Origin of the sequence: Stenotrophomonas sp. PS02298, assembly GCF_029959445.1 — a bacterium.
In the GTDB taxonomy this organism is placed as follows: Bacteria; Pseudomonadota; Gammaproteobacteria; order Xanthomonadales; family Xanthomonadaceae; genus Stenotrophomonas.
The window spans coordinates 1-55,010 of record NZ_JASCOR010000001.1; the positions used below are offsets into that span (position 1 = coordinate 1).

Sequence of the window (55,010 nt, forward strand, 5' to 3'; positions counted from 1 at the left end):
GCCGGGGCCTTACCGGTAGAGCCCCAGCCGAGCATGGCTCGGCTCTACAGGCGCTGCGGCGCGCTGCTACTCTTGGGGCGACATCCCGGTAACAGGTAGCAACATGGATCGACGTCGTTTCATTGGCGGTACGGCATTGGCGGCGGCCTTGCCGCTGATCGGCATGCAGGGCGCATTGGCGGCCGCGCGCGGGCAGCTGCTGGCAGCCGGGCTCAACAAAGGCGACACGGTGGGGCTGGTCAGCCCGTCCTCGGCCAGCAGCGAGCGGCTGAGCCTGCAGTTGGCGCGCGAGGCGATGGAAGCACTGGGCTTTGTGGTCAAGACCGGCGCGCATTACGCCGCGCGTCATGGCCATCTGGCTGGCACCGATGCCGAACGCGCCGGCGATCTCAATGCCATGTTCGGCGACAAGCAGGTCAAGGCCATCATCTGTGTGCGCGGTGGTTCTGGCGCCGCACGGCTGTTACCGCTGCTCGACTACGACCGGATCCGCGCCAATCCCAAGGTGTTGCTCGGCTATTCGGACATTACCGCGCTGCATTGCGCGATCCAGGCCAAGACCGGGCTCGTGACCTTCCACGGCCAGATCGGCGCAGGCAGCTGGAATCGCTTCAACGTCGATCAGTTCGATCGGCTGTTCTTCAAGCGCGAGCTGATGCAGTACCAGAACCGCAGCGAGAGCGATGACGAACTGGTGCCGCGCGACAACCGTACGCTGACCATCCGCGGTGGCAAGGCGGAAGGAGAGTTGATCGGCGGCAACCTGACCGTGCTCACTGCACTGGCCGGCTCGCCTTATCTGCCGGATTTCACGGGCAAGATCCTGTTCCTGGAGGACGTGGCCGAAGCGCCGTATCGCATCGACCGCATGTTCAGCACCTTGAAGCTGATGGGCGCGCTGGACAAGATCAACGGCTTCATCTTCGGTGAGTGCACCGATTGTTCGCCGGGTGACGGCTATGGGTCCTTGACCCTGGACCAGATCTTCGATGACTACATCCTGCCTTTGAAGATTTCGGCCTACCGCGGCGCGATGATCGGCCACATCAAGGAGCAGTTCATCGTGCCGGTCGGCGGCAAGGTCGAGATGGACGCCGACGCCGGGACCTTCCGTCTGCTGGCGCCCGTGCTGAGCGGGGCGTGATGCGCACGACGACGTGGCGCGGTGCGCGCACGTCGTCCTTGCACCGGCCTTACTCTTCTTCGTCGCCCTGCGCGTCCTCGTCGTCATCCTCATCCTCGGGCGACAACCACCAGGCATGGCCGTCCTCGCGCACCGGCTGCGGACACTCGCGGGTTTCGATTGCGTCCAGATGACGGCCGCTGCCGCCGGCAACCCAATCCTTCAACAGCTTCTCGACGGATAGCCGGCTCTGTGCCGCAACGCCGAGGTTGCGCTCACGCTGCCATGCCGTGTCTTCATCCGGCTTCGCGGCATGGCTGTGCGGCGCGCTGTAACTGCAACGCAGGCAGTAATGGCGGATGCTGCGGGTCCAATCCTCGGCATAGCCAATGCCGGGGGCGCTGGCGCGCAGCAACGCGTCGATGTCGTCGACGCTGTCCGCGCGCACGAACACCACGAAGGTCTGGAACCCTGACGGTTCCAGTCGCTCCAGTTCGTTGAATACATGCACCTCGCGCTCGCCATCGAAGCGTGCGCCGGTGGGGGCGCCGTCGTGCAGCACGATGTCACCGAAGCGGTGGCCGCTTTCCGGCAGTGGCACGTTGAGGATGCGTGCGCGCACCGGGTCGATGCGGCGCATGAACACCGTTTCGCCGGTGCTCCAGGGATTCAAACGCACCACGGCGACGCCGAAGTTGCCGTCGATGGGGCCATCCCCTTCGGGCAGGGTGATATCGCAGGCGGCCCATAGTTCGCGCACTGTCGTCCATTGGCCAAGGCCGGTCGCCGCGATGGCCGCGTTCCAGTGCTGGGCCTGGCTGAACTCTTCCGCCAACGCGATTGCCTGCAGGTTGTCACGCAAGGAACCGGCCCATTCCATCTGGTACTTCAATACCAGCCCGCGCATGTAGTGATAGAACGGGTTGTCCGGATGGTGCTGCAACAACAGGTCGAAATCCCGGGTGGCGCTCTGCAGTTCGCCATCATCGACGGCGAGGTAGGCCCGGTTGTGGATGCTTTCTAGATCAGGCTGTTCGGAAGTCATTGCGGGCAGTGGTATTGGGAGGATGGATGATCGCATGCGTGCCATATGCTGCGCAGGCGGGTACGGGATGCGACCGGCAGTTGCGCGCTTTAACGTGCGGATAACAGCGGTATTGCCAGCATCGTCCGCAATGCGCGTTCGTGCTTTGAGTGTTGGCGGTATCGTGCGTGGCGGTTTTCATCCATGGCTTGCTGGAGCAGCGCAATGAACGACAAAGGTTTGAAGTACATGACATTGGTGGTGGCGATCGCGCTGGCAACGACTGGCTGCGGGAAGCCAGCAACGCCAGGTGGCGCGACCACCGCAGCCCCCCCGGCGACGACGCCGGCCACGGACCCGTCATCGCAAGGCACCCAGCAACCCTTGAAGGTGGAAGTGTTCAATCCCGGCGCGGACGCCATCTTTGCGGTGTCCTCGGAGCTGCTGACCGGTGCCAGCGATGCGGTGCTGGTCGATGCGCAGTTCTCCACCGGCGATGCGGCCAAGCTGGTGGAGAAGATCAAGGCGTCAGGCAAGAAGCTGACCACGATCTACATCAGCCACGGTGATCCGGACTACTACTTCGGCCTGGAGACCTTGCATGCTGCATTCCCCGATGCGCAGATCCTGGCTACTCCGCAAACCATCGCGCATATCCAGGCCAGCAAGGATGAGAAGCTGAAGATCTGGGGGCCACAGCTGGGCGCCAATGCGCCCAAACAGTTGCTGGTGCCTTCCCCCCTGCAGGGCAACAGCCTGCAGTTGGAGGGGCAGGAGTTGAAGGTGATCGGCCTGGACGGCGCCAGCCCGCAGCGCACGGCCTTGTGGGTGCCATCGATCAGTACGGTGATGGGCGGTGTGCTGGTGGATGCCGGTTCGCACGTGTTCATGGCCGACACGCAGACGCCGCAGTCGCGTCAGGATTGGCTGGCCGCGCTGCAGCAGATCAAGGACCTGGCGCCGGCGCGGGTGATTCCCGGTCACTATGCCGAAGGTGCGCCACAGGACCTGGCAGCGGTTGAGTTCACCGCCAACTACATCCGCGCCTTCGATGAGGAAGCGGCAAAAGCCAAGGATTCGGGCGCGCTGATTGCGGCGATGAAGCAGCGCTATCCGGGCCTGCCAGGTGAAGCATCGTTGGAACTCAGTGCCAAGGTGGCCAAGGGCGAAATGCCCTGGAAGTAACGGCGTGATGCAGAATCGGAGCGATATCAACTTCATGGAAGATCATTTTGAAAAGTCGATTTTTTGCTGTTCTCATCACCGGCGTCCTGGTTGCAGGTAGCGGCGTGGCCAAGGAAGCCATTCGATTGGACGCGTCTTCCGATGCGGCGGCGGAGTCCAGTTGGGAACGGATGGTCGAGTCAGTCAGTGCTGCGAAAAAGCAGAAGCTCCTGGTCGCCATGCTTCAGATCAATCTGGAGGGTGTGAATTCTGCCCACGAGGTGGTGGGCGATCCGGAATTGCAACGCTTTGGTATTGCCAGGGTGAAGGACAGGGTCGCCGGGCTGGATGCTGATGAGATCATTGCGTTGGGAGGTCGGGCCTCCAGCGGCGGGGTCCGGATCCAGTCAGTCGAGTAGCGTCCAGTCACGTATGCAGCTGGAACCCATTCCATGCACAGTTTGGGTTCCGGGAACGTTGCGTTCATGCTGCAAGCCGGTTCGTCATCCCCCGCCGGATGGCCGTTGGGATGCCGATGTCATCGCTGCTCCACGCACACTGCGTCGGTCCTGGAAGAACGGCCTGGATCAGGAAATCGGGTTGGAGGCGCGATCCGCGGCAGAGTTGGCAAGGCGTTTCTTCGCCTTGGCGGCATACATGGCGGCATCGGCATGGCGCAGCAGGGCATCGGCGTCATTGCCGTCGGCGGGGAAGCAGGCCACGCCCACGCTGGCGTCTATCTGTGGCGTGTCGCTGCCCAGGCTCTGCAGCAAGGCCAGCCGCGCACGCAGGGCTGTGGCGATATTCAGGGCGTCGCTGGGGCTGGCGCAGGCCGGCAGCACGGCAACGAATTCGTCGCCGCCGACGCGGGCGATCAGGTCGTTCTGCCGCAGGCCGTCGCGCAGCTGGCGGGCGGCATCACGCAGCAGACGATCACCGGCCTCATGCCCGTAGCGGTCGTTGGCGGCCTTGAAGCCATCCAGGTCGATGTAGAGCAGTGCCAGCCCGCTGCCATCACGCCCCGCACGCTCCAGTGCCGCTTCCAGCTCGCGCCGCAGGTGGTAGCGGTTGGGCAGGCCGGTCAATGTGTCATGGCTGGCCAGGTGCTCCAGCTGTCGTTCGATCCCACGCAGGGCGGTTACCTCATGGCCGACGCCGATGCGGATGCCGTATTCCGGCAGCCATTTGGCCGACCATTGGATGTCGACCACGCTGCCGTCCTTGCGGATGTAGCGGTTGCGGAAGTTGGAGCGTGGCCGGCCTTCCATCACGTCCAGTGCCGACTGCTCGGTGGCGGCGCGGTCTTCCGGATGTACCAGATCCATGATCTGTCGGCCTTTGGCCTCTGCAGGGGTGTAACCGAAGATAGTCTCGAAAGCAGCATTGACCATCAGCAGCTCGCCATCGGGGGCAACCATGCACACTGCGTCGGGTAGCAGATCCAGGACTTCGCCGAGCGGCGGCAACTTGAAGGGCATGGGCAATACGACAAATACGAAGGCTGGGATTATGCCGCGTCCAGATTACTGCGTATGTCGGGGCGCGACCCACTCTGATCGGCACGCAGCTACTCCAAGGACAGGGGAGGCGACTGACCGTTGATGACGGATAAATCCTGAATGCGCGGAGCAAATGGCACGGCTGCCTGCCCCGTCCGATTCGCTGGCGTGCTGACCGATGCGCCGGGCGGCCAAGCCTGGCAGCTGCCAAGCCCTCCTGTCAGGCACTCGCCACGGCGTTGACGGCGCTTGGGACGGGACCGCCATCGATCCGCACTTCCGCAAGCGCATGCGGCTTCGGCAGGGGGCAGCCGATCCGCCGCCGGCCGTTGCAGGCATCTGGGTCTGGGGCATTTCCAACCGTGGCAGTCCACCGGATGCCGTTGCTGGAGGCGGACTCCAAGGCATCGAGCGGTGCGGGACCGGCAACTTCCAGCGGCCGGAAATGGCGGTGATTGCCGGGCATTGCGCGATGTTGCCGGGTCCTGCCAGCCGTTCGAGATGAAACCTGACGCGACGGTTTTGCTACCCTGTGCTTCTTTGGGTTCTGGGGTTGCTCCCCGCGGTTACTCCATGGTGTGGTTGCGTGTAGCTCTGATTTTTCCGTTGATCGTGGTCAATACGCTGGCCCATTGCCTGCCGTTGTTCGTGGTGGCGTTGTTCAAGGCGGTACTGCCGCTGAAGTCGGTGCGCCGCGCCTGCAATCCGCTGCTGACCGGGCTGGCTGAAAGCTGGATCGCGGTGAACAGTGCAATGATCCATGCGTTCACCGCGACCCGGTTTACGGTCAGTGGTACCGAGGGCCTGGAGCGCGATGGGCATTACCTGGTGCTGGCCAACCACCAGAGCTGGGTCGACATCCTGGTGCTACAGAAAGTATTCAACCGTCGCATCCCGCTGCTGCGCTTCTTCCTGAAGCGCTCACTGTTCTGGGTGCCGGTGCTGGGCCTGGCTTGGTGGGCGCTGGATTTCCCCTTCATGGGCCGCTACAGCCGCAAGCAGATCGCCAAGAACCCGGAGCTGGGGCGGCGCGACATGGAAGTGACGCGCAAGGCCTGCGAGAAGTTCGCCAGCATTCCGGTGTCGGTGATGAACTTCGTCGAAGGCACCCGCTTCACGGCTGCCAAGCACGCCGCGCAGACCTCGCCGTTCAAGCACCTGCTCAAGCCAAAGTCCGGCGGTGTGGCCTTCGTGCTGGACGCGATGGGCAAGGGCCTGCATGCCTTGCTGGACGTGACCATTGTCTATCCGAAGGGCATTCCTTCGATGATGGACCTGATGGCCAACCGCCTGCCGGAGGTGAAGGTGCTGGTGCGCAAGCTGCCGATCCCCGCCGAGTTCATCGGCCGCAACTACCAGGAAGACCGCAACTTCCGAGCCCAGTTCCAGCAATGGATGAACGGCTTGTGGTTGCAGAAGGATGAGGACATCGCCCGTCTGCTCGAGAACAAGGCCTGATTGATACCGATCGGTTTTGCAGCAAACTCTCGGTTTCTGTTGTGGGAGCGGCGTATGCCGCGAAGCTGACATTGCTGGGATGCAGGACATTCATGCAACCTGAGCTTGTTCCAGCTTCGCGGCTTACGCCGCTCCTACGGTGTAAAGTGCGCGCCAACATCCGTATTGAAGAGACCTGCGCATGAGCATTGATGCCGCTTTCTATCCCATTGGTACCCCTGGCCAGGCCTGGGGCGCACCGGAGCGCGCACAGTGGCTGGCCCAGCAGAAAGTGCAGCGCTGCTATGCCGAAGAAGTGCTGGTCAAGATCGACGCGCTGCGTGATCGGTTTGAGGTGACGCAATACGGCGAGCTGGATTACCCGTCGGGCCGCTACCCGCTGTTCGCGATCCGCAGCCAGAACTGGGACGAGGCCTTGCCGGTGATGTTGGTCACCGGTGGCGTACACGGCTATGAGACCAGTGGTGTGCAGGGCGCGCTGCAGTTCGTCGACCAGCATGCGGACAGCTATGCAGGCCGCTGCAACCTGCTGGTCGCCCCCTGCGTCAGTCCGTGGGGGTATGAGCGTATCCAGCGCTGGAATGCCTTGGCGCTGGACCCGAATCGCTCTTTCGTGGATAACAGCCCGGCACAGGAATCGGCGGCGCTGATTGCCTTGGTCGCCCCCGTGCAGGGGCGTGTGCTGATGCATATCGACCTGCACGAAACCACCGACACCGACGAAACCGAGTTCCGTCCGGCGCTGGCCGCGCGCGACGGCAAGCCGTTCGAGCCGGGCGAGATTCCTGACGGCTTCTATCTGGTGGATGACACCGAGAACCGCCAGCCGCAGTTCCAGCAGGCGGTGAATGCCGAAGTGGCCAAGGTGACCCATCTTGCCCCGGCCGACGAGCGCGGTGAGATCATCGGTTCCAAGGTGGTGGCCGAAGGCGTGATCGAGTACCCGCTCAAGGCCCTCGGCCTGTGCGCCAGCGTCAGCGGTGCGCGCTACACGACCACCACCGAAGTCTATCCGGACAGTGCCAAGGCGACCCCGCAGCAGTGCAATGACGCCCAGGTGGCGGCGGTGATTGGCGCCGTGGATTACGCGCTCGCGCATCGCTGAGGTCTTGGCTCGGCAGATTTGCTGAAAGCCCACCCGACGCAAGCGGGTGGGCTTTTCATTTGTGGCCTCACCACCAGCCAAAGTGGCGTCCCCGGAACATCCGTAGCCCGGGCAAGCGAAGTGCACCCGGGAGGCACGCGCTGCAAGAGCTTCCCGGGCCATCGCGCACCGTTGCACCTTCTGCGCATGCCGGTAGCGCCCATGATCTTTCACATCGCCACCCAGCCACGTATGGAACATGGCGGGCATGAGAACCTCGCCCCTGCTGCTTGCAGTGCTCGCCCTGGCCAGCGCCCAGGCCCTGGCCGAAGACGCGCCGGAATTCGACCGTCCTGGCATCGGCTTTTCCACCAGTACGGTCGGCAAGCGCGTCGTTGTCTGGGAGCAGGGCTTGCCCGATGCCAGCCGCGATCGCAGTGATGACCTGACCACCACCACATGGACCGCAGACACGCTGTTGCGCGTCGGGCTTGCCGATACGCTGGAGTTGCAGCTCGGCGCAGATAGCTGGAGCGGGCTGCGGCAGCGCGGCCCCGGTATTCGTGTGCAGGACAGCGGTGGCGGCGACGGCAGCGCGGCACTCAAGTGGGCACCAGCGCTGGCCAACGAACAGCTATCAATGGCTTTCAAAGCAGGGGCCAGCCTGCCTTGGGGCAGGGCGCCGCTGGGTGATGCGGGGCACGCCTACGACCTGGGCGTGACGGTGGCATGGGCGCTGCCGCGCGACAGCAGCCTGGCGTTCTACATCGACCGGCAATGGGGCGATGGTGGCAATGGCTGGTTGTTCTCGCCCAGCTATGGTTTCGCCTTGCGGCCGCAGTTGTCGGCCTATGTCGAAGCCGGCTATGGCACCGGCGCGCAGTACATGCGTGCGGCCGGTGCCGGTGTGACGTGGATGGTGGGCCCGCACGTGCAACTGGATGCATCGTTCCTGCGCGGGCTGGATGCCGACACCACCGATTGGCAAGGCGGCGTCGGCGTATCGATGTCCTTCGATTGAGAGCGTGGTTCAGCGATTGACTGCAGGGCCGTACACGCCGCTGTAGCCGGCTGCGCAAGTGCTAGTGCAGTCGCTGGTGAGCATGTTGCGCACGATCAGGCCGGCATTGTTCTTCGAGCGGAAATGGCCGACGCCGCTGCTGGTGTCGCCGCCACCGAAGTTGTACGGGCTGCCGTCGCTCCAATCCCAGTCGAAGCTGTAGGCGCTGCTGCCTGCGCCGATGTCGACCTGCGCGTAGACATTGGTGGCGCTGTTGAACAGTGCGCCATCGGCGCAGCCGCCGCTGTAGCTGGTGGTGAAGCAATGCACCTGGTCACGCGAGCCGGCGGTGATGGTGTAGAAACGGATGCCGGTGTACGTGGCCGGGAACGTGCGCAGGCTGCCGCTGCCGCTGGCGGTCCAGCGGTTGTAACCGTAATAGGCAACGCCGGTGCTCGGGTACAGGCCGAAGGTGTAGTAGTTGTACGGGAAGACATAGGCCTCGGCGTTGCAGGTGGGCGCCAGGGTCGACTGATAACCGGTGCTGCGGCAGGTCTGCAGGCCGCGCAACCCGCCAGCGATGTTGATGAAGCGGCGCACGCTGCCTTGGTTGGCGTTGTACTTGATCGAGGCCAGGGCCATGGTCGCGCCCAACGAGTGGGTCACGATGTCGACCTGGCTCTTGCCGGTATAGGCCTTGACCTTGTCGATGAAGGTCTTGATCGTCTGATAGGTGGCCGGTGCGTGGTAGTTGTACTGTGGCGCCGCGCGCTCGCTGGCGCTGAGGTAGGTGATGCCGAACAGTTCGCAGTCGTTGTAGCCGGCAGCCTTCAGTTCGGCGTAGATCGAGCGCGGCGGGGTGCTGTAGCCGGCGACTGCGCCGGCTGGCATGTCGAAACTGATGGCGCTGTCGCCATTGCCGTGAATGAACACCACCGGAGTCTTGCTGGCGGTACAGCTGCCGCCGCCAAAGCCGCCCTGGCCGACACCGGGATTGAACCCGCCAGCGTATTGGTTCGCCGTGCCGGTGCAGGTGTAACCGTTGTTGCTGCCGCACTCCAGGGCCTTGGCGCTGGTGGGTGCCAGCATCAGCATGGCGCCCGCCAACGGCGCGGCCAAGGCGCTGAGCAGCCACGAGGAAATGACGGGGACAGATCGCTTGCTCGACATCTGGCGGCTCCGGTAGGTGTGCGGGTTGATCCATGCAGGATCCGCCCGGGCCGCCGGGGCAGGCAGTGTCCTTTAGGGAAACTTGCAGTGCAGCACAGGCCCCGCGTTATCTGCGCTTGCGTATCAGCATGGCCGAGGCCTGCAGGATGGCGCGGGTCAGCAAGGCCATGGTTTTGACCTCGCCCTTCCAGTGCTGCCAGTACAACGGCACGTCTTCCCAGGCGCGCGCCTTGACGTAGACCAAGCGCCCGCTCTCCAGGTGCCGGCGCACCAGTGGCAGCGGGTTCATGGTCCAGCCCAGTCCGCCGAGGTTGGCGTGGACGAAGGCGCGGGTGGAGGGGATCCACCAGGTCGGCGCATTGTGCGGCTGTTCGACCCCGGCCAGACGGCGTGCATAGCGGGCCTGCATGTCGTCCTTGCGGTTGAATACCAACACCGGTGCCTGCGCCAGCGCCTGTGCGGTCACGCCCTTGGCGAAATGCCTGGCATGGAATTCGGGGGTGCAGGTGGCGGCGTAGCGCATGCTGCCCAGCGCATGGATCTGGCAGCCCTGCACCGGCTCGGACAAGGTGGTGACCGCCCCCATCACCGCACCCTGGCGCAGCAGGGCAACGGTGTGGTCCTGGTCTTCGGTATGCAGGTCCAGGGTGGTGGAGGTGCTATGGGAGAAGTTCTGCACCGCCTCCGGGAACCAGGTTTCCATGCTGTCGTGGTTGACCGCCACCGGGATGCTGGCGCGTGGCAGCTCGGCGTCGCTGAGGCCGATGCGCTCGAAGGCGTCGCGCTCGAGCAGCGCGGTCTGTTCGGCCAGCTGTACCAGCACCTGGCCCTCCGCTGTTGCCTCGGTGGGAATGGTGCGCTTGATCAGCAGTTTGCCGACCCTGTCCTCCAGCGCCTTGATCCGCTGCGATACCGCCGAGGCGGTGACGTTCAGCGACAGCGCCGCGCGTTCGAAGCTGCCTTCGCGGATGACGGCGGCCAGTGCCCGCAACTGGGCATGATCGATGCGCATATTAAGTTCTGCTAATGATGGTTAACGAAGTTTAGTTCTACTTTTCCTTGCTGCATTGCGACAATTACCGCGTCCGGACGTACCGGTGGGTTCTCCCGCTGCGTCCTTCCCCCAAGTAGCAAGGTTTTTCCTCATGTTTTCGGTTATTTCCGCCCAAGCTGCCGGCAGTGCCTGGCTCAGTGGTGCCGGTATCGGTATCGGTCTGTTCGCCATCGTCGGCGCGCAGAGTGCGTTCATCCTGCGCCAGGGGATCATGCGCCAGCACGTGATTCCGATCATTGCCACCTGTTTCGCCATCGATGCGGTGTTCATCATGGCCAGCGTGGCCGGCCTGCGGCAGCTGACCGCTCAGCTGCCGTGGCTGACCACCGTCCTGCTGTGGGGCGGTGTTGCCTTCCTGACCTGGTATGCGGCGCAGTCGGCGCGGCGTGCGGTGGCCGGTGGCGGTGGCATGAAGCTGGATGACAACGGCGAGCAGTCGTTGCGTGCAGCCTTGATGGCGGCGGCTGGTTTCTCGATCATCAACCCGCATTTCTGGCTGGACATGATGGTCATTGGTTCGATTGCCGACAACTTCGGCGAGTCGCGCATGGCGTTCGCCATCGGCGTGGTGACCGCCAGCGGTGTGTGGCTGACGGTGCAGGGCCTGGGTGCGCGGATGCTGGCGCCGTTGTTCACCAAGCCCTCCACCTGGCGCATTCTGGACGGCACCATCGCCGTGATCCTCAGCGTGCTGGCCTTGACCCTGGCAATCCGCGGGGTCAACTGAGGTCAGGCGTCGTCCGGCCGGTTTGGGTGCGGCCGGGTCATACCCGGACCCGGCCGGATCGACGCTTTGGTAGTCGCGTCAATATTGCCCGGGCAAGTGAAACACACCCGGCAGCAGAAACCTGCCGTTTTTCCAGACTGACCGGCAACAGGTCCGGGTACGTTGTGCATACCCGGGCTGCGGCCTTGCAAGCGTTGGCGGCTAGGTGGCCGGGTTCCAGCGTGCCGGCCACTGGAGAATGAAGTCCTCCACCTTTGCCAACGGCATTGGTCGTCCAAACACATAGCCCTGGCCCTCGGCACAGTGCTCTTCCTTCAGCTGGTCCAGTTGCGCCTGGGTTTCGACACCTTCGATGGTGGTGCTGATGCCCAGCTTTTCGCACAGGTGCGATACAGCGCCGATGATGGCGCTGCCCTGGCTTTGTTCACCCAGGTCGCGGACGAAGGACTTGTCGATCTTGACCTTGTCGAACGGGAACGCGCGCAGGTAGCCGAGCGAGGAGTAGCCGGTGCCGAAGTCGTCCATCACGATCGATACGCCGGCCTTCTTCAGTTGCAGTAGCTGTGCAGACGCGGCCTCGATGTTGGTGATCAGTGCGTTCTCGGTGATCTCCAGTTCCAGCCGTGCCGGCGCCAGCCCGGTTTCTGCCAATACCTGCTCGACGCCTTCCGCCAGATCGGGCTGGGCCAGCTGCGATACCGACAGGTTCACCGCGATCTTCATCTGCTCCGGCCACTGGCTGGCATCCCGGGCGGCCTGGCGCAGCACCCACGCGCCCAGCGGCAGCATCATGCCGATGTCTTCAGCCAAGGCGAGGAACTCACTGGGTTCAAGCAGGCCACGTTGCGGGTGATTCCAGCGCAGCAGCGCTTCAAAACCGGCGACCTGGCGCAGGCGCAGGTCCACCAGCGGCTGGTAGTGCAGCTCAAACTGCTGTTGCTGCAGGGCCGCGCGCAGTTCGGTCTCCAGCTGCCGGCGACGCTGCATGCGCGTATCCATTTCCGCCTCGAAGAAACGGTAGCAGCTGCGGCCCTCGTCCTTGGCCCGGTACAGGGCCAGATCGGCGTTGCGCATCAAGGTGTCGGCAGCGTTGGCCTGGTTGTCGATCAGGACGATGCCGATGCTGGTGCTGATGGCGAACTGGTGGTTCTCCAGTTCGACACTGCGGCCCAGTTCTTCCACCAACCGCGCAGCCAGCGTGGCGGCGGCTTCAGGCATGCGGCTTTCCGATGCCATCAGGATGGCAAACTCGTCGCCCCCCAGTCGCGCGACCAGGTCATTGCCGCGTACGCAGCCGAGGATGCGCTGGGCGACTTCCTGCAGCAGGCGGTCGCCGGTGGGGTGGCCGAGGCTGTCGTTGACGTCCTTGAAGCGGTCCAGGTCGAGCAGCAACAAGGCGCTGTTGTGTCCACGACGGGCGGCGATCAAGGCCTGGTCGAGCTTCTCGAACAGCATGGTGCGATTTGGCAATGCGGTCAGCGGATCGTGCTGGGCAAGGTAGGCAATGCGAGCCTGCGCCTGCCGTCGCGCGTCCACGTCCTCCAGCACGCCGGCCCAACTGCTCAGGCTGTGGCCGATGCGGGCACCGCGCGCGCGTAACCAGCGCCACTTCCCGTACAGATCCAGTACCCGGAACTCCACGTCCAGCGAGGCCGCTTTGGTGGCGGTGAAACTCTGCTCCAATGCGATTTCTATCTGTGGCAGGTCGTCTTCGTTGACACGGCGCAGCCAGCCCTTGCCGAGCGCATGGTCATCAGGTTGGCCGGTCAGCTCGCGCCAACCGGTGGCCGAAAGCACCGTTCCATTGCGATCGGATTGCCACAGCACCAGAGCGCCGGCCTCGGCAACGGCGCGGTAACGCTGCTCGCTGGCCTTGAGGTCACGGGCCAGGGCGCGCGCTTCATCGGCGCTCTTCTTCAATGCATCGACAGTGCCGTTGAGGCTGCTCTGCAGGCTGCGCACTTCGCGGATGTTGGACGGGTGTGGATCGGGCAGGGGGGCGAGATTGTCGACGACGCCATGACTGCGCTGGACCAGGGCGCGGATCGGCAGCAGGATGCTGCGGGCGATGGCGTTGGCCCAAAGCAGGGCGATCACGGCTGCGACGATGCCACCGAGAATGATCCCGAGCAGCGGTTGTAGCCAGCGGGCCTGGAAGCTCTGTTGTGGTTCTCCCACCACCAGCGTCCATCCCGGTGCAGCCTGCAATCTGTGGAAGGCGAAGATCACCGGCGTGCCTTCCTTGCTGCTGGCATCGATCAGCCCGTGTTGACCGCTGCTGCGCTGCAGCGTCTGCCAGTCAGGCACTTGCTTGCCGATGTAACGTTCCGGCGAAAGCGACCGAGCGGCAATGACGCCATTGTTATCGACGACCGCAGCCAGCAGCTGCTGGTCGTTGCCGCTGCCCATGATGCTGGCGATCAGGCGATTGGAGGGCTGCACCATGGTCAGGACACGGGTGCCACCGGTATCACCGAAGGGCAGGGCAATGGTGACTTCCGGGGTGTTGGTGATGGCGTTGGTGAACAGATCCGAGACCTGCGCCCTGCCTTCGCGGCGTGCGTCGTACAGCAGGCCTGATGGCAACGTGCGGGCCTGCTCGCTGTCATCCTGGATCAAGCGGATATCCGGGTTGGCGCGTGCCCATGCCTGCAGCTCAGGGGCTGTTTCCTGCAGCTGTGGTGCGAGCGAGGACAGCAGACGCAGCTGGTTGATGTTGTCCTCGATACCCTGGTCAACACCACGGGCAAGGGCGATGGCGGTTTCCTGCAGGCGTTGTTCGGAGCTGTGGCGGTAATCGCGGGCGGCGTTCCAGACGGCGAAGGCGCCGATCACCAGCAATGGCAGCAGGGTCGCAAGGATCAGCAGGTGCAGGCGGGAATGCAGGCCACGGGTACGCGCCAAGGTGTGCTGCGCCGCCGATGCAGTAGTTGCCAAGCCTCAGTCTCCGGTTTCCGTTGTGGCGTTGTGCAGAGGGCAGCCAAGCCCGAATGGCGGCCGTGGGCGGCGTGGCGCTGTTATGGCACGAACCCGGTAAGGTTGGAAAGTACGCGTGGAACCCAAGGCGGGGGCTGTGCAGTGGCCCCCCACTGTCCAATTCCCGCCGTGCAGGGCAGGTGTAGGCATCAGGGATGGATGCGTGATTGTGATCACGCTATCGCATCGCTCTTGCAGCCGAAGGCTGTCGCATCGTCCGCCGAGGCTGCAAACGATGCGGGCGGGGTCGTTCCCGGTTCCAGTTGCATGCGGTATTGGCGCCGCTGTCAGGGGCGCTTCTGGCTCCACATCCATTCCCACATCGCGGGGTTGCGATAGGTGGCATCCCAGGCGTTGTGCTGGACGTCCGGGTACTCGGTGTAACGGAAGCCTGCATCCATCTGCCGGCTGGCGGCAACGATCGCGCGATCATCGGTGGTCGGCACCAGTCCATCGAGGGCGCCATGGAATATCCAGGTGGGTACATGGCGCAGGCGGCTGACGACGCTTTGATAGGGGGCGGCGACATTGGCTACCTGGTCCACCACCAGTCCGGGTCGGTCGGCACGCGGTGCTCGCAGCGCGCCGCAGATCGGCACCAGTGCGGCGAATTGGTCCGGCCGGGTCAGGGCCAGTTCCCAGCTGCCATAGCCGCCCATCGAGATACCCGTCAGATAGATACGCTGTGGATCGGCAGTGAACTCCTTGCTGGCCGCCTCCAGGACCGCCAGCGCCATGCGCGCGTTGCGTCCGCGCCATTCTTCGTCCTCCGGCACCTGGGGGAACACCACCAGGGCCGGGAAGGTGTCCATGTTCTGGGTGAGCCAGGGGCCAATCCCGGCCAAGGTAGGCTTGAGTCCGTCGTCGCCACGCTCACCGGAGCCATGCAGGAACAGCACCAGTGGTCGCGGGCCGGGTGGTGTGGCGCTAGTGGCAGGCACAAACACCTGGTAGTGGAACTGACGACCCTCGAAATCGAGCTGCCGCGCGACGAACTGCCCCTTGGCCGGCGCCGTGCTGGTGGTTGAAGGCAGGCTGTTGCAGCCCATGAGCATACCCAGCAGACATAGCGACATCAGGATGCGGCCCATTGCAATCGGCTCCATGGCGGAAGCCCACAGACTAGCCTGATTTCGCGTGTGTCAGAATGCTTGTGGATACACCGCCGTGGCGGTCTGTGCTTTTATTGGGGGTTGTGGATGAAGAAGTTGCTGATCGTTGCGTTGGCAACCTTGCTGGCTGCCTGCAGCCAGGGCCTGAGTGGCACCTGGGACGATGGCATGGGGATGGTCAGTTACACATTCGACTCCGACGGCAAGGTCACGGTTGAAACGCTGGGCAAGGCACAGCAAAGCCGCTATACCCGTGACGGCAATGCCTTGAAGGTTGCAGTGCCCGGCAGCGAAGCGCAGTCGGTGGAGTTCACCATCAACGAGGATGGCTCGCTGCAAGGCCCGATGGGCGTGCGTCTGCACAAGCAGAAGAAGTGAGGCATCCCCGGCGGATTGGTCTGTGCTGATGTTCCCAGCTCAGCAGCGCGCCTGTGGCTGAGCTGGAAACATCGGGCCCTCAGGGTCGCGGCGGCCGACGTTCCCGGCATCAGCGGATGCCCCGGGAATGTACTGAAACGTGCTCATGAGGCCTGCAGGAAGCCTTCGATCTCGCGCGCGGCTTTTCCTACCTGTGCGCTCAGCGACGCTTTCATATCTGCTGGCAATACCGAGCGCGGGACCATGATGCTGATCGAGGCCAGCACCTTGCCGCCACCGTCACGCAACGGGTAGGCCACCGTCGAGACGCCGGGTTGGTAGAACGATTCGCTGATGGCGTGACCGCGTGCATTGTCGTTGCCCAGCAGCTCGACCAGCTCCTTTGGTGTTTTTGGCCCCTGTTCGGAGGTGAGCGCAAATGCCGATTCCGGATACAGCGCACCCAGTTCCTGCTCGGGCATCGTCATCAACAGCACGCGGCCTGTCGCAGTGCAATGTGCGGGTCGACGTGTGCCGACGCTGACGCCTGAAGGGAGTTCGCCGATGGCGCTGGCGTGGGCCACATAGATGACCTCGCGTCCATCCAGCACGCTCAGCTGGGCTGAGTGGCTGGTGATGTCACGTAACCGCTGAATGATGGGTTGCCCGATCTGCACGATGTCCATCGATGACAGGTAGTCAAAGCCCAGTCGCAGAATGCTGATGCCGAGGTTGTAGCCACCGCTTGCGCTGTTGCGATCCAGGAAGCGCATCTGTTCCAGCGTCTGTACGGCGCGGTAGACCGATGCCTTGGGCATGCCGGTGCGCTGGCAGACCTGGGTGAAGCTCAGTTCGCCACGTTGCCGTCCAAACAGCAGCAACATGTTCAGGCCCCTCTCCAATGCCGGCACCATGTAGCGATTGGGTTCTTTTGCTGTTGTTGCTTGGGGTGTCGACATATGTGTCCTCCCTTGGGTTGTAGGCAAGGCCGTCGATGGCGGACAGGTGCGCCCGCTGCGGGATACGAAAGGGCTGACCGCTGGTATATCGGATGCCGTCGATGTCGGCAGGGGATTGCACCCGCCGCACAGGGCATGCGTTGTCATATGGAGCATGGCGGCCGTCAGGGACGGATTCGGGGTTTGCTGCCGGGCCAGCCTCGGTGTGATTGGTGTTGCGCGGAGGTCGTTGGCGCTCAGTGCACGTGGCACCGATCGCAGAGTTTCTGATCTCCTTTTCGGGCGCCTTGGCCGTGTAGATGCATTCGTTACGTATCTTCGGTTATGCAGATGGCTTTCTGATGGACGCCTTTGCGTTCAAGGTTGGTGAGGTTGGGGTTTTATGTTTGAAACTAAAAGTATTTTTTGAAGTTGCAACCAAACATAGCAGCGTCAAAGGGGCTGGCAATCAGGAAAGCTGCCATTCGCGTGTGCTGTTATTCACAGATCCGGCATTCGGAGCGACTTGTTGATTGAGTGAAATGGCGTGCTCGCATGCTGATTGCTTGCCGAGATTCGAAATCGTTTAGTTGGTGAAACTTTTGGGGGTTTATTCGCCTGCCTGTGCCCGTGGAAGGCGGTGATGAATTGCCTGTAGCAGGTGCGTAGTATTTCGATGTCGAATGCCATGTGGGCTTGTGTGCTGCATGAGAGCTTTCTGGTTTGAATGAATGCTCGGTTTGTATGCCATCTGGAAATCATTGGGTTTCGTCATGTTTCCCCAGGGGCATTCCCGGGGCGGGGGGATTTGGTCCAGGTGTGTGCTGATCTTGCGGAACAAAATTAAAGGAATCCCTGTGTCTGCCGATATGATTGGCAGCTCTCCGCTTGGACCTTTCTGTATTTGTCATGGTGATCATCTCGGCGGTTTTTGCGGCAGTGCTTGCCGGGGGTCTGGTCTGGCTCTGGCAGCGGAGCAGTGGCGATGCGACACGCCCACAACGCCAGTTTCGTGTGTCGCCGACGCTGAGCGCGACAACCGACGAGGACGCTGCGGTCGCCGTCAGCGTGGATGATCTGCAGCGGCGCTTCCTGCTCAGCGCGCTGGGCGCCGCTGATACGCCGGCCGATGCGCTGCGCGTACAGCGTGCGGTGCTGGATGATGTGGTTACAGCGCTGAGCCGCGCGGACCTGTCCTCGCGCTACACGCCGCGCCGACCAAACCTGCTGCCGCAGCTGATCCAGAGCGTGAATGACAGTGCTGCTTCGTCTCGCTCCATCGCCCGCATCATCGGCAGTGATGCGGTACTGGCGGCAACGCTGCTGCGTATCGCCAACAGTTCCCTGTATCGCCTGCAGCGGCAGGACATCCAAAGCATCGAGCGGGCGGTGACGCTGATAGGCAATGATGGCATCCGTCAGATCATTTCCGCCGCGTTGGTGCAGCCGGTCATGGAGTCGGCCAGCGGCGTTGATGCCGAGTTTTCGCGCTTGCTCTGGGATTACACATTGCGGGTATCGCTGGCCGCTGCCGACCATGCGCGCAGCGTGGAACGCGAGGATGGCTTTGCTGCGCAGTTGGCTGGCCTGCTGCTGGGCCTGAGCGCTGCGATGGCGATGCAGGCCGCCGCCGATGTCCTGGCCCGGCCGCCGCTGCGGGTGCGTGAGCCGGGTACCTTGTTGGAGGTGCTGGAGCGCTGCAGCGCGCCGACCGCGGTGCGGATTGCCGGACATTGGAAGTTGTCGGCGCCGATCGTGCAGGCACTGGAACAGGTGGATGTGCCGGCTGCTGGTGGTTTGGCGCGTTCGTTGCAGGTTGGGCAACTGGCCGCCAGCGCGGCGATGCTGCATGCGCAGGGTCTGATGAGCGAGGCGGAGGCCAATGCGGCGCTCGCCAGCCAGATGCCCGAACATGTGGCGGCGTGGTTGTGGAAGCGGATGACGCAGGCAGACGGCGCATTGGAGTGAGGTTGTCCGCGCCTGGATGCGGCGCGGTCAGAGTCTGTATCCGGAGGGGCAATGAAATACCGCCCCGAAATGCCGGCTGCGCAGGCTAGAGCTGTGACTCCAATGGCAGCCAGCTGATCATCTGGGTGCTGGCGCGTAGCATCAGTCCGGTGTCCGGTTCGGTGCGCAGGCTGATCGGCGGTGTGCTGGCCCGATCCAGCCAACGCAATTCGTGGTCCCTGTTCAAGTACACCCAGTAACTCAACTCGGCACTGGACAGGCGCAGGTATTCCTCGCGCAGCCGCGCGGCCAGCACCGGGTCATCGAACAGCGCGCCCATTTCGGTATTGAGGTAGGCCGAGCGCGGGTCGAGGTTGAACGAGCCGACGAAGCCGCGGCGGTCATCCACCACGAAGGCTTTGGTGTGCAGGCTGGCGCCACTGCTGCCGAAGGTGGATGCCTTCTCGATGTGCCCACGGGCCTTGAGTTCGTACAGCTGCACGCCGCCGGCCAGCAACGGGCGGCGGTAATGCATGTAGCCGCTGTGCACGGCGGCTACGTCGTTGGCCGCCAGCGAGTTGGTGATGATGCCGACCTGCACGCCGTTCTCGGCCTGCTGTATCAAGCCCTTGGTGCCGACCGCACCGGGCACGAAGTAAGGCGAGATCAGCAGTGATTTGTGTTCAGCGCTGCCCAGTACCTCGACCAGCCGGGTGAACAGCCATTGGCTGCTGTCGCCGCCAACGGGCTTGCGAGGGGGATCGGAGTGGATGCTCACGCCATCGGTCCAATGCAGGTCCAGCTGCTTGCTTAGATAGGCATCGGTGAAATGCGCTCGCACGCGCTGCAGATAAGGTTCGGCTTCCTGTTGGCGGGCGTCCAGCTCGGCCTGGCTGATGAAGTTGGCCATCTGCTGGTCGGTGCTGTAATGCAGGGCTGCAATCGGCACCACGGCGTCGCTGTTCCAGAAGTCATCGAATACCGTGCTGGCTTCGCTGGCGACCGGACCGGCGAGCAGCAGGTCGAGGTCGCGGAAATTCACGTCCGGGCGTGCATCGAAGTATTCCGCGCCGATATTGCGGCCGCCGACGATGGCGACGCGGCCATCGGCGATCCACGCCTTGTTGTGCATGCGGTGGTTGATGCTGAAAACCCGCTGCACCATTTCGACCAGGCGCCACAGGCCATCGCGGTTGCGGAAGGGGTTGTACAGGCGGATCTCGATGTTGGGGTGGTTGTCCAGCGCCAGCATCTGTGGGTCCAGGCCGGCGGCGTTCATGTCATCCAGCAACAGACGCACGCGCACGCCGCGGTCGGCGGCCTGGTAGACGTCATGTGCAAGCAGGTGGCCGAGCATGTCGTCGTGCCACATGTAGTACTGCAGGTCCAGGCTGCGTCCGGCCTGGCGGGTGATGATGGAGCGTGCGGCGTAGGCTTCGAGCCCGTCGGAGAGGTAAACCGCGCCGCTTTTGCCCGGATGTTCGGCCAGCAGCGGTTGCAGTTGGCGGTCGATCAAGGTTTGTTGTGGCTGCAGCGGCAGGGTCTGCGAAGGCGCGCCGACCGCCTTCGGGGTGAGGTGGTCACCCAGCAGCAGGCCGCTGCCTATCAACAGCAGCACAAAGGCCAGCAGATAGGCCAGGAACCGCAGCAGGCGTCTGGGGCGATGCTTGTTTTCCATGGGCGCATCCTAGCGGTGTTCGTGATCAGGCGGCAGTTTGTCCTGATTCCATGACGTTCCGGGGGTGCGGGGAGCGCCCCCGTTGGGCGAGAATCGGGGTTTGCGTTTGCCGCGAGCCCTGTGATGATCGAACGTTCTTCCTCCTTCCGAGCGCCCAGTCTGGTGCTGCAGATTGTCATCGGCCTGATCGCCGGCATCGTGCTGGCGATGGTCTGGCCTGCCGGTGCCACCGCCGTTGGCCTGCTCGGGACGGTATTCATTTCCGCGCTGAAGGCGGTTGCACCGATCCTGGTGCTGGTGCTGGTCACGGCCTCCATCGCCAACCATCAGCAAGGGCAGAAGACCCATATCCGGATGATCCTGGTGCTGTACATGATCGGCACCCTGGCCGCGGCCATGGTTGGCGTGGCAGCCAGCTTCCTGTTCCCCAGCACGTTGACGTTGAAGACGGTCGAAAGTGCCATGAGCGCACCGAGCGGCATAGGCGAGGTGCTCAAGACCTTGCTGATGCAGATCGTCGACAACCCGGTGCACGCCCTGCTCAACGCGAACTACATCGGTTTGCTGGCTTGGGCGGTGGGTCTGGGCCTGGCCCTGCGCCACGCCAGCCAGACCACGCGCAACCTGGTCAGTGACTTCTCCGATGCCATCACCTGGGTGGTGCGGTTGGTGATCAAGCTGGCGCCGTTGGGCGTGTTCGGCATCGTTGCCTCGTTGTTGGCCGAGTCCGGTCTGGGCGCGTTGAAGGACTACCTGCATCTGCTGGCGGTGCTGATCGGCGCGATGTTGTTCATGGCCTTCGTCGGCAATCCGCTGATAGTGGCCGTGGTGACCCGCCGCAACCCCTATCCGCTGGTGCTGCGCTGCCTGCGCGAGAGCGGTATCACCGCGTTCTTCACCCGTTCGTCGGCGGCCAATATTCCGGTCAACATGGAGCTGTGCCGCAAGCTCGGCCTGCATGAGGACACTTATTCGGTAGCGGTGCCGCTAGGCGCGACCATCAACATGGCCGGTGCGGCGATCACTATTTCCGTGTTGACCCTGGCCGCAGTAAATACCTTGGGCTACGCGGTGGATGTGCCGACCGCGCTGCTGCTCAGCGTGGTTGCGGCTATCGGCGCCTGCGGCGCCTCCGGCGTGCCCGGCGGTTCGTTGCTGCTGATTCCGCTGGCCTGTGGCCTGTTCGGCATCTCCAATGAAGTTGCCATGCAGGTGGTCGGCGTCGGTTTCGTTGTCGGCGTGGTGCAGGATTCGGCTGAAACCGCCTTGAACTCGTCCACCGACGTGGTGTTTGTCGCGGCGGCCGAGCAGGCGCGCGGGCGCGCCTGATGGCCATGGCCGGGCGCATCACGCCAGCGGTACGCATCGGCGTTTCGATAGCGGTTGCGACCGGTCTGTATGGCATCTCGTTTGGTGCGTTGGCGGTGGCGTCGGGTTTCAGCGTGGCGCAGACCGCCGCGCTGAGCCTGTTGATGTTCACCGGTGGCTCGCAGTTCGCCTTCATCGGCGTGATTGGTGCTGGCGGCGCAGGCGCGGCGGCGTTCGGTGCCGCCACCTTGCTGGGTATCCGCAACGCGGTGTATGGCGCCCAGATCAACCGCATGTTGCGCCCGCGGGGCTGGCTGAGGCCGCTGGCGGCGCAGGTCACCATTGATGAATCAGCGGCTACCGCCGCAAGCCAGACGGAGCCGCAGGAACAGCGTCGCGGCTTCTGGGTGGCGGGGCTGGGCGTTTACCTGTGCTGGAACCTGTTCACCCTGCTCGGCGCATTGCTTGGCGATGCATTGGGTGACCCGCGCCAGTGGGGCTTGGATGGTGCGGCTGTGGCGGCCTTCCTGGGATTGCTGTGGCCGCGACTGCGTTCACGCGAGCCGGTGGCGATTGCCGTGGTCTGTGCCTTGGTGACGGTGCTGGCGCTGCCGTGGGTGCCGCCCGGGGTGCCGATTCTCCTGGCTGCGGCGGTGGCCGCGGTTTGGGGCTGGTTTGGGCGTGGTCCGGCGGATGAGGGGCTGGAGCCTGATGTCGCGCCCAAGGTCGACGTCGCAACCAAGGTTGAGCAGGGGTCGGCGCCATGACGCTGTGGGCGTGGATCGTCTTGGGCTGCGCTGCCGCGTGGGCGATCAAGTTCGCTGGCTACCTGGTGCCACTGCGCTGGCTGGAATCGCCGCGTATGAACCGCGTTGCAGGCTGCCTGACGATAGGTCTGCTGGCCTCGTTGACCGCGATGAACACCGTGTCGGCCGGGCAGGGGCTGGCCTTCGATGCGCGCATTGGCGCGTTGCTGGCCGCGGCGGTCGCCCTGATGTTGCGGCTGCCGTTTCTGCTGGTGGTGATTGTGGGGGCGACGGCAGCGGCGGTGATCCGACTGCTATGAGCGCGGTTTGCGTTTGTAGGAGCGGCGTAAGCCGCGAAGCCGATACATCATCCGTGCACTGTTTACCTGCGACTGCAGATCGCCGCATGCCTTGTTTGGTGTTGACCGGAGCCATTGCCAGCTTCGCGGCTTACGCCGCTCCTACAAAACCAAGGTTGGGCTTGGCCTAGAACTTCTGCTCGGCTGACAGGTAGCGCCACTGGCCTTCGGGCATCTTGCTCAGGCCGATGCGGCCGATGCGCAGGCGACGAATCTGTTCGGCCTCGAGGCCAACCTGGCTGCACATGAACTGCAATTGGCCCGGGCGCACGTCCTTGATGGCAAAACGCAGGCGCTGTTCGCTTTGCCAGCTGATCTTGGCCTGCGGCAGGCTGCGGCCTTCATGGACCAGCCCATGGGTGAGCCTGGGCATCGCCCACGGGGTCGGTTCGCCACTGACCTCGACCACGAACTCCTGTTCCAGGCTGCCGCCGGATTCCTGCAGGTGGCGGCGCACACGCCAATCCTGGGTCAGCACGACCAGGCCGCTGGCGGCATCGTCCAGCGGCATCAGGTAGTCCAGGCGCTGGAAGTGACGGCGCAGCGAACGGATGCCGGAGGCGTCGTCGGCAAAGCGGTTGTCGTCGGCCAGCAGCGCGAACAGCTGCTCGGCGGTACAGCCAGCCGGCTTGTTGATCAGGAAGGTGGCGGCTTCAGCGGCTTCGGTACTGCCTTCGGCGGCCAGGGTGATCACTTCCTCGCTGACCATGGTCTGCGGGGTTTCCACGACCACGCCGTTGACGCTGATCCAGCCGCCTTCGATGTACTGCTGGGCCTGCGAGCGCGAGCACTGCAGCTGCGCGGCAACGCGCTTGTCGAGACGGATCGGGGTGGTCATGGCGGCTATGGGTTCTACGAAGGGCGGGGAGTGTAGCGCTGTGGGCGGACGGCGGCGATGCCAGGCTCAGCCGGGTTCATGTTCCAAGGCGGTCAGGTAAAGGCGCAGGTCGAACTCCAGCTGGTGGTAATCCGGCTCCATGTGCAGGCACAGCTGGTAGAAGGCCTTGTTGTGGTCCGCCTCTTTGATATGCGCCAGCTCGTGCACCACGATCATCCGCAGGAACTCGGCCGGTGCCTCGCGGAACACGCTGGCAATGCGGATCTCGCGGCTGGCCTTGAGCTTGCCGCCATGGTTGCGCGAAATGGCGGTGTGCGTGCCCAGCGTGTGTTTCACCACCTGCAGCTTGCCGTCATACAGCACCTTGCCCAGCGGCACCGATTGGCGCAGGTGCCGCTCCTTGATGGCCTGCACGTAGTCGTAGAGCTGGCGGTCATTGCGCACCGGATTGGGCTCGGCGTAGCGCTTGCGGACGGCTTCGCCCAGCTTGCCCGCGTCCAGCAGCTCGCGGGCGCGCTGCTGCAGGTGTTCGGGATAGCCATTCAGGTATTTCAGCGGAAGCATGGGCATTTGGGCGGGACCGGGCAGGCCGCTATGATGGCAGCCTCGGCAACAGAACCATGAACAACGACGATGGCAAAGGGTAATCCACTGCAGGAACAGCTGCTCAAGGCTGGCCTGGTGAAGAAATCGCAGGTCTCGCAGGTGGCGCGTGAGCAGGTCAAGGCGCGCCACGGCAAAGGTCCGGTCAACGCCACCGAAAGCCAGCGCGAGGCCGACCGTGCCCGCGCCGAGAAGGCCGAGAAAGATCGTCAACTGGCCGCCGAGCGCAATGCCCAGCGCCGGGCCGACGAGCTGCGCGCGCAGGCCCGGCAGATCATCGCCGACCGCAAGCTGCCGCGTGCCGGTGAGCTGGAATACCGTTTCAACGACGGCGCAGTGATCCGCACGATGCTGGTCACCGAGGCGCTGCGTACCCAGCTGGCCAATGGCGCGCTGGTGATCGCCCGTCACGGTGACAGTTTCGAGTTGCTGCCGCGCATGGCGGCGGAGAAAGTACGCGAGCGTGACGCCAGCCTGATCGTGCTTGACCACGGCCAGAGTGCGGACACGCCGATTTTCACCGGCAATGCCGAGGACGACGCCTACTACGCCCAGTTCCAGGTGCCTGACGACCTGATGTGGTGAACGCTGTGCTCGCGCGGTTTGGCGCGGGCCGGCGCCTGCAGTGAGCGGGTAGCCATCCGCTGGCGGATCCTGTTCAGGCAGCTGTACGTCTGGCCGCCAGCCCTTGAATTGTGTCCACGGAGGCGGCAATTTGCCTGTGTTGCTGTACGTGGAGGCAGGACATGGCTACCGGTTGGGCGGGTGATACCGCCGTTCAGGATCAGATTGATGCCACCGTCGAGGACGCGATCAAGCGTGCGCGCAGCCGCATGCCCAGCGGCCCGGGGCTGGAACATTGCGAAGAATGCGATGCGCCGATTCCCGAGGCGCGGCGCAAGGCCGTGCCCGGGGTGAGGCTGTGCATCGCCTGCCAGCAGGCGCAGGACGAAGACGAGGCGTTTGCCGGCTATAACCGGCGCGGCAGCAAGGACAGTCAGCTGCGTTGAGGGGCGGGGGCATTGGCCGGCGCGGTGGCTTCGCGCTTGCTTGTCATCCTCGCGAATGCGGGGGCGTTCTGGCATTGGAGCCTGGCTTGGATCTGTACCCGCTCGTCACCTCGGCCTGCGCGGGAATGACGGCATTGAACAGCCGGGATCCCAAGCAGGGCCCACAGCCTCAGCTTTTTCCGGGTCCCGGCAGCACATCATTCAAGTACTGCTTCTGCACCACGCGCGCTACCAATCGCGGCCGCTCCATCAGCACAAAGCGCACACCCTTCACCGTCTGCGGCGCGGCCTTGCTGGCAAAGCCAAAGCGCTCGTACACCGGCACTGCGATCTCGGACGAGTTGACTGTGTACTCGCGGCGGCCGTGTACGCGCAGTGCATGCTCCCATAGCCGCCGCGCGATGCCGCGCTGGCGGCTGCTGCGGCTCACGAACAGATGATGGATGTGGCTGTCGCCGCGCATCGCGATCATGCCGACAAGTGCACCTGTATCTTCAATCACGTAGTGCGCGAACTCCTTGTCGACCAGCCGATCAGCGAAGCTGGCAGGAGTCAGCGAGGCCAGGAAGGCATGTGCACTGGCGCCGCTGTCGGCATCAAGCAGATGGCGAGCCAGCGGAGTTACAAGCGCGCTAAGCGCCTCTGCATCGGCGACATCCGCGTCGCGCAGAGTGATGTCTTGTTCCAAATCCTTCCCCTTGCACGCCCCCTGGAGCAGGGGCGTGGGCGGAAGCATACCTGCAGTCCACAGCTCGTAAACGGGTGCGGTGCCGCAGCTCAGTAGCTCAGTGGTTCGCGCCGCCGAGCCGGAAGCTGCCGCTCCAGCGCAGCATCGCGAACAGGCACCACAGCCAGCCCGCCGTGGCGATCAGGCCGCCGACAAGACCAATGTGCTGCATGCCCAGCTGCAGGCTGACCTGGCTGCCGATCAATGCGCCTGCGCCAATGCCGATGTTGAAGATGCCGGAGAACAAGGCCATCGCCACATCGGTGGCGTCGGAGGCCAGGTTCAACACCTTGGACTGCATCGACAGCGCGAAGCTGATCATCGCCACACCCCACACCGAAGCCAGCGCATACAGCAGCCAGCTGCTGTGCAGGCCGGTGCGCAGCAGCAACAGGCTGGCAGCCAGGGTGCCGATCGCGCCCAGCAGGAAACCACGCGGCCAGCGCAGGCCATAGCGCGAGAACAGCACGCTGCCGATGAAACCCATGCCGCCGAACAGCAGCAGCACCAGCGTGGTCACGTGTGCATCGAAGCCGCCGATCTTCTGCACGAACGGTTCGATGTAGCTGTAACCGGTGAACTGGGCGGACACCACCACCATCACCAGCAGGTACAAGGCCATCAGGGCAGGCCTACGCAATAGCAGCGGGATGCTGCTGGCCGAGCCGCTGTTCTGGCTGGGCAGGACCGGCAGCAGCCGTGCCAGCACCAGCATCACCAGCAATGCGACGCCACCGATGGCCATGAAGGTGATGCGCCAGCCCAGCAACTCACCGACGATGCGACCCAGCGGAATGCCCAGCACCATCGCCACCGAAGTGCCGGTTGCGAGCAGGCCGAGGGCCTGCGGGCGCTTGTCCTGCGGCGCCACGCGCACCGCCAGCGAGGCAGTGATCGACCAGAACACCGCATGCGCCAGCGCAATGCCAACGCGGCTGACCATCAGCACCGGGTAGCTCCAGGCCACGCCGGACAGCACATGGCTGGCGATGAACAATGCGAACACGCCCAGCAGCAGCTTGCGGCGGTCCATGCTGCGGGTCAGCAGCATGCATGGCAGCGAGGTCAGTGCGACTACCCAGGCGTAGATGGTCAGCATCAGCCCGACATGCTCGATCGGCTTGCCGAAGTCGGCACCGATGTCGCTGAGCAGGCCGACCGGAACGAACTCGCTGGTATTGAAGATGAAGGCTGCCAGGGCCAAGGCGATGACGTTGAGCCAGCGTTGGCGGTCGGAACGCTGGTCGTGGCGTTCGGCAACGGCAAAAGCGTCGCCTGCCTGCGGGGCAGGGCATGAGGTATCGGGAGAGGCGGACATTGCGTGCGGGCTTGCGACCGGGCCGGTCGCTCAATGACGGCAATTTTCGCACGGCTGACATGGACGCGAGCGGAACGCTGTGGGCCGGAGCCAGGCAATCCCCGCTTTGGCGGGGATCACGGACCCAATGTTCGGGTGTTGTTTGCTGCTGTTCGGGCTTCCTCAGCCGTCTCCCTGCACGCTGATCGTGCCGGCGTCGCCACCACGCCAACGGCGCAGGCCGCGCTGGAAGAACAGGCTGTTGGGAATCTGCATCAAGGTGCCATCGACCGGGCCACCGACCTCATGCAAGGTGGTGTAGATCAGGTTGATATCGGTGACCACGCCCTTCAGGCCGGGTTTTTCGCCGTTCTCCAGCAACTCGATCTGGTCACCCAGGCGGAACGGCCGGGTGGTGAAGATCAGGAAGGTGCAGAAGATGTTGGACAGCACGCTCCAGGCGGCGAAGAACGCCACCGCGCCGACCGCGGCAAAACCTGTGAAGGCCGTCCACAGCACGCTGGCCTGTACGTGCAGGGCCTGCAGGATGGCGACCAGGGCCACCGTGCCGATGACGAAATTGGACAGCCGCCGGATCGCCATCTCGATCTGCGCCGGCAGCGTGTAATGGCGCCCAAGCCGGGCCAGCAGGCGCCGGGTCAGCAGGCGCAGCAGCCAGGCCACGACCAGGATCAGCAGGATGCTCAGGCCGGTGTTGATGGGTTCAATCCATTGCTGCATCGAGGCGGGGAGGTAGTGCTTCATGCGGATTCCTTGCGGTGCGTCAGTGCTTCAGCGCGGCGTCGGTATGGCGGGGATTGCCGTCATTGCGGGCCGGGGTGATGTTCAACAGGCGGGCCAGCAATGGATAGACGTCGACATTGTCGATGGGGGCGATGGTCACGCCTGGCGCGAAGGCTGGCCCATAACCGATGAATGGGGAATACATGTCCGGCAGGGCATTGTCGTAGCCATGCTCACCCAGTAGCTCGTGGCCTTTGCGCTTTTCGGCCTGGCGAGTGGTGACCTGCCATCCAAGCTCGGCGGTGCAGATGTAGGCGGGCACGCGGCGGTGGTGGCCATACTCGAAGCGCGCCGGGATCTGCTCACGGGTCATGCACTGGATATGCGGGTGGCTGCCGGCCAGCAGTTGCCTAGCGGCCATCTCGCCGCCGGGCAGGACGTTGAACGAGGCGTAGGCGCCGGTCCAGCCAAAATCCAGCTTGCTTACATCGACGATGTCATCCAGGAAGATCTGCTTGGCTGGGCTGGTAGCGGTCATGCCGTGGTCGGAGGTGACCACGATGTTGACCTGCTGCTGCAGGCCCTGCGCACGGATACCCGCCAACAGCTCGCCAATCGCGCTGTCCACTTCGCCCAAGGAATTGTTCAGTTCGGCGGAATCCGGGCCGTAGCGATGGCCTTGCGTGTCGACCTTGTCGAAGTACAGGGTGATGAAATGGGGGCGTTGCGCGGCAGGCAGTGCCAACCATTCCAGTACCTGCTGCACGCGCTGCTGCGAGCTCACCTTGATGTCGAACGGCCGCCAGAACTCGGGACGTGCGCCATGCACCGGCGCTTCCGAGCCGACCCAGAACATCGCCGCGGCGCGTCCACCCTGTTCGCGCACGCTGGTCCACAGCGGCTTGCCGTCGTCCCACCAGCGCTCGTCGCGGACCGTGGCCGGGTCGAACATGCTGAAGCGCACGTCGGGAATGGCCGGGTCGGTCATGAAGTTGGCGATGACGCCATGGTGGTCCGGGCGCAGGCCGGTGATCAGTGTGTAGTGATTGGGGAAGGTGATCGAGGGATACGACGGGCGCATGTATTCGGCGCGTGCGCCAGTGGCCACCATCGTGCTCAGCGTCGGGGTCAGGCCACGCTCCAGATAGTCATTGCGGAAGCCATCGATGGAAATCAGGATCACCGGGGCCAGCGCCTGCTCCGGCATGCGGGCCGCGGCTGACGGGGTATCGATGGGGGCGGGAGCGCTGGTGCAACCGGCCAAGGCGAGGGCGGCGCAAAGCAGGATAGCGGGGATACGCAACATGGGATCGCAACGGTTTGACGAGCGCCGATTGTCGGCCAGGGCGGCCATTGCTGCCAGTCGCTGCGCTGCTGTGGGCCGCTTCGGCAAAGAATCGCGTCGGCTTTAAACCTTTTTGCTGCCCGCCGCATCCAATGGGTATGCTCAACGCCACCGTGACCGCCACCGCCCCCTCATCGCCCGTCGTCGACGACGCCGTGCTGGCCCGTGCCGCCGCGGATGGCGACACCCGCGCCTATGAACGGATCTACCGGCGCCACGCGCCGCGGCTGTATGCCTTGCTGTGGCGCTTGTGCGGCGGCAACGCGGCGCGTGCCGAGGATGTGCTGCAGGAGACCTTCATCCAGGCTTGGCGCAAGCTGCCGCAGTTCCGCTTCGAGAGCGCCTTGGCCACGTGGTTGCATCGCCTGGCCGTGAACACGGCGCTGATGGAGCTGCGCGCGACAACGTTCGAATCGCTGGATATAGGCGAATCCGGGATGGATCTATTGGCCGAAATGGCTGACACCCCCCGTTGCCACGCCACCGGCATGGACCTGGAACGTGCGTTGTTGACCTTGCCGCCACGCGCCCGCGCGGTGCTGGTGCTGCATGACATTGAAGGCTGGAAACACCAGGAAATCGCCGTGGAACTGCAGATGGCTGTCGGCAGTTCCAAGGCCCAGTTGCATCGTGCACGCAGTTTGTTGCGCACGCGGCTTGGAGACGCATGATGAGTCACTACGAAAACGATCACGATGATGCATTGGCGCAGCGCTTGCGTGGACTGCCAGGCGAGCGGGTGCCGCCTGCCGCGGTGTGGCAGCGCATCGCCGCGGAACTGGAGCAGGGCCCGCGTGCCGAGCCGACAGTTGCCGCTCCCGCCATATCAGTGAACGCGGTGCCGGTGCGGCGCAGAGCACATCGTCACTGGCCACGTTATGCCGCTGCTGCGGTGGTTGTTGCGCTGGTTGGCGTGGCCAGCATGCTGTTGTTGCCGCAGCAGCCTGCGGCATCCGTCGCCGTCGAGGAATCGTCATTGCAGCATCAGGCCAACACCATCACCTACCAGTACCGGCAGGCGATGGCGACGATTCCGCAGGACGAGGTTGCCGCCGAGCTGCAGCCGGCGCTGCGTGAACTGGATGAAAGCGCGGGCAGCATCCGCAGCGCCATCGCGCAGAGCCCCGACGCCGATTTTCTACTTGGACAGTTGCAGCGCACCTACGCGCTGCGGCTTGAACTCACCCGCAAGGGCGTCAACCCGACCGGACTTTCGACTTGAAGGAGCACCCGATGAAAGCTTGCATGCGCCATCTGATCGCCACCGCACTGCTGTTGGCCCCATTGACCAGCGCATTCGCGCAGACCGCGGTCAATCGCAACCTGCCCTTGTCCAGCGGCGGCCGCGTGGAACTGAGCAATGTGGCCGGCTCGGTCACCGTGCGTGGCTGGGACCGCAACGAAGTACAGCTGACCGGCTCGCTCGGCGAGGGCCAGCGGCTTGACGTCGAAAGCAGCGCCAATCGCGTGGCGTTGAAGGTGGTCTACCCGCAGAACAGCCGCAGCAGTCGTGGTGCGGTGCTGGAGCTGCGGGTGCCGCGCGCTGCGCAGTTGCAGACCAGTACCGTCAGTGCGGGCGTGGATGTGGCTGATGTTGACCTGCGTCGCCTGCAGAGCAGTACCGTCAGCGGCAGCATCACTGCCAATGGACGCGCTGGTGAGGCGGAATTGACCACGGTCAGCGGCGCGATCCGCTCGCAGTTGCAGACCTCGCGGCTGGAGACCCGGACGGTCAGCGGTGGCATCAATGCGGCCGGTGGCAGTGGCGGTGAGGTCTCGGCCAACAGCGTGTCTGGCGGCATCACCCTGGACCTGGCCAAGGTGCAGCGGCTCAGCGCCGAGTCGGTATCCGGCAGCCTTGGCGTCCGCAGTGCGGGCCTGCAGCCGGGTGGCCGGGTCAATCTGGAGACGGTGAGTGGCTCGGTTTCACTGAGCCTGCCGGCCAGCACGTCGGCGCAGCTGAAGGTCAGCACCTTCAGCGGCAGCATCCGCTCCGACGTCGGCCAGGTGCAGACCCCGCGCTATGGGCCGGGCAAGAACCTGGATGCACGGATTGGCGGTGGCGATGGCGATATCTCCATCCAGTCGCATTCCGGCGGCGTGCGGGTGAGTCTGGATCGTTGATTCACTCCCTCCCTGTGTCATGGGCAGGGGGAGGGCTGGGGAGGTAAGGCTTCTACTCCCTCCCTTTTGCGCAGCAAAGGGGAGTGCTGGGGAGGGGTAATGCTTCTGCCCCCTCCCTTTTTCACAGCAAAGGGGAGGGTTGGGGAGGGGTAGTACTTTAGGGCTTCTGGATCCCCAGCCTCACGGCTTACGCCGCTCCTACAGACCTGCAGCAGCGCCACTCGTTGTTGCTGCCAACGCCAAGCCCTGCACCACACCAAACGACGGGTCGCCGTGCACCAGCTTGGCAGTCGGGAAGGCGGCGGCTGCGGCCTGCTGGATGTAACCGGCGCGCGACATGCCGCCGGTCAGGAACACCGCCGCCGGGTCGTGGCCGATATCGGCACGTACCTGCTGCAACAGCACTTCCAGCTCGCCAAGATAGCCGCCGGCAGCCGTGGTCAGATGTGGTGCATCGATGTCCACCGACAGTCCTGCCTCGATGAAGTCCAGCATGCTGTGGTGGCTGGGCTGGCTGCTCAAGGCGATCTTGCAGTGTTCCACCGCGCGGTACAGACGTGCGGTATTGCCGGTGTCCTGCAGCGCTTGCAGGCGCGGGCCAAATGGAAGTTCCACCGCGTCGTAGTTGTGCTGGCGGAAATCACGCTGGCGGGTCATGTCCTGCACCATCGCGGCCTCCACATAGTGGTGTGCGGGCACGCGGGTGATGCCGCGGCCGAACAGCGGCATGTAGCCGGCCAAGCTCAGCGCCAGATCGATATCGGTACCGCCACGGGCGATACCCCAGGCGCGATGGATCTGCGGCGCCGCGTTGCCACCAACGCTGGCATGGGCGATATCGGTGGTACCGCCGCCGACGTCGACGATCACTGCTTCGTGGCGGTCAGTGCTGACTGCGTGGTAGTGCATGGCCGCAGCAGCGGGTTCTTCGAGGAAATCCACTTCGTCGAAGCCTGCGGCCATTGCAGCGCTGCGCAGGATATCCAGGGCCTGGTCATTGCCGGCTGCGCCGATCGAACTGCGGAACTGCACCGGCCGGCCGAGCAGGGCGCTGCGCACGTTGCTTTGCAGCTGGCGCGAGGCGGTCAGGCGGATGTGCTCGAGGATGTGCGTGGCGATGCCGGTGATGGTCTGCTTGGCGCGCGGATGCAGGTTGTAGCCCAGCATCGACTTGGGGCTCTGCACCAGGTTGCCTTCGTTCTCCTCGAAATAGGCTTCCAGTGCCTCGTCGCCATAGACCGCGTTCTGCAGCAGGGTGGTGGAGCTGCGCGGTTCGCGGATGCGTTCTTCCATCCACTGCCGGCGCACGACGCGGATGGCGTCGCTGCGCAGCTGCTCATGGCTGCGGGTGTTGCCGACCGCGCGGGCATCACGGCGGCCGGACTCGATCAGGTCATCGACCTGCGCTTCCAGTGCCGGGGTCAGTTCAAAGTCGTTGGGGTCGCGCATCACCTCGGGGAAGTACACCGTGGTGCGGAACTGCTGGGCCTCACCAAAGCTGACCGGGACCACCTTGCCGTCGATATGGGCGGCGGCGGCCGAGTTGCTGGTGCCAAAATCGATGCCGAGTTTCATGATGGCTGCGCGTCTTGCTGCTGAATCGGCCGCGCACTTTACTACGCCGCCGCGCGACTGGCTTCACATGCGGCTTGTGAATGGCTGTTCGCAGGTGCGAGGGCTGCATTACCACGAATCGCGTCACGATTTTCCGGCGTGCGCGCCACCTGAATGAAGATGCTCACCGCGCTGCCAGGATGGTCGATCCAGCCCAGCGGGTGGCGAATCGTGGCTTGCCGCCTGCGGGGATGGGCATGCGCGCGGTCGGGTTCCTGGTACGCGCCCGGTGCTGCCGGGAGCGGCTGTGAGCTGAACGGCTACAATGGATGGTTAATCAATGTACGGGAGTCCCCCATGTCTGTTACTTCCTGCCCGCAATGTTCGCTGGAGAACGTCTATGCCGACGGCGCGCTGTGGATCTGCGCCGATTGCGGCCATGAATGGACCGCCGGTGAAGCGGCCGAATCCACGTTGGTGGTACGCGACAGCAATGGCAATGTGCTGGCGGCTGGCGACACCGTCACCGTGATCAAGGACCTGAAGGTCAAGGGATCGTCCATCCCACTCAAGCAGGGCACGGTTATCCGCAATATCCGTCTGGTCGAGGACGATGCCGAGCACATCGAGGGCAACTCGGAAAAAATCAAGGGTCTGGTGTTGAAGACCTGTTTCCTGCGCAAGGCCTGAGCCGGCTCGCGTCCCAGCCGCCCGCGGTGTGCGTTCAGCGCGCCGCGTGGCGCGCTTCCAGCCTGCGGATTCCGTCCAGCTTGCTCTGGTAGACCGCCCGCATCGGTTCGCCGCCGAGGTCGCGGGCGCGTTTCATTTCCTTCATCGCCAACCGGTTGTTGCCGCCCAGAAAGTAGGCGCGGGCCAGGCCGAAGTGGAATTGATGGGCTTTGCCATATAGCCGTACTGCTTCACGGTAGTAGTGCGCGGCCAAGGCGTAGTCGCCGTCCCGCTCGGCGCTGGTGCCCTGCATGAACTGGTAGAACGGATCACGCTTGCGTATCTGTTCCAGGCGCGACTGCATCTGGGCCACGCGGCGGCTGTCGCCCATGCGCTGGTAGAGCTTGGTGGCATTGTGCAGGGCCGGGGCGTGGAAACGGTTGATGGACAGCGCTGTATCCAGGTCTTTGGCGGCGGCGTCGAGGTCGTCCTCGCGCGACTCAAGTACACCAAGGTTGCTCCACGCCGGTACAAAACGCGGATCCATCCGCAATGCCGCGTCGAAATAGGCCCGTGCACCGACGTAATCGTGCGCAGCCAGCTGCTCCGCACCACGGTTGTTGTAGAAATGGGCAAGCGCGCGGCTGTCGCTGATCGGTTGCGGGCCGCGGCGGTCGTACAGCACGTTGCTGTCCAGATCCAGGGTGGCCTGGCGACCATCAACGCGCATTCCGACATTGACGTGGCCGGCGTTGAAGATCAGGCCCTGGTCTTCATACCAGGACACCACTTGGCCAACCTCCTGCATGCGCGCTTCCAGGCCAATCTCGCGGGCCAGGGCGACGAACAGCAGGGTGAAGGACAGGCAATTGGCACGCCGTTGCTGCCAGGTCTGGGCCACAGTGAGGGTGGCCCCGGTGTCGTAAGCCAGACCCAGCCCTTCAGGGCGGAACACCAGCTCAACCAGTCGTTGCAAGCGCTGCTCCGGGGAGTTGGCTGCCCCGAGTACCCGTTCCTGTAGCAGTGTCCGCACTTCCGGCGGGATCGCCATCACCTGTTCCGGTGTGGGGGGCGGGGAGGGCGGCGGCGCGGCCAAGGCCACACTGCTGGCGGCGAGCAGGACCAATGCATTCCAACCGATCATGGCGATCACCCGGAGTTTGCTGCGGCCTGCCCAGTGTAGGCCTGTTGCGGGGGGATGGAAGCAGGCAGGGGACAAATCCACAGCGGGTGTGGACCAGCCCTGTGCAAACATGTGGATAACCATTGGCAGCCCTTGTGTGGCTTGGCTCGGCGGGTGGTGGTGAAATTTTCGCCATGGCCGGGCCGCGACCGGCGCGGTCTGCTAGTATCCGCGGCCCAAGACAGTAGTGGCCGCCGCAACGGAGCGGGTACGGCAGCCGGCTTTCGATACCAGACCATGACGAAGCAGCTTTCCTCCACCGAGGCCCAGATGACCCTGGGCCTGGGCAGCGACATTCCAACCGAGCGCCTTTTCTTCGCGGTGATGCCTGATGCGCTCACGGCGGAGCGGGTTGCCGAGTTGGCCGGTGGCCTGCGCGAGGAACATGGCCTGCTCGGGCATCCGTTGGCGCCGGAGCGCTTGCACGTCACCCTGCATCACCTGGGTGACTACGCAGGCCTGCCTCCGAGCCTGCTGCCCAAGGTGCGGCAAGCGGCAGCGCGGGTGCGCATGCCCGAGTTCGAGGTCTGCTTTGATCAGGTGGGCAGCTTTGCCGGCAGCGTGAAGAACCCCTTCGTGCTGCGCAGCGAGTACGGTGCCGAGTTGTTGAACGGCCTGCACGAGGAGCTGGCGCGTTGCCTGCAGGGCGTGGGTGGCAAGCTGGACCCGCGTTTCACCCCGCATATGACCCTGTTGTACGACCGCCGTCGTCTGCCGATCCAGCCGGTACAGCCGCTGCGCTGGTTTGTGCGCGAATTCGTGCTGGTACGCAGTTTCCTCGGCCAGGGCCGTTACCAGATCGAAGGCCGCTGGCAACTGGGCTGAGCGCGGCGTGGCATGAGTAGCGCAAACGCCTTTCGGCGGAATCCTGCGTTGGATTGCCGCCACGCGTGTTCCGCCACTTCGTGACAAGATGCAGGCATGAACGACCTGCTGCAGACCCTGCCGCCGCCGCTGTTGGCCGAGCTGAAAACCGCCTACGCGCAGCCGCCTCGTGCGTATCACAACTTCGGTCATGTGCAGGCGGTGCTGCAGCACTACCGCGATGTCGCCGCTGGCCCGGGCTGGCGGCAGCCGCTGGAAGTATTGCTCGCGGCGCTCTATCACGACGCGATCTACGAGGCAGGGCGTGGCGACAACGAAGCACGTTCGGCGCAGCTTGCCGCGTCCGGTATTGAACGTTGGCTGCCGGATGCCGAAGTGGATGTGGCACGGGTGATCGAGCTGATCGAACTGACAGCGCGTCATGGCAGCCTGAGCGGGGACGGGCTGGATGCGGATGCCGCACTGTTCCTGGACAGCGACATGGCGATCCTGGGGGCGCCGGATGCGGTGTTTGATGCCTATGACCTTGGCATTGCCGAGGAGTACCGGGGCAAGGTGCCGGGCTTCCTGTTCCGGCTCAACCGGCGGCGTTTCCTGAAAAAGGTGCTGGCGCAGCCGCGTATCTTCTTCAGCGATTTCTTCCATGAGCGTTATGACGCTGCGGCACGCGCCAACCTGCGCCGGGTCACGGCCTGAGCGTGCGCTTTGGCTAAAATGCGGTTTGTCCCGATGTCGATAGGACCGCGCCGGCCGCTGCAATGAACGAACTGCCTGTCCAAGTCCCCGCAAGCCCCGATCCCGATCCGCGCCCGCAGCCGCCGGAAGCCCCCGGCCCGAACGAGTGCTGTGGCAGCGGTTGTCCACTGTGCGTGCTGGATCTGTATACCGATGAGCTGCTGCTCTACCGGCAGAAGTTGGCCGAGTGGTTGGCGCGTCACCCTGAAGCGCAGGCCTGAGGCGGCGCTTCCGGCCCCTTTCACCTGCCATGGGCGTAGGCTTTGCGGCACCGTTGTCGCAGCCTGTAATGGCACCTGCGATGTGGCGGATGTGTGTTCTGGCATTTGGCTTGTTGGCGGTACCGGCAAGCGCGACGGAGAAGATCAGCGATGGTCGGTTCGAGCAGGTGCCGGTGTTGCTGCCTGGTGTGCCTGTACAGCACGTGGTCGTGTGGTTCTGTGATGCTGCGGCCTCCGCGGGATATCAGGCGCGGTTGCAGGCGCGGTTGCAGGCGTTGTGCGATGACGGCGCGATGGTGGTTGATATCGACACCAGCCATCGCTTCCCTGGGCGGCTGTAGTGGTTTTGACAGCTGGCTTGCGCTTGGCGCGCGTTGATGATGGCGGCATGTACGCGCTACGGCGTTGTCACCGCCTTCAGTCGGCACAGAGACTGGGGCGGACTAGACTTGGCGGCTCAAACGCTGGGGAGTGGGCATGGGCGGTGATTCGAGCAGGGGAGTTTGGCAATCGGCAACGCTGGCGTTGGCCGTTGTGCTGGCACTGCTGGTGTTTTCGATTGTCGCCATCTGGCTGCAATTCGCGCGTGATGATCTGGACTGGGCGCGCGCCACCCTCAGTCTGTATCTGCATGGCCCCTATGGGCTTGTACTGCGCAGCGTCTATTGCCTGCTGGCGCTGGCCATCGCCGTGCTTGGCCTGGTGCTGTACCGGCAAGCGCATGGCAGCGCACGACGCGGCCTGCCGCCCAGTCTGTTCGCCGTGGCCGGGCTTGGTTTGGCTACGGTGGCGATAGGCGACAGCTGGCTGCCGCAGTTCGCACCATTGCTGGCGCCGCTGATTCATGGTTTGGCGGCCCAGACCGCCTTCCTGTGCGTGACCGTGGCGATGCTGCTGCAGGCCTGGTGCTTCGGTCGTGATGCGCATTGGCGTCGACTGTATTGGTTGACCTGGGGCTGGGCATGGCTGGCCTTCGCGGGGCTTTGGCTGCATGTGCTGTGGCGTGGCAGCCCGCGCGGACTGGGGCAGAAGCTGGTGATTGCGGTCGTGGTGGGCTGGCTGCTGTTGGTGGCGCTCGCATCGTGGCGTCGTTCACGCAAAGAAACGCCTGAAACTTCCACTTGCCGTCACAATGGCGGCTACATCCACAACACGGAGTCACCCCCATGATCCAGCGCTTCGATACCGGCCCACGCATGTCGGAAATGACCATCCACAACGGTGTGGCCTATCTGGCCGGGCAGGTGCCGGAAGACACCAGCGCCGATATCGTTGGCCAGACCGAGCAGGTGCTGAAGGCCATCGACGATCTGCTGCGCCTGGCCCCGACCGACAAGACCAAGATCCTGCGCGCCGAGATCTTCCTGGCGGACCTGGCTGACTTCGCGGGCATGAATGAAGCCTGGGACAAGTGGGTGCCGCAGGGCGCAACGCCGTCGCGCGCCACCGTGCACGCCAAGTTGGCCAATCCGGAATGGAAGATCGAGATCGTGATCACTGCGGCTGTGCCGTAAGCGGACTGCATCTACCGCTGGTCTGCCCTGGGTGTGATCGCATCCGGGCAGATCCAGCCTTGAGGCTGGTGATGTCTTTGCAGGGAGGCAAGGGAAAGGATGAAAAGCCGTCTGTTGTCCGCGCTGTGTTGTGTTCTGGCAGGCATGGCCGCCAGTGTGTCGGTGGCAGCACAGGCGCCGCTGTCGAAGCTGATCTACGCGCAAGCGCCGGTGCAGCGCATCGAGCCCTTGGAGTACCCGCAGTTCAAGCTGATCGAGGCGGAGCTGCGCAACACGGTACGGCGCCATGGTGACCGCAGCGTCCCCAACCGCTTCTGCGCGGTTGGTTACCTGCTCGACCGCGGCACGGTGGAAACGGTGCTGATCTGGGACAACGCGCACTGGTTGATCCGCTGGTGGGGCGGTGATGCGCTGGCTACTTCGGAGGAGCGCTACGCGGTATCGGCCTCGTTCTCACCGGTTACCGACCTGCGCACGGATCTGGTCGAGGACAACCGGTATCCGCTGGGCACGCGCGCGATAGTGCGAGCCGATGCGGAGGCCGTGATTGCGGATTGCCAGGCGTATGGACGGCAGTACACCGTGCCGCCGCTGGCGCCGAAAGGCGAAGATGATGAGTATTGAGGCCACAACCCTCAATCGATTTGTGGGAGCGGCGTAAGCCGCGAAGCTGGCAATGCTTGAGTCGCAGCGTTCAACATGATCCGGAACAGTTGCGCTTGTTCGGTTTGATGCCAGATATCGGAATTGCTATCTGCTGGGTCTGTACGAGTTTCGCGGCTTACGCCGCTCCTACAACAGCAGGGGGCGCGACAGCCTGCAGCTCGATGCAATCCACCGGGCAGGGCGGGATGCACAGCTCGCATCCGGTGCACAGGTCGGTCAGCACGGTATGCATGTATTTGGCACCGCCGACGATGGCGTCGACCGGGCAGGCCTGGATGCACTTGGTGCAGCCGATGCAGTCGGCTTCGACGATCACCGCGACCTGCGCCAGTTTGTGCTCGCCACGGCTGCGGTCGTAGGGAAGGGCCGGAACACCCAGCAGATGAGCCAGTGCGCGCGCGCCAGCGTCGCCACCCGGCGGGCAGTGATCAATTCCGGCATTGCCAGCGGCCATGGCTTCGGCATAAGGGCGGCAGCCGTCATAGCCGCATTGACCGCATTGGGTCTGCGGCAGCAGCCGGTCGAGGCGTTCGACCAGCGCAGCCCTTCCTTCTCCCTGCAAGAGAAGGTGGCGCGCAGCGTCGGATGTGGGTTGGGTAATCATTGGGGAGTCCTGCTGTTCGCCCTCACCCCAAGCCCTGTCCCGGAAGGAGCAGGGCTCAGGAAAGGCATTTGCCGCGATACCAACGCTCGTGCGCCAGCGCCAGCATGGCTTTGTCTTCGCTGCTGTCGCCGTAGGCGTGGATACGTTGGTAGCTGCCCAGATCGAAACGCTTGCGTATCAAGGCGACCTTGCGCGCGCCGCAGTCGCCCTCGGCGTAGCGGCCGGTGAAGCGGTTGTCCTGCACCTCGAGCCGATTGCAGATCATGTGTAGGTCCTGCCGTTCGCACCAGTGCTGCAGGTACAGGTCGAGCGAGCCGGACACGACCACCACGGTATGGCCCTGCGTCTTGTGCCACTGGATCTGCTCCAGCATTTCCGGCCGCACCATCTCCGGCAGCTGCTCGCGTGCATAGTCGCGTGCCATCTGGGTGATCTCACCGGCATGGCGGCCAGTAAACACCTGCGCGGTGACACGGCGGCGGACGCGTTCGGCCGAGATCAATTTCAGCCGGTAGGCCAGCACCCACGGCCCAACCCGCCACCATCCCTGCGCGCGCTGCTCCGGCGTTGCCACGCGGCGCAGGAACCGGCTGTAGGTGTCACAGACGGTGATGGTGTGGTCGAAGTCGAAGAGGGCTAGCTGCATGGTCCACTCCGTTCGGGAAGGGTGCGCCCAGGGGCGCACCCGTTGCCATCAACGTACCGGCATGCCCGGCAATGCACCGCCGTCGGCATCCAGCAGCGCCAGCGCGCCGCCGTCGAAACCGGCCGACAGGATCATGCCTTCGCTCAGGCCGAAGCGCATCTTGCGCGGGGCCAGGTTGGCGATGAACACCACGTTGCGGCCGACCAGCGCTTCCGGGTCGGCATAGCTGCCGCGGATGCCAGAGAAGATCTGCCGCTGGCCAAGGTCGCCGGCATCCAGCAGGAAGCGCAGCAGCTTGTCCGAGCCTTCGACGAAGCCGCACTCCAGCACCTTGCCGATGCGCAGGTCGAGCTTGGCGAAATCGTCGATGCCGATGTACGCGGAAGCTTCACCGTCGGCCTTGGCTTCGGTCTTCACTTCAACCTTGGCGGGCTTTTCAGCCTTGGCCGGCTTGGCTTCTGCTGCAGGCTGGGCGGTGAGGGTGTCCTTGGAGGCGTCGGTCATTGCGTCAATCATCTTGGGGTCGATACGGGTGAACAGCGCCACGTAGGCGGCAATGCTGTGTGCGGTCAGCGGGGTGGTGATGTCGTCCCAGCCGTGGACCGGGGCGTTGAGGAAGCTCTCGGCCTGCAGCGCCGTGGCCGGTAGCACCGGCTTGAGCGCGGTGACCAGCACGCGGAACAGGTTCAGGCCCTGGGTGCAGACCGCCTGCAGTTCGGCGTCGGCGCCTTCCTGCTTGGCAATCACCCACGGTTTGGTGTCGTCGATGTACTTGTTGGCTTCATCGGCCAGCGCCATGGTCAGGCGGATGGCGGCGGCCGCGTCGTTGCGCTCGTAGGCGTCACGAATCGGTGCCAGCGCAGCGATGAAACGGTCGTACTGGGCCTGGTCCGGCAGCGCGTCGGCCAGCTTGCCGTCGAAGCGCTTGGCGATGAAACCGGCGCAGCGGCTGGCCAGGTTGACGAATTTGCCGACCAGATCGGCGTTCACGCGGGCGGTGAAGTCGCTCAGGTTCAGATCGAGATCGTCGACGCCGCCGGAGGACTTGGCGGCGAAGTAATAGCGCAGCGCTTCCGGCGCCAAACCGGCATCCAGATAGGTGCGGGCCATGATGAAGGTGCCGCGCGACTTGCTCATCTTGGCGCCGTCCACGGTCAGGTAGCCGTTGACGTGCAGCTTGGTCGGCGTGCGCAGGCCGCTGCCCTTCAGCACCGCCGGCCAGAACAGGCCGTGGAAGTTGACGATGTCCTTGCCGAGGAAGTGGTGCAGCTCGGTGTTGCTGTCGGCGGCGAGCACGGCGTCGAAGTCGTCGCCGGTCTTGGCGCACAGGTTCTTGAAACTGGACAGGTAGCCGATCGGCGCATCCAGCCACACGTAGAAATACTTGCCCGGTGCGCCGGGGATCTCGAAACCGAAGTAGGGCGCATCACGCGAGATGTCCCACGCGCGCAGGCCGCCCTCGGCATCCAGCCACTCGGCGAGCTTGGCCTTCACGCCCGGCAGGGCCACATCGCCGGCCAGCCATTCGCGCAGGAACTCCTGGAAACGGCCGACTTCGAAGAAGTAATGCTCCGAATCGCGCATTTCCGGGGTGGCGCCGGACACCACCGACTTCGGCTCGATCAGGTCGGTCGGGCCGTAGGTGGCGCCACAGACTTCGCAGTTGTCGCCGTATTGGTCGGGCGACTTGCAGTTCGGGCAGGTGCCCTTGATGTAGCGGTCGGGCAGGAACATGCCCTTGGCCGGGTCGTAGAACTGCGCCACCGAACGGCGGCTGATATGGCCAGCGGCGTCGAGTTTGGCGTACAGCGCCTCGGTCAGCTCGCGGTTGGTGGCCGAGTTGGTCGAGTCGTAGTGGTCGAAATCCACGCCAAAGGCTGCGAAATCGCGCTCATGGCCTGCCTGGATGTTGGCGATGAAGGTTTCCGGGGTCACCCCGGCCTTCTCCGCGGCCAGCATGATCGGCGTGCCGTGGGTGTCATCGGCACAGACGTACCAGACCTTCTCGCCCATCATTCGCCGCGCACGCACCCAGATGTCGGCTTGGATGTAACCCACCAGGTGGCCGAGGTGCAGCGGGCCGTTGGCGTAGGGCAGGGCATTGGTGACTAGGGCGTTGCGGGTCATGGCGATGATTTGCGGCAGGGGACCGGGGATTATCGCATGGCCGGAAAGAAGCAGCCCCGGGGGACCGGGGCTGGGGGCTCGCCAGACAGGGAGCGAAACCTGGGCCTTCCCATCTCCCGTCTACGGGAGAAGGTGCCCCGAAGGGGCGGATGAGGGGGGCTTTGACTTTGCTCAGCTAGAAGCTTGCCCTCACCCCAACCCCTCTCCCGGAGGGAGAGGGGCTTTGAGCGGCTTACTGGTCGCGCAGCCAGGTCTGGGTGCGGCAGATGAAGGCGATGCAGCCGGACACGTCCAGCTTGCGGCCGTTGTCCACCAAGGCGACCTTGGAGCTGTAGGTCTTGCCCTTGGCCGGGTCCAGGATGGTGCCGTTGGCCCACTTGTTGGCGCCGTCCGGGCGGACGTTCCAGAGGATGGTCATGCCTTCGATCGGCTTGCCCTTGTTGGTTCCTTCACATTTGTTGCAGACCGGATGCGGGCCCTGCTCGGACTGCAATACCTGCAGTACCTTGCCGCTGAGGGTGCCATTGGCGGCTTGGCTGATCTCGACGATGGACTTCACCCGGCCGGTTTCGTCATCGATGGTGCGCCAGCGGCCGGCTGCGCTGTCACTGGCGCTGGCGGAGAAGCCGGCAGCCAGCAGCGGCAGGGCCAGCAACAGGGTTTTGAAAGTCGTACGCATGAGTCCCCTCCCAGGGTGGGTTTGGTCAGCTGCCGGCGGCGCTGTTACGGGCCGAATGTAACCGCATTCGGTCCCGTACGGAATCCGCAGTGCAGCAGATTTTGGAGGATGTAGTGCCGAGCCATGCTCGGCAGGGGCTTTCCCGGCAATGCCTCAAAAGCTGCCCTCACCCCAACCCCTCTCCCGCCAGCGGGAGAGGGGCTTCAAGCAACGCGAGACTTGTAGTGCCGAGCCATGCTCGGCAGGGGCTTTCCCGGTATTGCCTCAAAAGCTGCCCTCACCCCAACCCCTCTCCCGCCAGCGGGAGAGGGGCTTCAAGCAAGGCGAGGCTTGTAGTGCCGAGCCATGCTCGGCAGGGGCTTTCCCGGCAATGCCTCAAAAGCTGCCCTCACCCCAACCCCTCTCCCGCCAGCGGGAGAGGGGCTTCAAGCAAGGCGAGACTTGTAGTGCCGAGCCATGCTCGGCAGGGGCTTTCCCGGCGATGCCTCAAAAGCTGCCCTCACCCCAACCCCTCTCCCGCCAGCGGGAGAGGGGCTTCAAGCAAGGCGAGGCTTGTAGTGCCGAGCCATGCTCGGCAGGGGCTTTCCCGGCAATGCTTCAAAAGCTGCCCTTACCCCAACCCCCGCTCCGCGCCCCAGTCCTTGCGCCAGCGCAAGGCCGTTCAGAATGGGCACGAACCAGCGGTTCGTAAACGCCCCTCCTTCCCCCCGCCAGCGGGAGAGGGGCTTAAGCCGGGCATCGCTCGCATCTCGCTTACTGCACCGTCACTCGCTTGCGGTTGTCGGCGGAAACCCGGTCGATCAGCTTGTTGTACGGGTCGAAGCCGGCCTCATCGGGCTTCTGGTCGACGGTAACGGTGATGCTCGGGGCAGCGGCGGTGATGTGGTGGCGCTGCAGGTACAGCACCTTTTCATCGCGTTCCTTGCCAGACGCGCCTTTGGCGAACACACCGACCTCGATCCAGTCGTCCAGCGTGCCTGCGGTCTCCTTGCCCATGCCGTCGGCATAGCGCTTGTCCGCATGCAGCTGCAGGGTCACGTCGTAGCGGCCGTCCGCCCGCTTCTTGGCGTTGGCCTCGACCACGCGGTTGTCGTAGAAGCTGATCTTCTCGAACAGGTCGGTGATCAGACCCTGCTGCTCGGGCTTGGCTTCGGCGCGGATGAACTCCAGCAGTTCGGCCGAGGTGGTATACGGCGGTTGCTGGAAGGCCTTGGCCTGGATGAAGCGGGACAGGGCGCGGTTCAACGCGTCCTCGCCCATTTCCTCACGCAGGCGATAGAACACCAGCGAACCCTTCTGGTAATGGATGTACTGCTGGTTCTCCACCCGGTACAGCGGCAGTTCTTCGACATCTTCGCCACCGCGGCCAGATAGATACCTGTCCAGCTCATCCTTCAGGAACTGGCGCATGTGGCCGCGTCCGTATTCCTTCTCCATCACCATCAACGCAGAGTATTGCGACAGCGATTCGGACAGCACCGTGGCGCCTTGCACGTTGGCGCCGATCACCTGGTGTGCCCACCACTGGTGCGCCACTTCATGTGCGGTGACATAGAACACGTAGTCGACATCATCCTTGTCACGCAGGTCGGCGATGAAGCCGATCGACTCGGAGTACGGGATGGTGTTGGCAAAGCTCTGCGCGAAGGATTGGTAGCCGGGGAATTCGATGATGCGCACCTGCTTGTGCTGGTACGGGCTGAAGTTGGCCTCGTAATAAGTCAGTGACTTCTGCACACCTTCGATCATCCGGTCCACGTTGTACGGATGCTTGGCGTCGTAATAGATCTCGATCGGAATGTTCTTGTACGTGGCCTTCTTCACCTGCCAGCGTGCCGACAGATAGGCGTAGAAGTTCAGCATCGGCCGGTCCATGGCGTAGCTGAAGCAGCGGCGGCCATCACGTTCGAACTCCTTCTGCAGATAGCCCGGTGCCAAGGCGATCTGGTCCGGTGCGGTGCAGACGGTACTGCGGAAATCCAGCCAGTCCGAGTCGTTGGAGATGTAGGTATTGGCACGCGCGGCCTCATCCTCCAGCTTGGGCATGCGCGTCGGTTCACCGAGGTCACGCTTGCGGCGTTCGTTGCGGTCGCTGATCTCCGCGCCGCTGTCATAACCAAAGGCCGGCAGTACACGGCTGTTGAAGAAGCTGCCGTTGTCGACGATCTGGGTCTGTGCCTGGTCGGAAGTGATGCCGTTGGGATGGATGTCGACGGTGAAGCGGATGTCGCGTTCCTCGCCCGGCGCCATCGGTGCGTCCAGGTGGTAGATGCGGTAGCCCAGTTCCTCATCGTGGGTGGTGAGCTTGGCGCCGCCCATTTCGATGCTGGCCAGGGTCTTGTCATCGCCCATCGTGACGTGGATGTCGGGGATGGCGGTCGCATGGGTATTGCGCACGCGGTAGACGCCGTCGATGCGCACGGACTGGGTTTCCGGGTGCAGGTCGACGTTGTTGTCGATGGCGATGATGCGCGGCTGCGGCAGGTCCTTGTACTTGCGGTAGTCGCGTTCGTAGCGGGCCTGGAGGTCGAGCTGCTGGTCCGGCGAGAAAAATTCATTGCGGATGTTGGTGTTCCAGTACAGCCAGCCGCCGCAGGCGATGGAGGCCAGCACCGCCGCCGCCAGGCCTGCACCCAACGGGCCGCGCAGGCGCTGCCTGGCCAGGCGCAGGCGCTGCCGCCAGCCCGAGTCCACGCCACGCACCCACAGGGCGGCGCACAGCAGCAGCAACACCAGCAGGAACAGCACCCAGTAGCCTTGGAAGGCCAGTTGCCCGGTCAGGAAGTGACCGTAGCCATTCATGTCCGAGTACGGCGCATTCGGCCAGCTGCCGAAGTTGTACAGGTTCTGGGTGTAGTCGAGCATGCCCAGCACCGACTGCCCGATCAGCAGCAGGATCAGCAGCGCGTAACCCATGAACTTGTTGTTGCTCAGCACCTGCAGCACCAACGCCATGCCGCCCATCAGGATGTAGACCACCGAGTTCAAGGCCAGCGTCTTGACGTACAGCAAGGGTTCGATCTGGGTGTAGCCCTTGCTCAGCTGGATGGCGATGGCGGTAAGGCCGCCGATGGCCTGGAACGCGACCACCACCGCGATCAGGGTGAGGAACTTGCCCAGCAGCGGCACCCAGTTCGGTACAGGCATGGCATCGCTGATGCCGGCGATGCGCGCGCTGCGTTCCCGCCAGACCAGCTCGCCGGCATAGAACAACACGATGATGATCAACAGGAAGCTGTAGCTACCCTGCAGCGCTTCCAGCATCTGCGAGGTCACTGGCCAGCTGGGTGTGCCGTACATGGTCTGACGGTGCAGGGCGCTGGGAATGAAGTTGGCCATGCCCAGTACCAGCAACACCAGGAACGGTGCACTGCGGAACACGCCCAGCGCATCGAAGCCGACCTGACGCAGCAGCTGTCGCCAACCGGTTGCAGCGTTGAAGCTGGGAGTGACCTTGGGTGCAACCACATTGCTGCGTTTGCCGTCGGTGGTAGCGACGCTGGCCACCTTCTTGCCCGGCTTGCGGCCGGTACCGCTGCGCTCGGTGCGGAACAGGGCGAACGTCGCAGCGAACAGGGCGCCGGTCACCGCCAGCCACAGCATGCGGTTCTCCAGCAGGTAGCCGGTGAACGCGGGCAGGCCGGTGTTGCGCTCTTCGGCCGACCAGTAGCGCGTTGCATGGCTCATCGCACGCATGCCCAGTGGATCGAGCAGCGAGGCGATGCGCATGTTGTCGATGTCGGCCAGCAGGGCGCGGCTGACGCCGTACAGCACGAAGAACACGATGACGCCGATATAGACCCACAGGATGTTGCGGGTGGTAACCGCCAGCACGGACAGCAGGGCGGTGGTGAACAGCACGTTCGGCAGCACCATGAAGGCGAACGACCATAGGTAGGGCCGCAGTGACACTGGCCCCAACCGGGCGGCATCGATCCACGGCATGAACTGGGCGATGAACAACCCGATGCCGATGATCACGTACATCAGCAGGCTGGCCAGCAGGGCCGCGCCAAGCCGCCCAAGCAGGTAGTCGCGGCGTTTGATCGGGCTGGAGAACACCAGTTCCGAGGTGCCGAGTTCGAAGTCGCGCAGCAATGCGTTGCTGACGAACAAGGTAACCACCAGCAGCCCGAGCAGGGTGAAGGAGGTCATGAAGCTGGCGATCACCGACGGTGCATTGCGGTGCACATTGCCGATGCCGCCGCCGATCTGGACGGCGTCGCTGGAGGCGGCACCGAAGGCGAGCAGGGCGAACAGCACCGCAAGCAGCCACAACAAGGGAGAACGCAGCTGCTCGCGTAGCTCGAAGCGCAGGAAGGCGAGGGTCATGGTCGTCTCCGTCAGGCAGCCTGCGCCTGCAGGCGCAGGCGCTGGAAGTAGACGTCCTCGAGACCCGGCGCTACCGGTTCGAAGCCTGCTTCAGGGCAGTTGTCGGCGAATACGTGGATCACCGGGTGGCCGCCAACCAGTCGCGTCGACAGCACGGTGAAACGGCTTTCGTACTCAGGCAGCGCGGTCTTCGCTACCTGCTTGCGCCAGACCTGCGCCTGCAGGGCATTGATGGCATCAGCAGGGCGCCCGGTCAGCAGCACCTCGCCCTTGTTCATGATGGCCATGGTCGGGCACAGGTCGGTGACGTCCTCGACGATGTGCGTGGACAGGATCACCGCTACGTTCTCGCCGATCTCGGCCAGCAGGTTGAGGAAGCGGTTGCGTTCCTCCGGGTCGAGGCCGGCGGTAGGCTCATCGACGATCACCAGCTGCGGATTGCCCAGCAGCGCCTGGGCGATGCCGAAACGCTGGCGCATGCCGCCGGAGTAGGTGCCGAGTTTGCGCTTGCGTGCATCCCACAGGTTGACCTGCTGCAGCAGCGCTTCGACCACTTCCTTGCGCTGCTTGCGCGCCGTCAGGCCCTTGAGCACGGCGAAATGGTCGAGCAGATCCAGTGCGCTGACCTTCGGGTAGACGCCGAAATCCTGCGGCAGGTAGCCAAGCTTGCGACGCAGTGCGTCCTTGTCGCGCAGGATGTCGATGCTGGCGCCATCGGCGGTGGTCAAGGTGGCGCTGCCGGTGTCGGCTTCCTGAAGCGTGGCCAGGGTACGCATCAGGGAGGATTTGCCGGCGCCATTGGGGCCGAGCAGCCCGAACATGCCGCGGGGGATGTCGAGATCGACATTTTTCAGTGCGTGTACGCCATTGGCGTAGGTTTTCGACAAACCACGGATCTGCAGCATGGGGACCGAACCTCTCCTTGGATGATGGCTGTCACATTCAGCTACAGCCGGGATTACGGCAATGCGCCGGAAGTCATTAGGACCAGGGACGTGGTGACGGTCGGAATGTGACCAAACCAAGTGTGGGAATGGCGTAAGCCAGCGAAGCTGGCGATGCTGGCGGAGATCGCAATCCACAATCTGGCGATGTACGAGCTTCGCGGCTTACGCCGCTCCCACAATCTGAGGCGCTGATGTGTTGCTGGGAATGCGTCCGCCGAGCTTGGTTCTACGCTCCCTCCCTTGCGCCGTAGGCGCAGGGGAGGGTTGGGGAGGGGTTGGCTCTATCGCTGTTGATCTTGCTTTGGCTTCGTGGCTTACGCCGTTCCTGCAATCCGTTGCGCGGATGTGTTGCCAGGAAAGCTCCTGCCGAGCATGGCTCGGCACTACGGGATAACGGCATCGCTTGTTTCTGCCCCTCTCCCGCTGGCGGGAGAGGGGTTGGGGTGGGGCTGCTTTTCGCCGGGAAAGCCTCTGCCGAGCGTCGCTCGGCACTACCGTGCTGGCGTCTCGTAGAGTTCCAGCGGCAAGTCGTCGGGGTCGGCGAAGAAGGTGAAGCGGCTGCCGGTGAACTCGTCCACGCGTATCGGCTCGCAGGCCACGCCTTCGCTTTGCAGATGGGTGACCACCTCGTCCAGGGCTGCAACCCGGAAGGCGAGGTGGCGCAGTCCGCGGGCTTCCGGGCGGCTGGGGCGTGCGGGTGGGTTCGGGAAGGAAAACAACTCGAGCTGGCTGCCATCGGGCAGGCGCAGGTCGAGCTTCCAGGAGTCACGCTCGCTGCGGTAGTTCTCGGCGATAACCTCCAGGCCGAGAATGCGCACATAGAAGTCACGCGAACGCGCGTAGTCGGCTGCGATCACTGCAACATGATGGATGCCAAGCAGACTCATCGCGCAGCATCCAGCCAGCGGCGGGCGATGTTGATGGCCAGTGCATAAGGCTCGGGTTCGTTGCGGTTGCTCAATACGATCACCGTCAGCTTCTGCCTGGGATAACGCACGATGACATTGCGGAAGCCGATGCTCTCGCCGCTATGCCACAGGGCATCCCCATTGATGCGCCAACCGAAGCCATAGAACGGCACATCGGGTTCAGTGGTTTTCGTTGCCGGGCTGAAGACCAGCTTCAGCGACGTCGCTTTCAGCAGACGCTCGTCGTACAACGCCGCATCCCACTTGGCCAGGTCGTCGATTGAGGAATAGATGCCGCCATCGCCGAGTACGGCGCTGGTGGTGCTCTGGTCGGTACGCTGCCAGCGGCCATCGATCTGGCTGTAGCCATAGGCGCGATTGGGTACCTCATCGACGCCGTCCTGATGCGCGTAGGTGTTGCTCATGCCCAGCGGCACGAAGATGCGCTGGCGCAGGAAGCTGGCGAAGTCGCTGCCCGAGGCCTTGCCCACCACCAGCGCCAGCAAGGCATAGCCGCTATTGCTGTAGCGGTAGTCACTGCCCGGCGTGAAGTACGTCCGGTTCTCTTTCTGCAGCAACTGCAGCACGTCGGCGTCATGGACCTGGCGGGTGTCGGCCGGGTCCATCAGCTCCTCGTAGTCAAGTAAGCCACTGGTATGGCTGAGCAACTGCCGTAGCGTCATCGTGTCGGCAATGGCGGGCAGGCTGGGCAGCCATTTCTTCAGCGGATCGTCGATGCCCAGCTTGCCGTCTTCGGCCAGCAGCAGGATTGCCGCGGCGGTGAACTGCTTGCTGACCGAGGCCAGGCGGAAATTGCTGGCTGGAGTAACCGCAGTGCCGTCTTCGACCACGGCCAGCCCGTAGCTACGGCGGAACGCGGGCTGGCCATCCTTCAATACCAGTACCGAAGCGCCGGGCACCTGGCCGTCGTAGCGCTGCATCAAGCCATCGATGCCCGCATCAGGCGGAGCCAAGGGGGCAGCAGCGGCCAGGCTGGAGCACGCGAACAGGCAGAGCAGGGCGAGTCGAGGTTTCCAGCGTGGCATGGTGGCTCCTGGGTAGGTGATCAGGCTTTCTTGCTGGCGATCCAACGGTCGATCTTGGCTTCAAGGATCTCCAGCGGCATGGAACCGTCCTTGAGGATTTCATGATGGAACTCGCGCGGGTCGAAGCGATCACCGAGTTCGGCTTTGGCCTTGTCACGCAGCAGGCGGATCTTGATCTCGCCTACGCGGTAGGCCAAGGTCTGGCCGGGCAAGGCCATGAAGCGTTCGACCTCGGAGGCGGCATCGCCGGCCGGGATATCGGCGTTCTTGACCATGTACTCAGTGGCCTGCTGGCGGCTCCAGCCGGCCGCATTCAGGCCAGTGTCGGCGACCAGCCGCACGGTGCGCAGCAAGGTGGTCTGCAGATAGCCGAGCTGGTCGTAGGGGTCGTTGTACAGGCCCAGTTCCTGGCCCAGTGACTCGGCATACAGGCCCCAGCCTTCGACATAGGCAACATCGCCCCCCAGGCGGCGGAAGCGTGGCAAGGCGGCCAGTTCCTGTTGTGCGCCCAACTGGTAGTGATGACCGGGAATGGCTTCGTGCAGGTATTGCATGGTCACTGCCCAGCGTTTGCGTGAGGGCAGGTCGCTGGTATTGACGTAGAGCACGCCGGGTTGTTGGCCATCGGCGCTGCCCGGCTGGTAGCTGGCGGCGCTGGAGGTGGCGGCGCGCTCGGCCTCCACGGCTTTGATTTCCAGGCTGGCCTTGGGCCGCTCGTTGAACAGTGCTGGCACGGCGGCATTCACCCGCACACCGGTCTCGGCATAGTGCGCAAGCAGGGCATTGGCATCGCGGAACACGAACTGGCGGTCGTTGCGCATCGCGTTGAAAGCCTTCTGCTGCGAGCCGCGGATCCTGGCCTGCTTCATCACCGCATCGATGCGTGCCTGCAGGTCCTTGACCTCCTGTTCGCCCAGTGCGTGGATCTCGGCCGGTGTGCGTGCCGGCGAGGTGCTGCTGGCAACATTGTGTGCATACCAGGCGCTGCCATTGGGCAGGGCTGCCATGCCATCGGTGCTGCGTGCAGCGGCCATGTAGTCGGTGGCGATGAAGCCGCGCAATGAACGATAGGCCGGCATGATCCGGTTCTCGATCATGCGCTTGTACTCGGCAGTAAGCCTGGCCTTGTCCTCGGCGGAAAAGTCCTCCGGCATGTTGCGGATCGGCCCCCAGAACAGGCTCTCCTCCGCAGTGGGTTTGATCACCGCATCCAGCTGCGGCAGCACTTTCTCCATCAGTGCGCGCGGCTGCACCACGCCGGCGGCCTTGCCTTCGCGCATGTTGGCGATGGCCTGGTCGAACAGGGCCGGAATGCCGAGTGAGCGCTTGGACCAGTTTTCATAATCCTTGACCGTGCGGAACGGCTGTGCGCCAGCGCCCGAGCCCAGCACCGCGATGATGCTGGACAGGTTGTAGTACTGGTTGATCGGCAGCATCCAGGTCGGGTACTGCTCGCCGGCCAGCGAGACCTGCGCGTCGCGCACGAAGATCTCATAGCTCAACAGGTCCTGGCCCTGCAGGCCGGTGGGGCCGACGGCCTGGACCTTGCCAAGCCACTCGACCATGAAATCGTGCGACTGCTGGCGCGAGGCCGCGGACAGGAAGTTGGGCAGTTGGTCGTTGTAGCGGGGATCGCCCTGGAAGGTAGCCTGCAGCGGGTTCAGCCGCATCGAGGCATCCCAGTATTCGTCGTAGATGCGGTTGAGCTTGGCCGCGTTGTCCTGCTTGATCGGCAGCGGCACTGCGGCCGGTCGGCGCGGGGCCGGGCGCGGCGTGGTGCGGGGCTTGGCGGCGCGGCTCTGCGGCGCTGACTGGCGCTGGGTTTTCTTCTTGGCCGCGTCGGCAGGGGCCGCAACGGAGAGCGTCATGATCGAGGCAATAGCAAGCGCAAGCAGGCGCAACGGGCTGTAAGGCATCAGGTGTTCCGCAAATACATCGACCCGGGAGCTTGCCCGATATCAGCGGTGACGGCCAGCCGTGGCGCGGATGAACACGCACCGGTGATACAGGTCCGGTTATATCCCATGCCTTGCGGTGCCTGCCGCAAGGCATGGGAGAGGACTCAGCGGTCGGCGGAGCGGGTGAATGGCACGCTGTCCGGGGCGACCGCACCGCCGGAAATGATGAAGCTCATGGCCTGGTCCACGGTCCAGTCGGTGGGGGTGAGCAACTCCACCGGGACGATTTCCAGGTAGCCGGAGGTCGGGTTGGGGGTGGTGGGCACATACACAGCGGCCAGTTCGCGGCCGGTGCCCTGCTCCTTGAGCACCCGGGTGACCAGACCGATGGACTTCATGTCGCGGTGCGGGAAGTCGATCAGCACCACGCGCTGGGTGCTGCCCGGTTTGGTCTGCAGGATGTCCAGCAGCTTCTTGGCGCTGTCATAGATGATGCTGGCCAAGGGGATGCGTCGGATCACCGCGCCAAACCAGCGCAGCAACTGTTGGCCGATGACCCGGCGGCTGAGGATGCCGACCAGCAGGATGACCAGCAGGGTCGCCAGCAGGGCGGTGATGTCCTGCATCCATTCGACCTTGATCCAGCCCAGGTAGTCCGGGAAGAAGGCGGCAATGCGCTCGGACAGCGGCACGATCAACGGGCTGCTGATGCCCGAGAGCAGGACGAACACGAATTTGACGACCACCCAGGTCAACCAGATCGGCAGCAGGGTCAGCAGGCCGGTGAGGAAAAGACGTTGCAGGGAGGGGCGGGGGGCGGGGGAGACGGCTTCAGGCGACATCCGTGAATTGTAGCGGGATGGCGCAGCCGGTTAACCTCCCGAGGTTAAGGGACGAATGCGTGGGGGAGGAACACTGTGTTGAAAGGACTGCGTTGGGTGTTGGGGGGAATGTTGCTGGTCATCTTCGTGGTTGCTGCTGCGTGGAGTGGTTCGCGATTGATGCCGGTGCCCAAGGCGGAGCGCGACGCGCTGGTGCTGATGCAGCAACCCGTCCACTTTGCCGGTCGCAATGCCTTCGAGGCCCTCTGGTTGCTGGACTTCGACGATGTTCCGGCGGCAGAGCGGCCGGGCTTGATCGAAGAAGACCGCCAGCGCGTCGCAGCCCTGGCCAAGCAGTCACTGACCGATGACCAGGTGCAGCCTACGATGCTGCGCGCGGCGCAGGAGCGCTATGTCAGCGCGCCGCCGCTGCAGCCCGCATGCCGTTGGAGCAGTGACGACTGCGTTGCCCAGTTGCGTGCGGATCCTGCCTCGGCCGAAGCAGCGTTGTCCGGCCAGCAGGCGTTGCTGACGCGGATAGCGGCATTGTCGGCTTACGACCATTACCAGAATCCGTTCACGCCTGATGCGCGGGCCCCAATGCCGAACTGGGCATTGCTGCAGCGCTCGCTGACCGCACACGCCTTGGCGCATGTGCAGGGGCGCAGCGCCGATGCGCTGGCAGGCCTGTGCAACGACACCCGCACGGCGAAGATGTTGATGACGCATGGCGATGGGCTGATGTCGGCGGTTATTGGTGCATCCATGGTCCGCGGCAATGTGGGTGTGCTGGCGCAGGTGCTGGCCGAACTGCCTGCTGAGCATCCGCTGCCCGCCTCCTGCGATGGCGTTTTCACCACCCCGCCAACCTCTGCACTGAGCCTGTGTCCGGCCATGCGGGGTGAGTTCCGCCTTGTTACCGAAGGGCTGTCGCGGATGGAGCAGCCGCTGGCCGTGCTGGTCTGGGACCCTGACAAAAGCAAGGCCCGCACCGCGTTGGCGATGCAGGGAGCGTGTACCGATGCGGCCTCGCAGGTGCTGGTTGCTGATCGAGCCTTGTTCATCGAGCCGCCGGTGCCGTCGTCGTGGCGGTTTGAATGCGTTGCCAATGTGGTTGGCTGTGTCCTGGGTGACATCGCAGCGCCTACTTACCGGTCTTACGCGCTGCGCCTGCAGGATGCCGGTGCGAGCCTGCGCCTGGCCGAAGCACTGTTATGGTTGCGCGCCAATCCACATGCCGATGCTGCCGAAGCACTGGCGGCGATGCCGGCACACCTGCGTGACGGTGAACGGCCGCTGCACCTGAGCGATGACGGCCGGAACCTGCAGGTTGAGCTGTACGCAAAGGCCGGCAGTGAAGGACCTTTGCGCCTGCCGCTGCCGGCAACGCGCGTCCGGCAGTGATTCAGACCTGGCCGCGAGCTTCCGGCTTGAGCCGCACGTAGACCTGCTTGCGCACGCGCGCTACTACTTCGCCGCTGGCATCGAGCACGTCGTTCTCGAACCAGTGCAGGTACTTGTCGCCATTGGCGGTGGCAGCCTTGACCTCGTCCAGGGTAGCGTCATCGAGCCGGAACTCGGTCCACACCACGCCACGGCCGGGCTTGAGGAACTCGATGGTGCCGGCCTTGTCCCAGACGAAGTAGCGGCTGCCCATGTTCTGCAGCAGGCACAACATCCAGAACGGGTCGGTCATGGCGAACAGACTGCCGCCGAAATGGGTGCGCACGTAGTTCACGTTCCACGGCCGCTGCCGCAGCTCGACCCGCACGTAGCGGTAGTCGGCGCTGATGGCGGTGACGTGGATGCCGGCGAACAGGAACGGAGGCCACAGGTTGATGCCGCGACGGAACAGGCTGGCTTTCATTGCGGATGCGGACTGACAGGGGAATCGGAGTCTAGCATTCGCAGGCGTATGGAAAGGGTCAGTTCGGCCAGGGCGGGGCGATCCGGTAACCGTCGCGTCCAGCCTGCTTGGCCTGGTACAAGGCCGCGTCGGCGGCTTCAAACAGACGTGCAGGGCCATCGTCGGGACCGGGCAGCACGCTGCACACGCCGATGGTGACGGTGGCCCTGGTCTTGCTGTGTTGGGCCTTGTCGATCGGGATGCTGAGCTGGCGTACACGGTTGATCAAACTCTGCACCAGCTGCTCGGCACCGGCCGGCGGGGTGTCGGGCAGGATCAGGGCGAACTCGTCACCTCCGAAGCGCGCGGCAAGGTCG

Annotated in this window: 55 protein-coding genes (1 of these 55 running past the window's edge); 27 read left to right on the forward strand and 28 right to left on the reverse strand. The window is 64.2% G+C overall.

Annotation, left to right across the window (positions count from 1 at the left end):
• Positions 1-103: 103 nt before the first annotated feature.
• Positions 104-1,144 carry an LD-carboxypeptidase gene (locus QMX78_RS00005; protein WP_282265352.1) on the forward strand — a complete coding sequence of 347 codons (1,041 nt, stop codon included), beginning with the start codon at positions 104-106 and terminating at the stop codon, positions 1,142-1,144.
• A gap of 49 nt (positions 1,145-1,193) precedes the next feature.
• On the opposite strand, the gene QMX78_RS00010 is transcribed toward QMX78_RS00005, so the two are convergent.
• Positions 1,194-2,168: a hypothetical protein gene (locus QMX78_RS00010; RefSeq protein ID WP_282265354.1), complete on the reverse strand. Its 975-nt coding sequence runs from the start codon at positions 2,166-2,168 to the stop codon at positions 1,194-1,196.
• Between the two features lie 204 nt (positions 2,169-2,372).
• On the opposite strand from QMX78_RS00010, the gene QMX78_RS00015 reads away from it, so the two are divergent.
• Entirely contained in the window at positions 2,373-3,332 is a 960-nt protein-coding gene (locus tag QMX78_RS00015; RefSeq protein ID WP_282265356.1) for an MBL fold metallo-hydrolase, read from the forward strand.
• Positions 3,333-3,379: 47 nt separating this feature from the next.
• On the forward strand, positions 3,380-3,730 hold the full coding sequence (locus QMX78_RS00020; RefSeq protein WP_282265358.1) for a hypothetical protein: 351 nt from the start codon (positions 3,380-3,382) through the stop codon (positions 3,728-3,730).
• 168 nt (positions 3,731-3,898) lie between these two features.
• Here the strand turns inward: QMX78_RS00020 and QMX78_RS00025 are convergent, their stop codons facing one another.
• On the reverse strand, positions 3,899-4,789 hold the full coding sequence (locus QMX78_RS00025) for a sensor domain-containing diguanylate cyclase (RefSeq protein WP_282265360.1): 891 nt from the start codon (positions 4,787-4,789) through the stop codon (positions 3,899-3,901).
• A gap of 594 nt (positions 4,790-5,383) precedes the next feature.
• On the opposite strand from QMX78_RS00025, the gene QMX78_RS00030 reads away from it, so the two are divergent.
• The 3 genes from QMX78_RS00030 (at position 5,384) to QMX78_RS00040 (ending at position 8,373) form a co-directional block, all read left to right on the forward strand.
• Positions 5,384-6,268 (forward strand): acyltransferase, encoded by an 885-nt coding sequence (locus tag QMX78_RS00030; RefSeq protein ID WP_282265362.1) that lies wholly within the window; start codon positions 5,384-5,386, stop codon positions 6,266-6,268.
• 181 nt (positions 6,269-6,449) lie between these two features.
• Positions 6,450-7,373, forward strand: a complete 924-nt coding sequence (locus QMX78_RS00035; RefSeq protein ID WP_282265365.1) for a M14 family metallocarboxypeptidase — start codon at positions 6,450-6,452, stop codon at positions 7,371-7,373.
• Positions 7,374-7,620: 247 nt separating this feature from the next.
• Positions 7,621-8,373 (forward strand): transporter, encoded by a 753-nt coding sequence (locus QMX78_RS00040; RefSeq protein WP_282265367.1) that lies wholly within the window; start codon positions 7,621-7,623, stop codon positions 8,371-8,373.
• 9 nt (positions 8,374-8,382) lie between these two features.
• Here QMX78_RS00040 and QMX78_RS00045 read toward each other — a convergent pair whose 3' ends face one another.
• Together QMX78_RS00045 and QMX78_RS00050 are read right to left on the reverse strand one after the other, a co-directional pair.
• A complete protein-coding gene (locus QMX78_RS00045) occupies positions 8,383-9,522 on the reverse strand; it encodes a hypothetical protein (RefSeq protein ID WP_282265369.1) in 1,140 nt (379 codons plus the stop codon).
• Positions 9,523-9,628: 106 nt separating this feature from the next.
• On the reverse strand, positions 9,629-10,534 hold the full coding sequence (locus QMX78_RS00050; RefSeq protein WP_282265371.1) for a LysR family transcriptional regulator ArgP: 906 nt from the start codon (positions 10,532-10,534) through the stop codon (positions 9,629-9,631).
• Positions 10,535-10,667: 133 nt separating this feature from the next.
• Here QMX78_RS00050 and QMX78_RS00055 point away from each other — a divergent pair, with 133 nt between their 5' ends.
• The gene (locus QMX78_RS00055; protein WP_282265376.1) at positions 10,668-11,303 is read left to right on the forward strand and encodes a LysE family transporter; all 636 of its coding nucleotides are present in this window, start codon (positions 10,668-10,670) and stop codon (positions 11,301-11,303) included.
• Between the two features lie 201 nt (positions 11,304-11,504).
• On the opposite strand, the gene QMX78_RS00060 is transcribed toward QMX78_RS00055, so the two are convergent.
• Positions 11,505-14,240: an EAL domain-containing protein gene (locus tag QMX78_RS00060; protein ID WP_282265378.1), complete on the reverse strand. Its 2,736-nt coding sequence runs from the start codon at positions 14,238-14,240 to the stop codon at positions 11,505-11,507.
• A gap of 326 nt (positions 14,241-14,566) precedes the next feature.
• Positions 14,567-15,334: a prolyl oligopeptidase family serine peptidase gene (locus tag QMX78_RS00065; protein WP_282265493.1), complete on the reverse strand. Its 768-nt coding sequence runs from the start codon at positions 15,332-15,334 to the stop codon at positions 14,567-14,569.
• A 144-nt stretch (positions 15,335-15,478) separates the two neighbouring features.
• Here QMX78_RS00065 and QMX78_RS00070 point away from each other — a divergent pair, with 144 nt between their 5' ends.
• Positions 15,479-15,769 carry a DUF5640 domain-containing protein gene (locus tag QMX78_RS00070; RefSeq protein ID WP_282265380.1) on the forward strand — a complete coding sequence of 97 codons (291 nt, stop codon included), beginning with the start codon at positions 15,479-15,481 and terminating at the stop codon, positions 15,767-15,769.
• A gap of 143 nt (positions 15,770-15,912) precedes the next feature.
• Here QMX78_RS00070 and QMX78_RS00075 read toward each other — a convergent pair whose 3' ends face one another.
• Positions 15,913-16,863 carry an IclR family transcriptional regulator gene (locus tag QMX78_RS00075; protein ID WP_343239131.1) on the reverse strand — a complete coding sequence of 317 codons (951 nt, stop codon included), beginning with the start codon at positions 16,861-16,863 and terminating at the stop codon, positions 15,913-15,915.
• A gap of 143 nt (positions 16,864-17,006) precedes the next feature.
• Here QMX78_RS00075 and QMX78_RS00080 point away from each other — a divergent pair, with 143 nt between their 5' ends.
• On the forward strand, positions 17,007-17,219 hold the full coding sequence (locus QMX78_RS00080) for a hypothetical protein (RefSeq protein WP_282265382.1): 213 nt from the start codon (positions 17,007-17,009) through the stop codon (positions 17,217-17,219).
• A gap of 376 nt (positions 17,220-17,595) precedes the next feature.
• Entirely contained in the window at positions 17,596-18,654 is a 1,059-nt protein-coding gene (locus QMX78_RS00085; protein ID WP_282265384.1) for an HDOD domain-containing protein, read from the forward strand.
• A gap of 85 nt (positions 18,655-18,739) precedes the next feature.
• Here QMX78_RS00085 and QMX78_RS00090 read toward each other — a convergent pair whose 3' ends face one another.
• Entirely contained in the window at positions 18,740-20,311 is a 1,572-nt protein-coding gene (locus tag QMX78_RS00090; RefSeq protein WP_282265386.1) for a phospholipase D family protein, read from the reverse strand.
• A 123-nt stretch (positions 20,312-20,434) separates the two neighbouring features.
• Here QMX78_RS00090 and sstT point away from each other — a divergent pair, with 123 nt between their 5' ends.
• Genes sstT through QMX78_RS00105 form a run of 3 tightly spaced genes read left to right on the forward strand, consistent with a single transcriptional unit; the run spans position 20,435 to position 22,685 of the window.
• Positions 20,435-21,640 carry a serine/threonine transporter SstT gene (gene sstT / locus QMX78_RS00095; protein ID WP_282265388.1) on the forward strand — a complete coding sequence of 402 codons (1,206 nt, stop codon included), beginning with the start codon at positions 20,435-20,437 and terminating at the stop codon, positions 21,638-21,640.
• Entirely contained in the window at positions 21,640-22,386 is a 747-nt protein-coding gene (locus QMX78_RS00100; RefSeq protein WP_282265391.1) for an AzlC family ABC transporter permease, read from the forward strand. The genes sstT and QMX78_RS00100 overlap by 1 nt, the downstream gene beginning before the upstream one ends.
• Complete coding sequence (locus QMX78_RS00105) at positions 22,383-22,685, forward strand: AzlD domain-containing protein (protein ID WP_282265392.1); 303 nt, start codon at positions 22,383-22,385, stop codon at positions 22,683-22,685. Before QMX78_RS00100 ends, QMX78_RS00105 begins: the two co-directional genes overlap by 4 nt.
• 166 nt (positions 22,686-22,851) lie before the next feature.
• Here the strand turns inward: QMX78_RS00105 and QMX78_RS00110 are convergent, their stop codons facing one another.
• Together QMX78_RS00110 and QMX78_RS00115 are read right to left on the reverse strand one after the other, a co-directional pair.
• Positions 22,852-23,562, reverse strand: a complete 711-nt coding sequence (locus QMX78_RS00110; protein ID WP_282265393.1) for an rRNA pseudouridine synthase — start codon at positions 23,560-23,562, stop codon at positions 22,852-22,854.
• A 66-nt stretch (positions 23,563-23,628) separates the two neighbouring features.
• Positions 23,629-24,126, reverse strand: coding sequence for a YgjP-like metallopeptidase domain-containing protein (locus tag QMX78_RS00115; RefSeq protein WP_282265394.1), 498 nt, complete (start codon positions 24,124-24,126; stop codon positions 23,629-23,631).
• 69 nt (positions 24,127-24,195) lie between these two features.
• Here QMX78_RS00115 and QMX78_RS00120 point away from each other — a divergent pair, with 69 nt between their 5' ends.
• Entirely contained in the window at positions 24,196-24,750 is a 555-nt protein-coding gene (locus QMX78_RS00120; RefSeq protein WP_282265395.1) for a DUF2058 domain-containing protein, read from the forward strand.
• A gap of 161 nt (positions 24,751-24,911) precedes the next feature.
• On the forward strand, positions 24,912-25,175 hold the full coding sequence (locus tag QMX78_RS00125; RefSeq protein WP_282265397.1) for a DksA/TraR family C4-type zinc finger protein: 264 nt from the start codon (positions 24,912-24,914) through the stop codon (positions 25,173-25,175).
• Positions 25,176-25,344: 169 nt separating this feature from the next.
• On the opposite strand, the gene QMX78_RS00130 is transcribed toward QMX78_RS00125, so the two are convergent.
• The 4 genes from QMX78_RS00130 to QMX78_RS00145 all read right to left on the reverse strand — a co-directional run bounded on the left by QMX78_RS00130 (position 25,345) and on the right by QMX78_RS00145 (position 29,249).
• Positions 25,345-25,863 carry a GNAT family N-acetyltransferase gene (locus QMX78_RS00130; protein ID WP_282265398.1) on the reverse strand — a complete coding sequence of 173 codons (519 nt, stop codon included), beginning with the start codon at positions 25,861-25,863 and terminating at the stop codon, positions 25,345-25,347.
• Positions 25,864-25,960: 97 nt separating this feature from the next.
• A complete protein-coding gene (locus QMX78_RS00135) occupies positions 25,961-27,220 on the reverse strand; it encodes a sugar transporter (protein WP_282265401.1) in 1,260 nt (419 codons plus the stop codon).
• Between the two features lie 162 nt (positions 27,221-27,382).
• A complete protein-coding gene (locus tag QMX78_RS00140) occupies positions 27,383-27,964 on the reverse strand; it encodes a mechanosensitive ion channel family protein (protein ID WP_282265403.1) in 582 nt (193 codons plus the stop codon).
• 19 nt (positions 27,965-27,983) lie between these two features.
• A complete protein-coding gene (locus QMX78_RS00145; protein ID WP_282265405.1) occupies positions 27,984-29,249 on the reverse strand; it encodes an ectonucleotide pyrophosphatase/phosphodiesterase in 1,266 nt (421 codons plus the stop codon).
• A 137-nt stretch (positions 29,250-29,386) separates the two neighbouring features.
• Here QMX78_RS00145 and QMX78_RS00150 point away from each other — a divergent pair, with 137 nt between their 5' ends.
• Genes QMX78_RS00150 through QMX78_RS00160 form a run of 3 tightly spaced genes read left to right on the forward strand, consistent with a single transcriptional unit; the run spans position 29,387 to position 31,412 of the window.
• The gene (locus QMX78_RS00150; protein ID WP_282265407.1) at positions 29,387-29,959 is read left to right on the forward strand and encodes a sigma-70 family RNA polymerase sigma factor; all 573 of its coding nucleotides are present in this window, start codon (positions 29,387-29,389) and stop codon (positions 29,957-29,959) included.
• The gene (locus QMX78_RS00155; protein ID WP_282265409.1) at positions 29,959-30,510 is read left to right on the forward strand and encodes a hypothetical protein; all 552 of its coding nucleotides are present in this window, start codon (positions 29,959-29,961) and stop codon (positions 30,508-30,510) included. The genes QMX78_RS00150 and QMX78_RS00155 overlap by 1 nt, the downstream gene beginning before the upstream one ends.
• A gap of 11 nt (positions 30,511-30,521) precedes the next feature.
• A complete protein-coding gene (locus QMX78_RS00160; protein WP_282265411.1) occupies positions 30,522-31,412 on the forward strand; it encodes a DUF4097 family beta strand repeat-containing protein in 891 nt (296 codons plus the stop codon).
• A 198-nt stretch (positions 31,413-31,610) separates the two neighbouring features.
• On the opposite strand, the gene QMX78_RS00165 is transcribed toward QMX78_RS00160, so the two are convergent.
• The gene (locus QMX78_RS00165; protein WP_282265413.1) at positions 31,611-32,987 is read right to left on the reverse strand and encodes an Hsp70 family protein; all 1,377 of its coding nucleotides are present in this window, start codon (positions 32,985-32,987) and stop codon (positions 31,611-31,613) included.
• A 336-nt stretch (positions 32,988-33,323) separates the two neighbouring features.
• Between QMX78_RS00165 and QMX78_RS00170 the strand changes: the two genes are divergently transcribed.
• Positions 33,324-33,656: a zinc ribbon domain-containing protein YjdM gene (locus tag QMX78_RS00170; RefSeq protein ID WP_282265415.1), complete on the forward strand. Its 333-nt coding sequence runs from the start codon at positions 33,324-33,326 to the stop codon at positions 33,654-33,656.
• 34 nt (positions 33,657-33,690) lie between these two features.
• Here the strand turns inward: QMX78_RS00170 and QMX78_RS00175 are convergent, their stop codons facing one another.
• Positions 33,691-34,779, reverse strand: coding sequence for a tetratricopeptide repeat protein (locus QMX78_RS00175; RefSeq protein ID WP_282265417.1), 1,089 nt, complete (start codon positions 34,777-34,779; stop codon positions 33,691-33,693).
• Positions 34,780-35,055: 276 nt separating this feature from the next.
• On the opposite strand from QMX78_RS00175, the gene thpR reads away from it, so the two are divergent.
• From thpR to QMX78_RS00210, 7 genes are all read left to right on the forward strand, one after another.
• Positions 35,056-35,643 (forward strand): RNA 2',3'-cyclic phosphodiesterase, encoded by a 588-nt coding sequence (thpR, locus tag QMX78_RS00180; RefSeq protein WP_282265419.1) that lies wholly within the window; start codon positions 35,056-35,058, stop codon positions 35,641-35,643.
• A gap of 96 nt (positions 35,644-35,739) precedes the next feature.
• Positions 35,740-36,339 (forward strand): hypothetical protein, encoded by a 600-nt coding sequence (locus QMX78_RS00185; protein ID WP_282265421.1) that lies wholly within the window; start codon positions 35,740-35,742, stop codon positions 36,337-36,339.
• 62 nt (positions 36,340-36,401) lie between these two features.
• Positions 36,402-36,599: an oxidoreductase-like domain-containing protein gene (locus QMX78_RS00190; protein WP_282265423.1), complete on the forward strand. Its 198-nt coding sequence runs from the start codon at positions 36,402-36,404 to the stop codon at positions 36,597-36,599.
• Positions 36,600-36,667: 68 nt separating this feature from the next.
• Positions 36,668-36,940 carry a hypothetical protein gene (locus tag QMX78_RS00195; RefSeq protein ID WP_282265425.1) on the forward strand — a complete coding sequence of 91 codons (273 nt, stop codon included), beginning with the start codon at positions 36,668-36,670 and terminating at the stop codon, positions 36,938-36,940.
• A gap of 136 nt (positions 36,941-37,076) precedes the next feature.
• Entirely contained in the window at positions 37,077-37,769 is a 693-nt protein-coding gene (locus tag QMX78_RS00200; protein WP_282265427.1) for a DUF998 domain-containing protein, read from the forward strand.
• Positions 37,766-38,113 carry a RidA family protein gene (locus QMX78_RS00205; protein WP_282265428.1) on the forward strand — a complete coding sequence of 116 codons (348 nt, stop codon included), beginning with the start codon at positions 37,766-37,768 and terminating at the stop codon, positions 38,111-38,113. Before QMX78_RS00200 ends, QMX78_RS00205 begins: the two co-directional genes overlap by 4 nt.
• A 99-nt stretch (positions 38,114-38,212) precedes the next feature.
• Positions 38,213-38,737: a hypothetical protein gene (locus QMX78_RS00210; protein WP_282265429.1), complete on the forward strand. Its 525-nt coding sequence runs from the start codon at positions 38,213-38,215 to the stop codon at positions 38,735-38,737.
• Positions 38,738-38,894: 157 nt separating this feature from the next.
• On the opposite strand, the gene rnfB is transcribed toward QMX78_RS00210, so the two are convergent.
• The 10 genes from rnfB to QMX78_RS00260 form a co-directional block, all read right to left on the reverse strand.
• Positions 38,895-39,383 (reverse strand): Rnf electron transport complex subunit RnfB, encoded by a 489-nt coding sequence (gene rnfB, locus QMX78_RS00215; protein ID WP_282265431.1) that lies wholly within the window; start codon positions 39,381-39,383, stop codon positions 38,895-38,897.
• Positions 39,384-39,438: 55 nt separating this feature from the next.
• On the reverse strand, positions 39,439-40,029 hold the full coding sequence (locus QMX78_RS00220) for an HAD family hydrolase (protein ID WP_282265433.1): 591 nt from the start codon (positions 40,027-40,029) through the stop codon (positions 39,439-39,441).
• A 48-nt stretch (positions 40,030-40,077) separates the two neighbouring features.
• A complete protein-coding gene (metG, locus tag QMX78_RS00225) occupies positions 40,078-42,156 on the reverse strand; it encodes a methionine--tRNA ligase (protein WP_282265435.1) in 2,079 nt (692 codons plus the stop codon).
• A gap of 232 nt (positions 42,157-42,388) precedes the next feature.
• Positions 42,389-42,835: a DUF2147 domain-containing protein gene (locus QMX78_RS00230; RefSeq protein ID WP_282265437.1), complete on the reverse strand. Its 447-nt coding sequence runs from the start codon at positions 42,833-42,835 to the stop codon at positions 42,389-42,391.
• Between the two features lie 753 nt (positions 42,836-43,588).
• Positions 43,589-47,167, reverse strand: coding sequence for a M1 family aminopeptidase (locus QMX78_RS00235; RefSeq protein WP_282265439.1), 3,579 nt, complete (start codon positions 47,165-47,167; stop codon positions 43,589-43,591).
• A gap of 11 nt (positions 47,168-47,178) precedes the next feature.
• Complete coding sequence (locus QMX78_RS00240; RefSeq protein ID WP_282265441.1) at positions 47,179-48,072, reverse strand: ABC transporter ATP-binding protein; 894 nt, start codon at positions 48,070-48,072, stop codon at positions 47,179-47,181.
• Positions 48,073-48,605: 533 nt separating this feature from the next.
• The gene (locus QMX78_RS00245; protein ID WP_282265443.1) at positions 48,606-49,001 is read right to left on the reverse strand and encodes a VOC family protein; all 396 of its coding nucleotides are present in this window, start codon (positions 48,999-49,001) and stop codon (positions 48,606-48,608) included.
• On the reverse strand, positions 48,998-50,068 hold the full coding sequence (locus QMX78_RS00250; RefSeq protein ID WP_282265445.1) for a serine hydrolase domain-containing protein: 1,071 nt from the start codon (positions 50,066-50,068) through the stop codon (positions 48,998-49,000). Before QMX78_RS00250 ends, QMX78_RS00245 begins: the two co-directional genes overlap by 4 nt.
• Positions 50,069-50,088: 20 nt before the next feature.
• Entirely contained in the window at positions 50,089-51,984 is a 1,896-nt protein-coding gene (locus QMX78_RS00255) for a DUF885 family protein (RefSeq protein WP_282265447.1), read from the reverse strand.
• Positions 51,985-52,130: 146 nt separating this feature from the next.
• Entirely contained in the window at positions 52,131-52,808 is a 678-nt protein-coding gene (locus tag QMX78_RS00260; protein ID WP_282265449.1) for a DUF502 domain-containing protein, read from the reverse strand.
• A gap of 78 nt (positions 52,809-52,886) precedes the next feature.
• On the opposite strand from QMX78_RS00260, the gene QMX78_RS00265 reads away from it, so the two are divergent.
• Positions 52,887-54,191, forward strand: a complete 1,305-nt coding sequence (locus tag QMX78_RS00265; RefSeq protein WP_282265451.1) for a hypothetical protein — start codon at positions 52,887-52,889, stop codon at positions 54,189-54,191.
• 1 nt (position 54,192) lies between these two features.
• On the opposite strand, the gene QMX78_RS00270 is transcribed toward QMX78_RS00265, so the two are convergent.
• Positions 54,193-54,654: a DUF4442 domain-containing protein gene (locus QMX78_RS00270; protein ID WP_282265453.1), complete on the reverse strand. Its 462-nt coding sequence runs from the start codon at positions 54,652-54,654 to the stop codon at positions 54,193-54,195.
• Positions 54,655-54,712: 58 nt separating this feature from the next.
• Positions 54,713-55,010 carry the 3' end of a CHASE2 domain-containing protein gene (locus QMX78_RS00275; RefSeq protein WP_282265457.1) on the reverse strand. It continues 1,346 nt past the right edge of the window, so the window shows 298 of its 1,644 coding nt (coding positions 1,347-1,644); its start codon lies off the right edge, out of view — the gene reads right to left on this strand; the stop codon is at positions 54,713-54,715.

Excerpts from the sequence above, each read along its gene's own strand:
- QMX78_RS00005 (WP_282265352.1), top strand. The coding sequence starts at position 104 with ATGGATCGACGTCGTTTCATTGGCGGTACGGCATTGGCGGCGGCCTTG.
- QMX78_RS00010 (WP_282265354.1), bottom strand. The coding sequence starts at position 2,168 with ATGACTTCCGAACAGCCTGATCTAGAAAGCATCCACAACCGGGCCTAC.
- QMX78_RS00015 (WP_282265356.1), top strand. The coding sequence starts at position 2,373 with ATGAACGACAAAGGTTTGAAGTACATGACATTGGTGGTGGCGATCGCG.
- QMX78_RS00025 (WP_282265360.1), bottom strand. The coding sequence starts at position 4,789 with ATGCCCTTCAAGTTGCCGCCGCTCGGCGAAGTCCTGGATCTGCTACCC.
- QMX78_RS00030 (WP_282265362.1), top strand. The coding sequence starts at position 5,384 with ATGGTGTGGTTGCGTGTAGCTCTGATTTTTCCGTTGATCGTGGTCAAT.
- QMX78_RS00035 (WP_282265365.1), top strand. The coding sequence starts at position 6,450 with ATGAGCATTGATGCCGCTTTCTATCCCATTGGTACCCCTGGCCAGGCC.
- QMX78_RS00040 (WP_282265367.1), top strand. The coding sequence starts at position 7,621 with ATGAGAACCTCGCCCCTGCTGCTTGCAGTGCTCGCCCTGGCCAGCGCC.
- QMX78_RS00045 (WP_282265369.1), bottom strand. The coding sequence starts at position 9,522 with ATGTCGAGCAAGCGATCTGTCCCCGTCATTTCCTCGTGGCTGCTCAGC.
- QMX78_RS00050 (WP_282265371.1), bottom strand. The coding sequence starts at position 10,534 with ATGCGCATCGATCATGCCCAGTTGCGGGCACTGGCCGCCGTCATCCGC.
- QMX78_RS00055 (WP_282265376.1), top strand. The coding sequence starts at position 10,668 with ATGTTTTCGGTTATTTCCGCCCAAGCTGCCGGCAGTGCCTGGCTCAGT.
- QMX78_RS00065 (WP_282265493.1), bottom strand. The coding sequence starts at position 15,334 with ATGCTCATGGGCTGCAACAGCCTGCCTTCAACCACCAGCACGGCGCCG.
- QMX78_RS00070 (WP_282265380.1), top strand. The coding sequence starts at position 15,479 with ATGAAGAAGTTGCTGATCGTTGCGTTGGCAACCTTGCTGGCTGCCTGC.
- QMX78_RS00075 (WP_343239131.1), bottom strand. The coding sequence starts at position 16,863 with ATGCTCCATATGACAACGCATGCCCTGTGCGGCGGGTGCAATCCCCTG.
- QMX78_RS00080 (WP_282265382.1), top strand. The coding sequence starts at position 17,007 with ATGCATTCGTTACGTATCTTCGGTTATGCAGATGGCTTTCTGATGGAC.
- QMX78_RS00085 (WP_282265384.1), top strand. The coding sequence starts at position 17,596 with ATGGTGATCATCTCGGCGGTTTTTGCGGCAGTGCTTGCCGGGGGTCTG.
- QMX78_RS00090 (WP_282265386.1), bottom strand. The coding sequence starts at position 20,311 with ATGGAAAACAAGCATCGCCCCAGACGCCTGCTGCGGTTCCTGGCCTAT.
- sstT (WP_282265388.1), top strand. The coding sequence starts at position 20,435 with ATGATCGAACGTTCTTCCTCCTTCCGAGCGCCCAGTCTGGTGCTGCAG.
- QMX78_RS00100 (WP_282265391.1), top strand. The coding sequence starts at position 21,640 with ATGGCCATGGCCGGGCGCATCACGCCAGCGGTACGCATCGGCGTTTCG.
- QMX78_RS00105 (WP_282265392.1), top strand. The coding sequence starts at position 22,383 with ATGACGCTGTGGGCGTGGATCGTCTTGGGCTGCGCTGCCGCGTGGGCG.
- QMX78_RS00110 (WP_282265393.1), bottom strand. The coding sequence starts at position 23,562 with ATGACCACCCCGATCCGTCTCGACAAGCGCGTTGCCGCGCAGCTGCAG.
- QMX78_RS00115 (WP_282265394.1), bottom strand. The coding sequence starts at position 24,126 with ATGCTTCCGCTGAAATACCTGAATGGCTATCCCGAACACCTGCAGCAG.
- QMX78_RS00120 (WP_282265395.1), top strand. The coding sequence starts at position 24,196 with ATGGCAAAGGGTAATCCACTGCAGGAACAGCTGCTCAAGGCTGGCCTG.
- QMX78_RS00125 (WP_282265397.1), top strand. The coding sequence starts at position 24,912 with ATGGCTACCGGTTGGGCGGGTGATACCGCCGTTCAGGATCAGATTGAT.
- QMX78_RS00135 (WP_282265401.1), bottom strand. The coding sequence starts at position 27,220 with ATGTCCGCCTCTCCCGATACCTCATGCCCTGCCCCGCAGGCAGGCGAC.
- QMX78_RS00140 (WP_282265403.1), bottom strand. The coding sequence starts at position 27,964 with ATGAAGCACTACCTCCCCGCCTCGATGCAGCAATGGATTGAACCCATC.
- QMX78_RS00145 (WP_282265405.1), bottom strand. The coding sequence starts at position 29,249 with ATGTTGCGTATCCCCGCTATCCTGCTTTGCGCCGCCCTCGCCTTGGCC.
- QMX78_RS00150 (WP_282265407.1), top strand. The coding sequence starts at position 29,387 with ATGCTCAACGCCACCGTGACCGCCACCGCCCCCTCATCGCCCGTCGTC.
- QMX78_RS00155 (WP_282265409.1), top strand. The coding sequence starts at position 29,959 with ATGAGTCACTACGAAAACGATCACGATGATGCATTGGCGCAGCGCTTG.
- QMX78_RS00160 (WP_282265411.1), top strand. The coding sequence starts at position 30,522 with ATGAAAGCTTGCATGCGCCATCTGATCGCCACCGCACTGCTGTTGGCC.
- QMX78_RS00165 (WP_282265413.1), bottom strand. The coding sequence starts at position 32,987 with ATGAAACTCGGCATCGATTTTGGCACCAGCAACTCGGCCGCCGCCGCC.
- QMX78_RS00170 (WP_282265415.1), top strand. The coding sequence starts at position 33,324 with ATGTCTGTTACTTCCTGCCCGCAATGTTCGCTGGAGAACGTCTATGCC.
- QMX78_RS00175 (WP_282265417.1), bottom strand. The coding sequence starts at position 34,779 with ATGATCGGTTGGAATGCATTGGTCCTGCTCGCCGCCAGCAGTGTGGCC.
- thpR (WP_282265419.1), top strand. The coding sequence starts at position 35,056 with ATGACGAAGCAGCTTTCCTCCACCGAGGCCCAGATGACCCTGGGCCTG.
- QMX78_RS00185 (WP_282265421.1), top strand. The coding sequence starts at position 35,740 with ATGAACGACCTGCTGCAGACCCTGCCGCCGCCGCTGTTGGCCGAGCTG.
- QMX78_RS00190 (WP_282265423.1), top strand. The coding sequence starts at position 36,402 with ATGAACGAACTGCCTGTCCAAGTCCCCGCAAGCCCCGATCCCGATCCG.
- QMX78_RS00195 (WP_282265425.1), top strand. The coding sequence starts at position 36,668 with ATGGCACCTGCGATGTGGCGGATGTGTGTTCTGGCATTTGGCTTGTTG.
- QMX78_RS00200 (WP_282265427.1), top strand. The coding sequence starts at position 37,077 with ATGGGCGGTGATTCGAGCAGGGGAGTTTGGCAATCGGCAACGCTGGCG.
- QMX78_RS00205 (WP_282265428.1), top strand. The coding sequence starts at position 37,766 with ATGATCCAGCGCTTCGATACCGGCCCACGCATGTCGGAAATGACCATC.
- QMX78_RS00210 (WP_282265429.1), top strand. The coding sequence starts at position 38,213 with ATGAAAAGCCGTCTGTTGTCCGCGCTGTGTTGTGTTCTGGCAGGCATG.
- rnfB (WP_282265431.1), bottom strand. The coding sequence starts at position 39,383 with ATGATTACCCAACCCACATCCGACGCTGCGCGCCACCTTCTCTTGCAG.
- QMX78_RS00220 (WP_282265433.1), bottom strand. The coding sequence starts at position 40,029 with ATGCAGCTAGCCCTCTTCGACTTCGACCACACCATCACCGTCTGTGAC.
- metG (WP_282265435.1), bottom strand. The coding sequence starts at position 42,156 with ATGACCCGCAACGCCCTAGTCACCAATGCCCTGCCCTACGCCAACGGC.
- QMX78_RS00230 (WP_282265437.1), bottom strand. The coding sequence starts at position 42,835 with ATGCGTACGACTTTCAAAACCCTGTTGCTGGCCCTGCCGCTGCTGGCT.
- QMX78_RS00235 (WP_282265439.1), bottom strand. The coding sequence starts at position 47,167 with ATGACCCTCGCCTTCCTGCGCTTCGAGCTACGCGAGCAGCTGCGTTCT.
- QMX78_RS00240 (WP_282265441.1), bottom strand. The coding sequence starts at position 48,072 with ATGCTGCAGATCCGTGGTTTGTCGAAAACCTACGCCAATGGCGTACAC.
- QMX78_RS00245 (WP_282265443.1), bottom strand. The coding sequence starts at position 49,001 with ATGAGTCTGCTTGGCATCCATCATGTTGCAGTGATCGCAGCCGACTAC.
- QMX78_RS00250 (WP_282265445.1), bottom strand. The coding sequence starts at position 50,068 with ATGCCACGCTGGAAACCTCGACTCGCCCTGCTCTGCCTGTTCGCGTGC.
- QMX78_RS00255 (WP_282265447.1), bottom strand. The coding sequence starts at position 51,984 with ATGCCTTACAGCCCGTTGCGCCTGCTTGCGCTTGCTATTGCCTCGATC.
- QMX78_RS00260 (WP_282265449.1), bottom strand. The coding sequence starts at position 52,808 with ATGTCGCCTGAAGCCGTCTCCCCCGCCCCCCGCCCCTCCCTGCAACGT.
- QMX78_RS00270 (WP_282265453.1), bottom strand. The coding sequence starts at position 54,654 with ATGAAAGCCAGCCTGTTCCGTCGCGGCATCAACCTGTGGCCTCCGTTC.